Consider the following 56,429-nt stretch of genomic DNA (forward strand, 5'->3'; position numbering starts at 1 on the left):
GCTCAGTAGTTTTGGATGCAGTTCCCAGGTTGAGCCCGGGGATTTCACATCCAACTTGCTGAACCACCTACGCGCGCTTTACGCCCAGTAATTCCGATTAACGCTTGCACCCTTCGTATTACCGCGGCTGCTGGCACGAAGTTAGCCGGTGCTTATTCTGTTGGTAACGTCAAAACAGCAAGGTATTAACTTACTGCCCTTCCTCCCAACTTAAAGTGCTTTACAATCCGAAGACCTTCTTCACACACGCGGCATGGCTGGATCAGGCTTTCGCCCATTGTCCAATATTCCCCACTGCTGCCTCCCGTAGGAGTCTGGACCGTGTCTCAGTTCCAGTGTGACTGATCATCCTCTCAGACCAGTTACGGATCGTCGCCTTGGTAGGCCTTTACCCCACCAACTAGCTAATCCGACCTAGGCTCATCTGATAGCGTGAGGTCCGAAGATCCCCCACTTTCTCCCTCAGGACGTATGCGGTATTAGCGCCCGTTTCCGGACGTTATCCCCCACTACCAGGCAGATTCCTAGGCATTACTCACCCGTCCGCCGCTGAATCCAGGAGCAAGCTCCCTTCATCCGCTCGACTTGCATGTGTTAGGCCTGCCGCCAGCGTTCAATCTGAGCCATGATCAAACTCTTCAGTTCAATACTGCTTGGGTTTTGAGAAAACCCTAAACTTGGCTCAGCAATCGCATTCTCTTAAAAAGAGATAAAACTCTCGAATTCACGAGTGTTACTTGCGTTGCTGATAATCTTGCGATCACCAGTCTTACATCACAAGCACCCACACGAATTGCTTGATTCGACTTGTTAAAGAGCAGTTGGTCAAGGCTTTCGTCTCAACCGAGGCCGCGCATTCTACAGCAACCTCTCGTTCCGTCAAGCGTTATTTTCGAAAATTTTCTTTTCTACTCAACCGCTTGCGCCGACCTTCAAACTATCTTCCGATCAGCGGGAGGCGCATTCTACAGCGTTCAAATTCGCTGTCAAGCACCTCGATGAAGCTTCATTTCGAACCCCTTTCGGGACCGAACCGCTGCGGCGAACAACCTGCCGGAGCGCTTCACCACCCCTGGGAGAGAATCCATAAATCCTTGATTTTCAAGCATTTACTCTTCGTCATCGCCGGGAGTGGTGCGCATTATAGGGAGATAGAAACTGGCGTCAACGATTATTTCAAAAATAATTCAAATAACCGCCGGAAGCGCTTTCAGCCCACCGAAACCGCCTCGCCAGCCGGCTTTTTCTGCGCCAGCAGGTAGAGCCCGACGAGGAAGCCGACCAGGCACAGAGTGACCACGTAGTAAGCCGGCCCCATCGGGCTCTGCTTGAGCAGCAGGGCCACCGCCATCGGCGTCAGCCCACCGAAGATGGCGTAGGCCAGGTTGTAGGAAAAGGACAGGCCGGAGAAACGCACAACCGGTGGGAACGCATTGACCATCACGTAGGGAACGGCGCCGACGATGCCGACGAAGAAGCCGGTCAGTGCATATAAAGGAAAGAGCCAGTCCGGGTGGGCCTTGAGGTTGCCGTAGAAGCTCCAGGACACCAGCGCCAGCAGCACGCTACCGGCAACGAAAGTCAGCCCTGCGCCGTAACGATCCGCCATGCGCCCGGCGACGATGCAGCCAAGGGTCAGGCAGACGATCGCCAGGCTGTTGGCCTTGAGCGCCGTGGCGGCATCGAAGCCGTATACGCTCTGCAGCACGGTAGGGGTCATCAGGATGACCACCACGATCGCGGCCGACAGCACCCAGGTCAGCAGCATCGACACCAGGACGGCGCCACGATGATCGCGGACCACCGCTTTCAACGGCACTTCCTCTGCCAGCGCCTTGCGCTGCTGCAGCTCGGCGAATACCGGCGTCTCGTGCAGCCAGCGGCGCAGGTAGACCGAGAACAGGCCGAACACCCCGCCGAGCAGGAAGGGAATCCGCCAGGCGTAGTCCTGCACCTCTGTCGCGCTATAGAAGCTATTGATCGCAGTAGCCACCAGCGAGCCCAGCAGGATGCCCGCCGTCAGGCCGGAAGTCAGCGTCCCGCAGGCATAACCGACATGCCGTGCCGGTACATGCTCGGCGACGAAGACCCAAGCCCCCGGCACCTCCCCGCCAATCGCGGCGCCCTGGATCACCCTCAGCAGGAGCAGCGCCAGGGGCGCCCAGATGCCGATCTGCGCGTAGGTCGGAAGCAGGCCCATGATCAGGGTCGGCACCGCCATCATGAAGATGCTCAGGGTGAACATGCGCTTGCGCCCGAGCAGGTCGCCGAAGTGGGCCATGATCACGCCGCCCAGCGGCCGCGCCAGGTAGCCGGCGGCGAACAGGCCGAAGGTTTGCAGCTGACGCAGCCATTCCGGCATGTCCGCCGGGAAGAACAGCTTGCCGACCACGGTGGCGAAGAACACGAAGATGATGAAGTCGTAGAACTCCAGCGCTCCACCCAGGGCGGAGAGGGACAGGGTCTTGTAGTCGCTGCGGGTCAATGGACGCTGGGCCGGCGCCTCGGGAGCATTCGCGGATGGCATGTCGGGATTGTTCTCTTTATTCGTTCAGCAAGCATGAGCGGGGTTCGACCGGCAGGCGTGTCGACCTGCGACCCGGGGACGCAGGAGCGAAACCATAGCAAATCGACGAATGTCCACACAGTCGGTCGAAGAGAGAACCGGGCGGTCGTCGGCTGCCCTACTCCTCTATATAATGCCCGGGCGCCTCTGAAAGCTGTCCCAAGACCTTGCACCGGCAGGCGTTTTGGGAGAGTTTTCCCCTAAACCGCGCTTGAACAAGAAATCCGGGGGGCACGAGGCCCTTACCTATGATCGAGCTTGAACAAGAAGACCCCATTCCCCAGGGAGACCTGGCCTTGCAGATTACCGCGCTGCCGCGCGAAACCAACGGTTTCGGCGATATCTACGGCGGTTGGCTGGTATCCCAGATGGACCTGGCGGGAACCGCCATGGCCAGCAAGATCGCCGGCGGCCGTATCGCCACCGTCGCCATCGACCGCATGGCCTTCATGGTGCCGGTCGCGGTAGGTGCCCAGCTTTCCTTCTATACCCAGACCCTGGAAGTCGGCCGCAGCTCGATCCGCATGCTGGTCGAGGTGTGGAGCGACGACCCGCTGTCCAGCGAATGGCGCAAAGTCACCGAGGCGGTGTTCGTGTTCGTCGCCATCGATGGCAGCGGGCGCACCCGCCCGGTCCCGCCACGCCGGGGCTAGACGCAGGAACGCCGGCTATCGCCGGCGTTCTTGTTTGCGCGTTCCTCAGGCCCGCACGGGGTTGCCGCGTACCGGCGCATCCCCGGCCACGTAGTACTTCGCCGTGCTGCGCGGCAGCGGCTGGCGACCGCGGATCCTGTCGGCGATCTTCTCGGCCATCATGATGGTGGTGGCATTGAGGTTGCCGGTGATGATCAGCGGCATGATCGACGCATCCACCACTCGCAGTCCTTCCATGCCATGGACCCGTCCCTGGCCATCGACCACCGCCATGTCGTCGCTGCCCATCTTGCACGAGCAGGATGGGTGGAAAGCGGTCTCAGCATGGTTGCGGATGAACTCGTCGAGTTCGGCGTCCGACTGCACGCTCACCCCAGGGCTCAACTCGCGGCCCCGATAGGGGTCCAGCGCCGGCTGGTTCATGATCTCGCGGGTCAGCCGGATGCCGTCGCGGAACTCCTGCCAGTCCTGCTCGTGGGACATGTAGTTGAACAGGATGCTCGGATGCTGGCGCGGGTCCCTGGACTTCAGGTGGATGCGCCCGCGGCTCGGCGAGCGCATCGAGCCCATGTGCGCCTGGAAGCCGTGCTCCTGCACGCCCTTGCTGCCGTTGTAGTTGATCGCCACCGGGAGGAAATGGAACTGGATGTTCGGCCATTCGAACGCTTCGCGGGTTCGGATGAAGCCGCCAGCCTCGAACTGGTTGCTGGCGCCGAGGCCCTTGCCGAGGAACAGCCACTGGGCACCGATGGCAGGCTGGTTCCACCATTTGGTCGCCGGGTAGATCGACACCGGCTGCTTGCAGGCGTACTGCAGGTAGAGTTCCAGGTGATCCTGCAGGTTGGCGCCGACGCCCGGCAGGTCATGCACCACCGGGATGTCCAGGTCGCGCAGCAGGGCCGCCGGGCCGACGCCGGAGCGTTGCAGCAATTGCGGCGAGGCGATCGCGCCGCTACACACCAATACTTCGCGGCGGGCGTGGGCGGTGACCGGGTTGTCGCCGTTGCCCACCAGGTAGGAGACGCCGATGGCGCGCTTGCCGCTGAACAGGATGCGGTCGCTCAGGGCGTGGGTGACGATGGTCAGGTTGGGCCGGCCGCGGGCCTGGTCCAAGTAGCCGCGCCCGGTGGCGGCGCGACGGCCCTCCGGGGTGACGGTCCGGTCCATGGGGCCGAAACCTTCCTGCTGGTAGCCGTTGAGGTCATCGGTTCGCGGGTAGCCGGCCTGCACGCCGGCCTCGACCATCGCATGGAACAGTGGGTTGTTGCCGGCCTTCGGCGTGGTCACGCTGACCGGGCCGTCGCCGCCATGGTAGTCGTTGGGACCGATGTCCCGGGTTTCCGCCTTGCGGAAGTACGGCAGGCAGTCGAGGTAGCTCCAGTCCTCGAGGCCCGGCTCCTTGGCCCAGCCGTCGAAGTCCAGGGCGTTGCCGCGGATGTAGCACATGCCGTTGATCAGCGAGGAGCCGCCCAGGCCCTTGCCGCGACCGCACTCCATGCGGCGGTTGTTCATGTAGGGCTCGGGGTCGGTCTCGTAGGCCCAGTTGTAGCGCCGCCCCTGCAGCGGGAAGGCAAGGGCCGCCGGCATCTGGGTGCGGAAGTCGAAGCGGTAGTCGGGACCGCCGGCTTCGAGCAGCAGGACGCTGACGTCGGCATCTTCGGTGAGGCGGGTAGCGAGTACGTTACCGGCAGAGCCGGCTCCGATGATGATGTAGTCGAATTCCTGGGACATGCAGGCCTTCCTCTTTTCTCGGCATGACACCGGCCGCGACGCTGGCGCGCCGGTGTCTGGAAGTTCGGAATGGCCGGTGTCAGGGAGCGTTGCCTGGGACCGGCCTGGTTAGGGGTTCGAGCGCTGCGTCGAGGCTCAGAACACCGAGGCGTAGTCGCCCAGCTCCACTTGCACGGACTTGATGCGAGTGTAATGAGCCAGGGTGGTGAGACCGTTCTCGCGACCGACACCGGATTGCTTGTAACCGCCGACCGGCATTTCCGCCGGCGACTCGCCCCAGGTATTGATCCAGCAGATGCCGGCTTCCAGGCGATGGATGGCGCGGTGGGCGCGGGCCAGGTCCTGGGTCACGACGCCGGCGGCGAGGCCGTACTCGGTATCGTTGGCGCGGCGGATCGCCTCGTCTTCGTCGTCATAGACCAGGATGCTCATCACCGGGCCGAAGATTTCCTCGCGGACGATGGTCATGTCGTCGCGGCAATCGGTGAACACGGTCGGCGCGACGTAGGCGCCTTTGCCGAACGCTCCATCGGTCACACGCTCGCCGCCGCACAGCAGGCGAGCCTTCTGCGCCTTGCCGGACTCGATGTAGCCGAGCACGCTTTCCATGTGCGGGAAGCTGACCAGCGGGCCGAAGTTGGTGTTCTCGTCCTGCGGGTCGCCGAGACGGATGCGCTGCACGCGCTCCAGTACCTTGGCTTCGAAGCGAGCCTGCTGGGAACGGTGGATGAACACCCGGGTGCCGTTGGTGCAGACCTGGCCGGAGCTGAAGAAGTTGGCCATGACGGCGATGTCGGCGGCGCGGTCGAGGTCTGCGTCGGGGAAGATGATCAGCGGGGACTTGCCGCCCAGCTCCATGGTCACTTCCTTCAGCGACGAGCTGGAAGCGCTGGCCATGACTTTCTTGCCGGTGGAGGTGCCACCGGTGAAGGAGATCTTCTCGATCAGCGGGTGCTCGGTCAGCCACTGGCCGACTTCGCGTCCGCTGCCGGTGAGCACGTTGAACACGCCGTCCGGCACGCCGGCCTCGGTGTAGATCTCGGCCAGCTTGAGGGCCGTCAGCGGGGTGACTTCGCTGGGCTTGAAGATCATCGCGTTGCCGGCAGCGAGGGCCGGGGCGGATTTCCACAGGGCGATCTGCACCGGGTAGTTCCAGGCGCCAATGCCGGCGACCACGCCCAGCGGCTCGCGGCGGGTGTAGACGAAACTGGTTTCGCGCAGGGGAATCTGCTCGCCTTCGATGGCCGGGACCAGGCCGGCGTAGTACTCGAGCACGTCGGCGCCGGTGACGATGTCCACCGAGCGGGTTTCCGCCAGCGGCTTGCCGGTATCCAGGGTTTCCAGGGCGGCCAGTTCGTCGTTGCGCTCGCGGAGGATGTCGACGGCGCGACGGAGAATGCGCGAGCGCTGCATGGCGGTCATCGCCGCCCACACCTTCTGCCCCTCGACGGCGCTCTGCACGGCCCGCTCGACGTCTTCCCTGGAAGCCCGCTGGACCTTGGCGAGCACTTCGCCGTTGGCCGGGTTGATGGTCTCGAAGGTGGCGCCACTGCTGGCCTCCACGTAGCGACCGCCAATGTAGAGCTTCTGTTCTTCGAATCGGGCCATGTTGCAGTCCTCTCTTATCGGTATCGCAGGCGCAAGGCGGCGCCGCGGGGGTTTTCGTCCCTACCCCGACTGTTTTGCCAACTGCTGGTCGAGGTAGTCGTAAGCGATGTTCAGGGCCTCGTCGGTATCGAAGGCGTCGCCGGTCAGCGCGCCACGCAACCACAGGCCGTCGATCAGGGCCGCCAGGCCGCGTGCCGCGGCGCGGGCGTCGTCCGCCGAGAGCTGGCGGCGGAACTGGTAGCACAGGTTCGAATACAGGCGATGGTCGTTGACCCGCTGCAATCGACGCAGTGCCGGCTGGTGCATGCTGGTCGCCCAGAACGCCAGCCAGGTCTTCATCGCCGGACCATTGACCTGGCTGTCGTCGAAGTTGCCTTCGACGATGGCTCGCAGGTGCGCCCTCGGACTGTCGTCGTAGAGCGCCGCGCGGCGTTCGCGTACGGCCTTGCTCAAGGCGCTGAGCAGGTGCCGCATGGTCGCTTCCAGCAAGCCGTTCTTGTCCTGGAAGTAGTGGCTGATGATGCCGTTGGAAACACCCGCCAGGCGGGCTATCAGGGCGATGCTGGCGTCTCCCATGCCGACCTGATCAACCGCCTCCAGGGTGGCGTGAATCAGTTGCGAGCGGCGGATGGGCTGCATACCGACCTTGGGCATTGCTATCTCCTCTCGTCGATGGGTGCGTGCGGGCACCGACCGACGTCATTGGTGGCCAGTCTATTTTGTTTTTATTGAACGTTCAATCAACTAAGAATAAGCTCGGCGTCCATGAGCGGCTCCCAGCCTGCGTGCAACCTGGCCCGCGCCGTTCATCACCTCGTCGCCGAAGTCCGCCAAGGATCGCAGAATCCGGGCTTCAAGTGGGGTGGCAATGCTGTGTCTGTAGTCCGCGGCCATAAGCCGCCATGCTTTCACTGCCATGGGGTCATCCTCCAATGAGTACTGCTTCGCCAATAAAAACAAACGAGCAGGTACGTCTGAATCCGATCGTGTTCTTCGGCTCGACCGCACTGATCCTGGTTCTGACCGCCGCCCTCATCCTCTATCCCGACAGCGCCGGAGCCTTGCTCGGCCGCATCCAGGAGTGGCTGTCGCACAGCTTCGGCTGGTACTACATGCTGGCCATCGGCGCCTACCTGTTCTTCGTCGCCTGGGTGGCCTTCTCGCGCTTCGGCACCCTCAAGCTCGGCGAGGAGCATGAAAAGCCGGACTTCAGCTACGGCGCCTGGGCCGGCATGCTGTTCTCCTCCGGGATCGGCATCTCGCTGCTCTACTTCGCCGCATCCGAGCCGATCGACCACCTCTACCATCCACCCGAAGGCGTTCCCGGCAGCCCTCAGGCGGCGCGCCAGGCGCTGCAACTGACCTTCCTCCACTGGGGCCTGCACGGTTGGGCGATCTATGCCCTGGTCGGCCTCGCCGTCGGTTATTTCGCCTACCGCCATCGCCAGCCGCTGGCGTTGCGCTCGGCGCTCTATCCGATCCTCGGCGAGCGCTGGGTGAAAGGCGCCGCGGGCCACGCGGTGGATTGCTTCGGCATCTTCGTCACCCTTCTCGGGCTGGTGACCAACCTGGGCATCGGCGCCTTGCAGGTGTCGTCCGGTCTCGAGTACCTGACCGGCATGCCGCACAGCAAAGGCACCCTGCTGGCGGTGATCCTGGCGATGAGCCTGGTCGCCACCCTGGCGGCGGTCTCCGGTGTCGAGAAAGGCATCCGCCGGCTGTCCAACCTGAATATCGTGCTGTTCAGCTCGCTGCTGCTGTTCGTGCTGGTCTGCGGTTCGACCCTGGAACTGCTCAACGGCTTCGTACAGAACCTCGGCGACTATCTCGACGGCCTGGTGCTGAAGACCTTCGACCTCTACGTCTACACCGGTGCCGGCGCCGGCAAGAGCGAGGAATGGCTGGGCCTGTGGACCCTGTTCTACTGGGCCTGGTGGATTTCCTGGGCGCCCTTCGTCGGTATGTTCATCGCCCGCATCTCCCGCGGTCGCAGCGTGCGCGAACTGGTCTGCGGGGTGCTGCTGATCCCGCTGGGCTTCACCCTGGCCTGGCTGTCGGTATTCGGCAACAGCGCCCTGGACCTGGTGATGAACCACGGCGCGACCGACCTGGGCAAGGCCGCGCTGGAACAGCCGTCGATGTCGATCTACCTGCTGCTGGAACACTATCCGCTGTCGAAGATCGTCATCGGCCTGTCGATCTTCGTCGGCTTCGTGCTGTTCCTCACCCCGGCGGATTCCGGCTCGGTGATGCTGGCCAATCTCTCGCGCAGCGGCGGCGAGCTGGACGAGGACGCGCCGAACTGGCTGCGTATCCTCTGGTCGGCCGTCGTCACGCTAGTCACCATCGGCCTGCTGTTCGCCGGCAACTTCACGGCGATGCAAACCGTCGTGGTGCTCGCCGGGCTGCCGTTCTCGGCGGTGCTGATCCTGTTCATGTTCGGCCTGCACAAGGCCATGCGCGCCGACTACGAGGCCCAGGTCGGCGACCGCCGCACCTACCAGCCGGTGCCGGCGCCAACCCAGCCCCAGACCTGAACCCGGCGCCGCTAGGGCGCCCTCGCCAATCAGGTGCGTACTTGGCCCGGCGTTTCGCCGGGCCTTTCTTTTCTGCCACCCGGCGCCCGGCGCATGCCGCAGGAACCGACGCGCAGGAGTGTGGGACAGGAAGAGCAGGCGGAAAAAGCGCGGAGGGTAAACGCGAATGCCCGGCAGCGCCGGGCATTCGCAGCGGCCCCGAGCGGGCCGAGGGGGATCAGCCGAGGTTCTTGCCCAGCAACGCGTGATACAGCTCGCTGTCGCCGAGCACCCCGACCACCCTGTCCTGCTCCTGAAGGACCAGCTTGTGGCCGGTCTGGTAGCGAATCTGCAGGGCATCGCGCATACGGATGCTGACATCCACCAGGGTCGGTTCGCGGCGCAGCTTCTCCACCGGGTCGCCCTGGCGCCAGCGTTGCAGGTCGATGACGTTGCTGCCCTGGCGCGCGCCCTTGAGCACGTCTCCTTCGCTGAGACCGATCCAGCAGTCGCGGCCCTGGTCGAAGCAGATCTCGTCGTTCTGCCGGATGCACTGGTCGAGGCCACGCATCAGGCTCTGGCCGCACAGCACGTTGAGCGGGTTGGTATGGGCGACGAAGGTACGCACGTAGTCGTCCGCCGGGCTCAGCACGATCTCTTCCGGCTTGCCGTGCTGGATGATCCGGCCGTCCTTCATGATCGCGATGCGGGTGCCGATCTTCAGCGCCTCGTCGAGGTCGTGGCTGACGAACACGATGGTCTTGTGCAGTTGCCGTTGCAGCACCAGCAGTTCGTCCTGCAATTGCTGGCGGATCAGCGGGTCGAGGGCGGAGAACGGTTCGTCCATCAGCAGGATGTCGCCATCCATCGCCAGCGCGCGAGCCAAGCCGACGCGCTGCTGCATGCCGCCGGAGAGCGAGTCGGGACGCTTGTCGCGCCACTGCGAGAGACCGACCAGCTCGAGCTTCTCGTCGATCAGCTTCTTCCGCTCGGCGGCCGGACGGCCCTGCATCTCCAGGCCGAAGCCGACGTTCTCGGCCACCGTCAGCCAGGGCATCAGGGCGAACTTCTGGAACACCATGGCGATGCGCTTGGTGCGCATGGCCTTGAGAGTCGCCGGCGAGCAGTTGGCGATGTCCACCTGCGAACCTTCGTGCTCGATCAGCAGCTTGCCGCGGCTGACCTTGTTCAGGCCGTTGATGCAGCGCAGCAGGCTCGACTTGCCGGAGCCGGAAAGTCCCATCAGCACGCAGATCTCGCCGCGGTTGACGTCCAGGCAGGCGTCCTCGACGCCGAGCACCTGGCCGGTGCGCTTGAGGATCTCGGCGCGGCCGAGGCCCTGGTCGAGGAGCTTCAGGGCTTCCTTGGTGTGGGTGCCGAAGATGACGTCCACATGGTCGAATCGGATCGCGGTCATGGCTTATTTCCCCTTCACGGCGCGCTGCTTGCACACCCGGTCGAGCAGGATGGCGAGCAGGACGATGGCCAGGCCGGCTTCGAAGCCGAGGGAGATGTCGGCGGTGTTCAGCGCGTTCACCACCGGCTTGCCGAGGCCATCGGCGCCGACCAGCGCGGCGATCACCACCATCGACAGGGAGAGCATGATGCATTGGGTGATGCCGGCGGCGATGCTCGGCATCGCGTGCGGCAGCTCGATGCGCGTCAGCAGTTGCCAGCGCGAGCAGCCGAAGGCCTTGCCGGCGTCGAGCAGCTCCGCCGGAACGTCCTGGATACCCAGGCAGGTCAGGCGGATCGGCGCGGCGACGGCGAAGATCACCGTGGAGATCAGGCCCGGCACCACGCCGAGGCCGAACAGGGTCAGGGTCGGGATCAGGTAGACGAAGGTCGGCACCGTCTGCATCAGGTCCAGCAGCGGCCGCAGCGCGGTGTAGAACCACGGCTTGTGCGCGGCGACGATGCCCAGCGGCACGCCCACGGCGATGCACACCAGGGTGGCGAATATCACCTGGGCGAGGGTTTCCATGGTCTCCTGCCAGTAGCCCAGGTTGAGGATCAGCAGCAACGAGGCCAGGGCGAACACGGTCAGCCCCCAGCTGCGCTGGATGAAATGCACCAGCCCTACCAGCAAGGCGATCAGCACCAGCGGGTTGAACCAGAGCAAGCCGTTGGTGACGCCATGGATGAGGAACTCCAGGGTGTCGGAGATCTTGTCGAAGAACGATGCGCCATGCAGGGTCAGCCAGTCGACGAAACCGGCGATCTGCTCTCCCAGCGGGAGCTTGTGATCAGTCAGGAACATAATCAGGGTCCATCAAGAGCGGGAAATGAACGACCGGTCGCCTACTTGGCGAACGCCAGCTTGGCCGCGGCTGCGGCAGGCTGCCCGTCGCGCGTGGTGACACCGGCCAGCCAGGCATCCAGCTGTTCCGGGTGATCCTTCAACCAGGCCTTAGCGGCTTCCTCGGGTTTCTTGTTTTCGTTGAGTACCGCGTCCATCAGCTTGTTCTCCATCTCGAGGGTGAAGCTGAGGTTCTTCAGCAGTTGGCCGACGTTGGCGCACTCCTGGGCGTAGCCCTTGCGCACGTTGGTGTAGATGGTCGCGCCGCCATAGTTGGGGCCGAAGAAGTCGTCGCCGCCTTCCAGGTACTTCATCTGGAAGCGGGTATTCATGGGGTGCGGCTCCCAGCCGAGGAACACCACCCACTGGTTGCGCCGGATGGCCCGCTGCACCTGCGAGAGCATGCCCGCCTCGCTGGATTCCACCAACTTGAACTTGCCCAGTTCGAAGGCGTTCTTGTCGATCATGCTCTGGGCGACGCGGTTGCCGTCGTTGCCCGGCTCGATGCCGTAGATCTTGTTGCCCAGCTTGTCGGAGAACTTCGCGATATCGGCGAAGCTGCGCAGGCCGCCGTCGTAGACGTACTGGGGAACCGCCAGGGTGTACTTGGCGCCCTCCAGGTTGGCGCGCAGCGTCTCGACCGTGCCTTTCTCGGCGTACTGCTTGATGTCGTTGGTCATGGTGGGCATCCAGTTGCCCAGGAATACGTCGAGGTCGTTGTTGGCCAGGGAGCGGTAGGTCACCGGCACCGAGAGCAGATTGACCTTGGTCTTGTAGCCGAGGGACTCGAGGACCTGGCGGGTGACCGCGGTGGTCACTGTGATGTCGGTCCAGCCGACGTCGGCGAAACGCACCGACGCACAGGATTCGGGCTCCGCGGCCTGGGCTGCCAGCGGTGCGCACAGAGACACGGCCAGCAGCCAAGACTTGCAACCTTTCATAGCGAACTCCTCTGCAGGGTAAGGCGCCGGCGCTACCCCGAAGGGCGCGGCGGTCTGTCTGTATCGGGCCGACCGGTAGCGGCCCTCAGCGGGCAATTCGTGAACGATCATGAAACAGGACGCATCCGTCGCCTACAGGGTGGGTCGCAACCAGTGCAGGCGGGGTCGCATTCAGTACCCGCTGTGTCGCATTCAATCATAGTGGTCTTTGCCGGCGACCAGCGGATGCCGTTTTCGGAGCGGCGCGAGCCCGTTCTCATTCCGACGCCGTGCAGGTGCAGACGCCCCCCGGCCGCAGAGGTTCCCCGATCCGGGCGCGGACGCGGCGCTTTTGGACATGGCCGGGTCGGTGGCGGATGCGGCCCGCCCCGGGGAAAGCCCGATGATGCGCAGGAATCGCGGGCGGAGGAGCCGCCACCCCCACTACGCAGGCACGGATGCCGCGGCAATCCCGGAGGCCGGCATGGCTATCAGTGTGTTCGACCTTTTCAAGATCGGTATCGGCCCGTCCAGTTCGCATACCGTCGGCCCCATGCGCGCCGCCGCGCTGTTCACCGCTGCCCTGCGCCAACGCCAGGCGCTGTCGGCGGTGCGGCGTCTCGAAGTGCGCCTGTACGGCTCGCTGTCCGCCACCGGCGTCGGCCACGGCACCGATCGCGCGGTGATCATGGGCCTGATGGGCGAATGGCCGGATCGTATCGACCCGACCCAGATCGCCCCGCGCATGGCCGCGCTGCTCGATAGCGGCCTGCTGCAACTGGACGGCCGCGTGGCGGTACCGTTCGACTGGGTGCGCGACATGCGCCTGCTCGACGAGAACCTTCCCTACCACCCCAACGCCATGACCCTGGTCGCCTACGGCGAGCAAGGCGAACTGCACCAGGAGACCTACTACTCGGTGGGCGGCGGCTTCGTGGTCGATGCGGCACAGGCCGCCTCGGGGCAGCTCGACCAGGACCACACGGTGCTGCCCTACGACTTCTCCAGCGCCGAGGAACTGTTGCTGCTGTGCAAGCGCCACAACCTGCGGGTATCCGAGCTGATGCTGGCCAACGAACGCATCTGGCGCAGCGAGACCGACATCCGCGAAGGCCTGCGGCGCATCTGGCAGGCGATGCGCGATTGCGTCGACAACGGGTTGCGCAACGAAGGCATCCTTCCCGGCGGGCTCAACGTGCAACGCCGCGCCGCGCGCCTGCACCGCAACCTGCAGGAGATCGGCAAGCCCAACGTGATCGGCTCGACCCTCAGCGCCATGGAATGGGTCAACCTGTTCGCCCTGGCGGTGAACGAGGAGAACGCCGCCGGCGGGCGCATGGTCACCGCGCCCACCAACGGCGCGGCGGGGATCATCCCGGCGGTGCTGCACTACTATATGAAGTTCAATCCCGACGCCCAGGACCGCGACGTCGTCGACTACCTGCTGGCCGCCGCCGCGGTGGGCATCCTGTGCAAGAAGAACGCCTCGATCTCCGGCGCCGAGGTCGGCTGCCAGGGCGAGGTCGGCTCGGCCTGCGCGATGGCCGCCGCCGGACTGGCGGAAGTCCTCGGCGCCACCCCGGCGCAGGTCGAGAACGCCGCCGAGATCGGCCTGGAGCACAACCTCGGGCTGACCTGCGACCCGGTCGGCGGGCTGGTCCAGGTGCCCTGTATCGAGCGCAACGCGATCGCCGCGGTGAAGGCCATCAACGCGGCGCAAATGGCCTTGCGCGGCGACGGCCAGCATTTCATCTCGCTGGACAAGGTGATCCGCACCATGCGCGACACCGGCGCCGACATGCACGACAAGTACAAGGAAACCTCGCGCGGGGGCCTGGCGGTGAACGCCATCGAGTGCTGAACCGGAATTGCTCACGAAACGATCGAGACGCCACTTTTTGGCGCATATGACGCGTGACCGGGCGGTCGCCATCCGTCACACTGCGGGGTAACGGCTCGCCGCCCGTCGTTACCTTTGTCGCCACGGCCGCTGCCCCGCCTTCTCGCCGGGGGCCGCCCTGGTGCTACCGAAATGCCCAGGCGCGCGGCGCGCCGCCAGCCGTCGCCCATGCTGTCGTTGTGCCAGGCCCGAGTGGAAATGCCGGGCTAAAGCCTTCCGGCTTTTTTGATTGAACGCCCAATCAATATAGGCATGGCATTTGCCTTGCTCTGGTTACAAGCAACGCCGACGGCGTGGCCCAAGCAGCCACCCGGAAATTCCAACAATCATAAAAAAAGCCTCGTGAGAGGCCTGCTTGCTCAGCGTGAGGAGATACACCCATGACCACGTACGCGCCCGGAGTTCCGCCACAGAACCGAAATCCGCAGTCCATCGGCTTCCTGCTGCTGGATAACTTCACCCTGATCTCCCTGGCCTCGGCGGTGGAACCGTTGCGCATGGCCAACCAGCTCTCGGGACGCGAACTCTACCGCTGGCATACGCTGAGCCTGGACGGCCGCCAGGTCTGGGCCAGCGACGGCCTGCAGATCACCCCCGACGCCGGTACCGACAACGCCCCGGCGGTGGATTGCGTGATCGTCTGCGGCGGCGTCGGCATCCAGCGCAGCGTCACCCGCGAGCACGTCACGTTCCTCCAGGCCCAGGCCCGCCAGGGTCGGCGCCTCGGCGCGGTGTGCACCGGCAGTTGGGCGCTGGCCCGCGCCGGCCTGCTCGACGGCTACGATTGCAGCGTGCACTGGGAATGCCTGGCGGCGATGCAGGAAGCCTTCCCCCGGGTGGCCATGAGCACCCGCCTGTTCTCCATCGACCGCAACCGCTTCACCTCTTCCGGCGGCACCGCGCCGATGGACATGATGCTGCACCTGATCGGCCGCGAGCATGGCCGCGAGCTGTCGGCGGCGATCTCCGAGATGTTCATCTACGAGCGCATCCGCAACGAGCAGGACCACCAGCGCGTGCCGCTCAAGCACATGCTCGGCACCAACCAGCCGAAGTTGCAGGAGATCGTCGCGCTGATGGAGGCCAACCTGGAGGAACCGATCGACCTCGACGAACTGGCGGTCTACGTCAACGTCTCGCGTCGCCAGCTCGAGCGGCTGTTCCAGAAGTACCTGCACTGCTCGCCGTCGCGCTACTACCTGAAGCTGCGCCTGATCCGCGCCCGCCAGTTGCTCAAGCAGACGTCCATGTCGATCATCGAGGTGGCCTCGGTCTGCGGCTTCGTCTCCACCCCGCACTTCTCCAAGTGCTACCGCGAGTACTTCGGCATCCCGCCGCGCGACGAGCGCCAGGGCCAGCCGCTGGGCCAGCCGGTGGTGCTGATGCCGATCCCGCAGGACCTGGCGTTGATGCCCAACTCCTCGGCGCTGTCGGCCCTGAGCCAGGCGCAGGGCGAGTCGACCTTCGCCAGCGTGCGGATCTGACGGCGCGTCCCTGCCCGCCCCGTCCACGGGAGCGGGCAGGGCCTTGTCAGCCCCGCGGCACCAGCGCCGGCAGCAGTTGCCGGGAAATCGCCTCGCGCACCGCCGGGAGCAGCGTGGCGTGCCCGCCGAGCATGTCCTCCACCAGCCGCCGCAGCGCCTGGGCGCGCTCCGGGCTGAGGCCGCGCACGGCGTATTCGCAGGCCTGCTCCGGAGTCGAGTCCGGCGGCACGCTGAAGCCCAGCGCCTGCAGGCGTTCGCGGAAATCGTCCTGGTCGATCAGATCGGCGTGCATCATCGCGGCAGCTCCTTCGATGGGGATTGCCATCGATTCTGCTGAGCCCACGTCGCTCCCGGCAAGGGGGCTGTCCCGCCTGGACATGGGCAGGTCGTTTTCGGCTAATTCGACCGCCAGCGACACCGCCACAATCGCCTCCAGCGGCTTGCGGAATGCAGCGGACGGCTTCCGGAAAACGCCAGACTCACACTGAGGGCCGTTCCTGGCTCCTTTTTCATCCCCCTCCGCGCGTCGGGCGCGGCAGGGGGATCTTTTTGCCGGGAGCCGGCTAACCGGCGTCAAGTCCCGCCCGACAGTGTTCCCAGAAGCGCTCGAAGCCCGGCGAGAGGAACTTGTCGCGCTGGCGCAGCATGTAGAAACGCCGGCGCAACGGCGGCAGGCTGCTGCGCAGCTCGACCAGCGCGCCGGAGGCCAACTGTTCCTCGACCACCCAGCGCGACAGGCAACTGATGCCCAGCCCGGCGGCGACGCTGTGCTTGATCGCCTCGGAGCTGCCCAGGTCCAGGCTGTCTTCCAGGTAATGCAGGTGGCCCAGCAGGGCGTGACTGACCTCCTCGCGCGTGCCCGAGCCGGGCTCGCGCAGCAGCCAGCGCGCACGGCGCAGGGCCTCGCGGGAGACCTGGGTGCGCAAGGCCAGCGGGTGGCCGGGCGCCGCCACCACGATCAGGCTGTCCTCGAGCCAGGGCTCCACCCGCAGGCCCGGCTCGTGGCAGGGGCCTTCGATGAGGCCGATGTCCGCCGCGAAGGTCACCACGTCCTGCACCGCCGAACCGGTGTTGCCGATGCTGGCGTTGACCCTCACCCCCGGCTGCTCCCGCTCGAAGGAGGCCAGCAGGCGTGGCAGCACGTAGTTGCCGATGGTGCTGCTGGCCGCCACCGTCAGGCTCGCCTGGGGCGCGGCGGAAACCGCGAACTGCTGCTCCAGTTGCGCCACCCCGTCGAGCAGGCGCAATGCCTGGGGCAGGAAGCGGCGGCCGACCTCGTTCAGTTGCAGGCGCTTGCCGACCCGGTCGAACAGGCGCGTGGAAAGCTGCGACTCCAGCTCGTTGAGCGCGGCGCTGGTGGCCGACTGCGACAGCGAGATGGATTCCGCCGCCGCCGTGGTACTGCCGCAGCGAGCCACCGCACAGAAGATCTGGAGCTGACGGAAACTGAGGGCCATGGACTCACCTACCTGTTTTTCAGGTATTTAATACAGAAACTATTCGTTTCACAAATTCATGCCCGCTACCTAACCTGCGTCCCGTGACCTCACCTGAGGAGCGAAGGATGCACACCCTCCCCGTCAAGACCGGTACCAGACCCCTGGCCCAGGTCCAGAAACTCATCCCCGGCCTGCTGCTCAGCGCCGCCCTGGCCGGCGCGGCGATCCTCCTGGGTCGTTCGCAATGGTTGCAGCACAACGGCATCAGCGCGCTGACCCTGGCCATCGTGCTCGGCATCGTCGTCGGCAACACCCTGTACCCTCGGATCGCCGCCGGCAGCGCCGCCGGCGTCGGCTTCTCCAAGCAGATCCTGCTGCGCGCCGGGATCATCCTCTACGGCCTGCGCCTGACCTTCCAGGACATCGCCGGGGTCGGATTGCACGGCGTGCTGCTGGACGCCCTGATGCTCGCCAGCACCTTCGGCCTGGCGTGCCTGCTCGGCACCCGGCTGTTCGGCCTGGACCGCACCACCACCCTGCTGATCGGCGCCGGCAGTTCGATCTGCGGCGCCGCCGCGGTGATGGCCACCGAGCCGGTGGTGCGCGGCCGTGCCGAACAGGTCGCGGTGGCGGTCTCCACCGTGGTGGTGTTCGGCACCCTGGGCATCTTCCTCTATCCGGCGCTGTTCCAGCTCGACCAGGACTGGGGGCTGCTGCCGCGCGACCCTGGCACCTGGGGCGTGTACATCGGTGCCACGGTGCACGAGGTGGCCCAGGTGGTCGCCGCGGGTCGCTCGATCGGCATCGAGGCAGCGGATACCGCGGTGATCGCCAAGATGGTCCGGGTAATGATGTTGGCGCCCTTCCTGATCCTGCTCTCGGCCTGGCTGGCACGCGACAAGGCGCACCGCCGGCAGCACAGCGGCGCGACCAAGATCACCATTCCCTGGTTCGCCGTCGGCTTCGTACTGGTCGCCGGACTCAACTCGCTGGTCAGCCTGCCGCCGGCGCTGGTCAGCCACGTCAACGACCTCGACACCTTCCTCCTGGCCATGGCGATGGCCGGCCTCGGCCTCGGCACGCACCTCTCGGCGATCCGCCGCGCCGGCCTCAAGCCGCTGCTGCTGGCCGCCCTGCTATTCGCCTGGCTGGTGCTCGGCGGTGGATTCCTCACCCGCCTGGCGCTCGCCTGAGTCCTCCGCCAGGAAGCCCTGCACGGCCCGCCGCAAGGCTTCGTGCAGGGCTTCCACCTCGTCGATGCCGTGGCCACGCAGGCAGCCATGGACCAGCCCGTTTCCCGGATAGAACCCTGCCTCGCCACCCGCCGCGCGTAGCTCTGCGCCATAGCGCTCACCGTCGTCGCGCAGCGGATCGAATTCGGCGACCGCCACGAAGGCCGGCGGCAGGCCAGTGAAATCAGCGGCCTCCAGGGGCAGCGCCAGCGGCTGTCGGTGCAGCGCCGCCAGTGGCAGGTAGGCGTCCAGGCACGCCTGCACATCGCCGAGGCCGAGCAACGGCGCGTCGACGCAGTCGATCCGCGAGGGCGATGGCGCGGCGGACAGCAAGGGATAGAGCAATATCTGCGCGGCCGGCGACGGCGCGCCGCCATCGCGCAGGGCCAGGCACAGCGCCGCCGCCAGGTTGCCGCCGGCGCTGTCGCCGGCCACCAGCAGGCGTCGCCCATCCAGCGCTTCGTCCAGCTCGCCCAGGCTCAGCGCCTGCCAGGCACGCAGGCAATCCTGCAATGCCGCCGGGAACGGATGCTCCGGCGCCAGTCGGTAATCCACCGCCAGCACCAGCAGGCCCAGGCGCGCCGCCAGGTCGGCGCAGATGAAATCGTGTGAGTCGAGGCCGCCGAGCATCCAGCCGCCACCGTGCAGGTAGAGCAGCGCCGGCCAGCCACCGGGCGGTGCCGGGCGGTCGGGGCGATAGCGGCGCACGCGCACCGGCGGCGCGGCCGGCAAGCAGGAGTCGAGCACCCGCAAACCGGCCGGGCGCGGCGGCGCGAACGCCTGGCACATCCGCGCGTAGGCCGCACGTTGCGCATCCAGGCGCGGACTGTCGCTGGCGAACGCCCGGCTGTGCTCGACGAAGCGCCACATCGCCGGAGACAGCGGATACTTCGCAGCCATCGCGCTCAGCGCACCGGCGGCAGGCCGATCACCCGACCGACACCTTCCGGCACGGGGAGCGCGCGATGTGCCTCGGCGAGCGCCTCGACCCGCGCCAGCACCTCGCCTTCGAACGGTACCGAGCGCGGGCCGTCGAGGCTGACGTGGAGCAGCATCTGCTCGCTCAGCGCCAGCGCCTGCCCGCTGCCAGGCAGGTACAGGGCATGGTGGATATGCAGGCGCTTGCGATCGTGACCGAGCAGTTGCGTACGCACCTCGACCCTGGCGCCCTCCTTCACCTCATGGAGGAAGTTCAGGTGGCATTCCAGGGTGAACAGCGAGTGTCCGCTGGCGTCGCGGTTCTGGCTGTCCAGGCCGATATGCGCCATCAGCGCATCGGTGGCGTAGCTGAACACCAGCAGGTAGAACGCATCGCGCAAGTGGCCGTTGTAGTCCACCCACTCGGGCAGGACCGGCGTCTCGTAGGTCGTCAGGACTTGGCTCATGGCAGGCTCCGTGGTTGCGCTACGTCCGGCGGGGCGGAAGGCGCGTCATGTCACTCGGCGAAGGCGAAGCCGTGCCGGGCCTTGGTTTCCCTGATCGCCCCGAGCACCGCCAGCAGGCAGTCGTCGCGGTAGCGCTCGAGCTCGGCGATGCTGCGCGCGCCCTGCTGCTCGGCGGTGCCCTCCACCACCCGGTCGATCAGGGCTTCGGTGAGTTCCGGCGCCGGCAGGTAGGTCCAGGGCAATTGCAGCGCCGGGCCGAACTGCGCCATGAAGTGGCGCATGCCGGCGTTGCCACCGGCCAGGGTGTAGGTCAGGAAGGTGCCCATGAACGACCAGCGCAGGCCGGCGCCGAAGCGGATCGCATCGTCGATCTCGCCGGTCGTGGCCACGCCGTCGTTGACCAGGTGCAGCGCCTCGCGCCAGAGCGCCTCGAGCAAGCGGTCGGCGATGAAGCCGGGCACTTCCTTGCGTACGTGCAGCGGACGCATGCCCAGCGATTCGTAGACCCGCATCGCCGCCCGCACGGCCTCGGCAGCGGTGCGTTCGCCGCCGACCACCTCCACCAGCGGCAGCAGGTAGACCGGGTTGAACGGGTGGCCGACCAGGCAGCGCTCGGGGTGGCTCGCCTCGGCGTAGAACTCGCTGGGCAGCAGGCCCGAGGTGGAGGAACCGATCAGCACGTCGGGCCGCGCCGCGGCGCTGATCCTGGCGTGCAGGTCGAGCTTCAGGTCGAGCCGCTCGGGGGCGCTCTCCTGGATGAAATCGGCGTCGCCCACGCATTCCTCGATGCTCGCGACGAAGCGCAGACGCTCCTGCGCCGCGCCGGGCGCCAGGCCCTGTTTCCGCAAGGCCGGCCAGGCATTGGCGACGCGCGCGCGCAACGCCGCTTCGGCGCCCGGCGCCGGATCCCAGGCGACGACGTCGAGGCCGTGGGCCAGGGCGCGGGCGATCCAGCCGCTGCCGATGACGCCGCTACCGAGGGCGGCGAAGGTCTTGATCTCGGTGACGAAGGACATGGACATCTCCAGAAGGTTGTTCCCGCCCCCGACGGGGCGGGGAGGAAGAAATCAGCGCGGCTTCAGGTTCATCCTGCGGCGCCCTTCCGCCGGGCTCAGGGCGCGCCCGCCGAGGCGCTCGATGATCTCGATGGCGCGCTCCACCAGGCTGCCGTTGCTCGCCGGCACGCCCTTGTCCAGCCAGATGTTGTCCTCCAGGCCGACCCGCACGTTGCCGCCCAGCAACATGGCCTGGGCGACCATCGGCATCTGCGTGCGGCCGATGCCGAAGCCGGCCCAGGTCGCCCCCGGCGGCAGGTTGTCGGCCATCGCCTTCATGGTCGTGGTATCGGCCGGCGCGCCCCAGGGAATGCCCAGGCAGATCTGGAACAGCGGATCCTCCAGCAGCCCTTCCTTGAGCATCTGCTTGGCGAACCAGAGGTGGCCGGTATCGAAGATTTCCAGCTCGGCCTTGACCCCCAGCTCGGTGATGCGCCGGGCGCCGGCGCGCAGCTGCGCAGGGGTGGAGACGTAGATGTAGTCGCCGTCGCCGAAATTGAGGGTGCCGCAGTCCAGGGTGCAGATTTCCGGCAGCAGCTCCTCGACATGCCTGAGCCGCTCCAGCGGGCCGACCAGGTCGGTGCCAGCACCGAACTCCAGAGGCTGCTCGCCCTTGCCGATCTCCAGGTCGCCGCCCATGCCGGCGGTGAGGTTGATGATCACGTCGGTGTCGCTTTCGCGGATACGCTCGACCACTTCGCGGTACAGCGCCACGTCGCGACTGGGCTTGCCGGTGGCGGGGTCGCGGACGTGGCAGTGGGCGACGGTGGCGCCGGCCCTGGCCGCCTCGATGGCGGCCTCGGCAATCTGTTTCGGGGTGACCGGGATCGCCGGATGCCGGCCGACGGTATCGCCGGCGCCGGTCACCGCGCAGGTGACGATGACTTCATGGTTCACGGTGGTAGCTTCCTGTATTCGGGGTGTACAAAGCCCCGCCCGGCCGCGCCGGGCGGAACGGATAGGTGCGGGTTACTTCAGCGAGGCCTGGAGCGCGGCCAGGCCGTCCTTGCCGTCGAAGGTGCTCACGCCATCCAGCCAGGCCTTCAGCGGCTCGGGGTTGGCCTTCAGCCACTGGCGCGCGGCGTCGAGGGGCTGGGTGCGATCGAGGATCGGCGCCATCACCTGGCTGACCTGGGCGCTGCTGAAACGCAGGTTGTGCAGCAGCCGGGCGACGTTGCCGCACTGCGCCTGGTAGCCGGCGGCTGTCATGGTGGAGACGGTGGCCGCGCCCTCGTCGGGACCGAACACATCCTCGCTGCCGGTGAGGTAGGTCATGTCGATCTGCAGGTTCATCGGATGCGGCTTCCAGCCGAAGAACACCACCCACTGCTTGCGCTTGATCGCCCGCTTCACCGCCGTGAGCATCCCGGCCTCGCTGGACTCCACCAGCTGGAAGCCCTTCAGGCCGAAACGGTTGTCGTCGATCATCTTCCGGGTGATGCGGTTCGAGCCGCTGCCCGGCTCGATGGCGTAGATGCGGCCGCCAAGCTTGTCCTTGAAGCGGGCGATGTCGGCGAAGGTCTTCAGCCCGCCCTCGGCGACGTAGCTCGGCACCGCATAGGTGGACTGCGCGTCGGCCAGGGTCGGCGGCTCGATCACTTCGATCCGGCCTTTGTCCAGGTAAGGCCTGGCGACCGGCTGCATGGTCGGTTGCCAGTAGCCGAGGAACAGGTCCAGCTGCTTGTCGGCCAGGCCGGCCAGGACGATCTGTTGCGAGGCGCTGGTCTGCTTCACCTGGTAGCCCAGGCCGTCGAGCAAGGCCTCGGCCACGGCGCTGCTGGCGACCACGTCGGTCCAGTTCACCGTGCCCAGGCGCACCGTGCGGCACTGCTCGGGTTCGGCGGCCAGGGCGGCGCCACTGGCCAGGATCAGCAGGGCGCAGCCCAGCTGGCGAATCGTCGTCTTCATCGGTCTCCCCTCGTGCGGCTATTGATTGTTTTTCTGCGAGGTGGGCGCCGGCCCCTTGCGAGACCGACCCTGGCGACCAAGGTACGCAGCCGGGACGGCGGCGAAGCGCACTGCGGCGACCAGCTCTTGCACTGCAGCGACCTGGCCATTGCCAAGCGCGGCGGGCCTGCGCTACACACAGGCTGCGCAACCTCAACCCCGGAGCGCCCCATGTCCCAGGACTTCTGGTTTCTCCTGCTGCCCGGCTTCTCGGTAATGGGCTTCGTTTCCGCCGTGGAGCCACTGCGAGTGGCCAACCGCTTCCACGCCGACCTCTACCGCTGGCACGTGCTCAGCGCCGACGGCGGTCCGGTGCTGGCCAGCAATGGCATGTCGGTGAACAGCGACGGCGCGCTGGAGCCGTTGAAGAAAGGCGACCTGCTGTTCGTGGTGGCCGGTTTCGAGCCGCTGCGGGCGGTCACCCCGGCACTGGTGCAGTGGCTGCGCAAGCTCGATCGCAACGGCGTGACCCTCGGTGGCATCGATACCGGCAGCGTGGTGCTGGCCGAGGCCGGTCTGCTCGACGGGCGCCGCGCGACCCTGCACTGGGAAGCCATCGACGCCTTCCAGGAGTCCTACCCGCAACTGAGCGTGACCCAGGAGCTGTTCGAGATCGACGGTCCGCGCATCACCTCGGCCGGCGGCACCGCCTCCATCGACCTGATGCTCGACCTGATCGCCCAGGCCCACGGTCCGCAACTGGCGGTGCAGGTTTCCGAGCAGTTCGTGCTCGGCCGCATCCGCCCGCGCCAGGACCACCAGCGCCTGCAGGTGGCGACCCGCTATGGCGTGAGCAACCGCAAGCTGGTGCAGGTGATCGGCGAGATGGAGCGGCATACCGAGCCGCCACTGACCACCCTGGAGCTGGCCGAGCGCATCCAGGTCACCCGCCGCCAGCTGGAACGGCTGTTCCGCGTGCACCTGGACGACACGCCCTCGAACTTCTACCTCGGCCTGCGCCTGGACAAGGCCCGCCAGTTGCTGCGCCAGACCGACCTCAGCGTGCTACAGGTGAGCCTGGCCTGCGGCTTCGAGTCGCCGTCGTACTTCTCCCGCAGCTACCGCGCGCGCTTCGCCGCCAGTCCCAGTCAGGATCGCGCGGTGCTGCCGCTCAAGGCTCCCGCAGCCACGCCGCCAGGCGCGCCAGCAGGGCATCGCACGCCTCGAGCTGAGCGAGGCTGACGAACTCGTCCGGCTTGTGGCCCTGGTCCATGCTGCCGGGACCGCAGATCACCGCCGGGATACCGGCCTGGTGGAACAGCCCGCCCTCGGTGCCGAAGGCCACGGTGGAGAAATCCGTCGAACCGCTGAGCAGGCCGATCAGCTCCGCCGCCTGGCTGTCGTCTGCGGTGAGCAGGCCGGGATAGGCCGATAGCGGCGTGAAGCGGATATCGGTACTTCGCTCCACCGCGCGCATCCGCGGCAGCAGTTCGCTTTCGGCATAGTCGCGGAGTTCCTCGGCGACCTGCCGCGGGTCGTCCGCCGGCAGCGCGCGGACCTCGAAGTCGAAGCGGCACTCGGCGGGCACGATGTTCAGCGCCCGGCCGCCCTGGATCAGTCCGGTCTGCACCGTCGAGTAGGGCGGGTCGAAACGCCGGTCGTGGCGCTCCGGCGCCGCCAGGCGCGCGCCGATCTCGCCGAGGCGACCGATCAGCCGCGCGGCGTATTCGATGGCATTCACCCCCTGCGGCGCGTAGGCCGAATGGCAGGCCGCGCCGTGCACCTCGCAGCGCATGGCCAGCTTGCCCTTGTGGCCGAGCACCGGCTTCAGCTCGGTGGGCTCGCCGATGATGCACAGCAACGGCTTGTGCGGACGCCGCTCCAGCGCCGCGAGCAGCGAACGGACGCCCAGGCAGCCGACTTCCTCGTCGTAGGAGAACGCCAGGTGCACCGGCAGGCGCAACGGCGCGGCGAGGAACGCCGGGACGGCCGCCAGCACGCAGGCCAGGTAGCCCTTCATGTCCGCCGTGCCACGCCCGTAGAGGCGGCCATCGCGCTCGCTGAGCCGGAACGGCGGCACGCTCCAGGCCTGGCCGTCCGCCGGCACCACGTCGGTATGCCCGGAAAGGCAGACGCCGCCACGGTCGCTGGGGCCGATGGTGGCATAGAGATTGGCCTTGCGGCCGTCGGCGTCGAAGAACAGTTCGCTGTCGACGCCGAAACCCGCCAGGTAGTCGCGGACGTAGTCGATCAGCGCCAGGTTGGACTCGCGGCTGACGGTGTCGAAGGCCACCAGGTCGGCGAGGATGTCGCGGCTGCCGGGCATGTCGGGCTCCAGGGCGCAGGTCTCGCGCTGCGCCGTCGAGGAAGGGAACGACCCGCTCACTCGTCGCCGGGCACGCCGTAGCTCGGCGCACGGGTCGGGTCGAGGGCGCGGGTCACATAGTCCTGCATCTGCGGCTTGTAGGCGAGCCACAGTCGCTCGAGCTGGCCGATGGGGTCGTGCTCGGCCCAGTCGACGCGCAGGTCGACCACCGGCCAGAGCAGGTCGCCGACCACCGACAGCGCCGCCGAATGCACCGGCCCGGCTTCGCCACCAGCGGCCAGCGCGGCACGCATCGCCGCCAGCAGGCGCTCGGCGAGCAGGCCTTCGGCGTTCTCGAAGGCATCCACCATCGCCTCGATCACTTCCGGCGCGGCCAGCAGGTTGCCGGCCGCCACGCATTGTTCGCCGGCCCGCGCATGGTGGACGCCGAGCGCCTCGCGGCCGGTGAACAACGCGGTGCGGCCGTGCTGGTCGATCACCGTGACCTGGCGATACTGGCCATAGCCGTTGCTGCTCAGCGCCTGGTCCAGCGCTTCGCCAGGGGCCAGGCCCTGGTCGAGGCGGTCGAGAATCTGCGGGCCGAGCGCCGGCAGGGTGATGTTCTGCGTAGCCACCGCGCCGGTGCCGGCGCGCAGCCAGGGACAACGGGCGCCGACGGCGATGCTCGACGAGCTGATGGCGATGCCCAGCTGGCCGGTTTCGGCGCAGCGGCCGACGATGGAAAAGGTCATGGCGCGCGCCTCCTCATTGCTGCCAGTCGTCGGGAATCACCGCGATCACGTCGATCTCCATCAGCCACTGCGGCTGGCCGAGGGCCGAGACCACCAGTCCGGTGGAGATCGGGAACACCCCTTTGAGCCACTTGCCGACTTCGCGATAGACCGGCTCGCGGTAGCGCGGATCGATCAGGTAGGTGGTGGTCTTGACGATGTGCGAGAGGTCGCTGCCGGCTTCCTCAAGCAGTTGCTTGACGTTCTTCATCGCCTGCTCGGCCTGGGCGCGCGGGTCGCCGAGGCCGACCAGGTTGCCGTCGAAGTCGGTGCCGACCTGGCCGCGCACGTACACCGTGTTGCCGGCGCGCACGGCCTGGCAGAGATCGTTGTCCAGGGACTGGTTGGGGTAGGTGTCCTTGGTGTTGAACATGCGAATGCGGGTATGGGTAGGCATCAGCTGACTTCCTGGAGGCTGGTTTGCGGAGCTTGCGAGGCGCGGTCCTGTTCCTGGCGCTGGGCGGCGTCGCGGTATGCGAGGTACTTGCGCTGGATGGCGATGTGGTCGGCGACATGGCGCGCGTCGTGCCAGACGCCCCAGATGAACGAGGAGCCGCGCCGCGACAGCCAGGGCAGGCCGATGAAATACACGCCGGGTTCGCTGGACACGCCACGCTGGTGGCGCGGCTTGCCGTCGCGGTCGAAGGCATCGACCTGCAGCCAGCCGAAGTCGACGGCATAGCCGGTGGCCCAGATGATGCTGCCCACCCCGGCCTCGGCCAGGTCCAGTTCGAGGATCGGATCGGTCACGCACTGCGGGTCCGGCAGCCGGCGGCGCGCCTCGGGCTCTTCCGGCAGGTCAAGGCCGTTGCGGGCGATATAGGCGTCGGCGGCGTCGAGCAACGCCAGGTAGTTCTCGTCGCCGCGCGCCAGGTTCTCCGCCAGGTCCGGCCGGAAGGTCGCGACGCCGTCGACGAAGGATTCGGTCAGTCCGACCAGGGTCACGCCCTGATGCGCCAGGGCGCGGAAGTCCACGGTATGTCCGCCGCGGGCACCGCTCACGGCGATGGTCACATGCTCGCGCCCGGGCTTGGCGACTTCCGCATCCCATTCGCCGAGCACGCCCAGCCACCAGCAGAAGTCGCGGTTGCGGTAGGAACGCGGCGGACGGTCATGAGCGCCCACCGAGAGGTAGACCTGGCGCCCGGCACGTTGCAGCTCGTCGGCGATCTGTACCCCCGACGAACCGGCGCCGACCACCAGTACCGCACCTTCGGGCAGCTGCTGCGGGTTGTAGTAGTGGGCCGAGTGGATCTGCCGGATACGCTCGTCGCGCGGCGCGATCGGCGGGATCACCGGACGCTGGAACGGGCCAGTGGCGGCGACCACGCGGTTGGCCTCGATGGTCCCTGCGGAGGTGTCCACGGTGAAGCCGGGGCGGCCGACATTGCGCACCACCTTCCTCACCTCGACGCCGGTACGGATCGGCGCGTCGAATTTCTTCGCGTAGGCCTCGAAATAGGCCGCCACCTGGTCCTTGCCGGGGAAACCGTCGGGATCGATGTCGAATTCCATTCCCGGGAAGCGGTCGTGCCAGGCCGGGCCGTTGGCCACCAGCGAATCCCAGCGTCCGCTGCGCCAGGCCTCGGCGATGCGGTTGCGCTCCAGGACCAGGTGCGGCACGCCGAGCCGGCTCAGGTGCTCGCTCATCGCCACGCCGGCCTGGCCGGCGCCGACGACGAGGGTGTCGGTCTTTTCCACGGTCCCGTCCGTGCGCGAGGGCAAGGCGGTGCGATTCAGGTCGGTCATGGCTCGGTTCCTCGGACTCTGGTCGTTCTTGTTCTGCGGTTGCGTGATGGCCGCATTCTGTTCAGAGCCGGGGAATAGCGAAATTATGATTTTTGTAGTCGCTGGCTAGGGAAAAGCTGCACGCCCGCGCGGTCGGCGGGCGGCAGAGGCGTCGCTCAGGACCTGCCGACGATCTGGCGAGCTGGAGAAACCGGGCGAAAACAGCCGGGGAAGCGGAGTCTCCGAACGGCAACCGAGTTTTCCGAAGCCGTTTCCAACGCGGTTTTGCCGACGTACAGAGTCCGCGAAGGTTTTCAGAGGATCGGCGAGACCAGCCGCGCCACGCGCATCCCCAGTTGCTGCAGGCGGCGCACGCTGCGGCGGTCTTCCGGAGTGAATTCGAGCGACTCGGCGAAGTCCGCCTCGAGCATCGCCTCCACCTCGCCGGCGAAGCCCTCGTCGACGGTCACCACCATCACCTCGAAATTCAGCCGGAACGAACGGTTGTCCAGGTTGGCGCTGCCGACGGCGGCGGTGTCGCGGTCCACCAGCACCACCTTCTGGTGGAGGAAGCCGGGCTGGTAGCGGAACACCTTGACCCCGGCACGGATCGCCTCCAGCGCGTAGAGGCTGGACGCGGCATACACCGTGCGGTGGTCCGGGCGCGAGGGTATCAGCAGGCGCACGTCGACGCCGCGCAGCACCGCCAGGCGCAGGGCGGCCATCACCGCTTCGTCGGGAACGAAATACGGCGAGGTGATCCAGACCCGCTCGTGGGCGGCGTTGATCATCTCGACGAAGAACAGCGAGCAGGTTTCCTGGGCATCCGCCGGACCGCTGGCGACTACCTGGCAGAGCGCGCCCTCGCTGTCGTACTGCGGCGGCAGGATCAGCGGCGGCAGGCTGTGGGTCGCCCAGTACCAGTCCTCGGCGAAGCTTTCCTGCAGGCACGCCACCGCCGGCCCGCGCAGTTCCATGTGGGTGTCGCGCCAGGGCGCCAGCGGCGGCTTCTCGCCGAGGTACTCGACGCCGACGTTGTGCCCGCCGACGAAACCGCACTCGCCATCCACCACCACGACCTTGCGGTGGTTGCGGAAATTCACCTGGAAGCGGTTGAGCATGCCGCTGCCGGTGCTGAAGCCATGCATCTGCACGCCGCCCTGGCGCAGCCGCTCGACATAGCGGTGCGGCAGCGCGTGGCTGCCGATGGCGTCATAGAGGAAGAACACCTCGACGCCGTTGGCCGCACGTTCCAGCAGCAGTTGCTGGAGGCGCTGGCCGAGGGCGTCGTCGCGGACGATGAAGAACTGCACCAGGATCACCTGGCGGGCGGCGGAAATCGCCTTGAACATCGCCTCGAAGCTGGCCTCGCCGTTGACCAGCAGGCGCACCCGGTTGTTCGCCAGGGTCGGCGTGCGGGTCATCCGCACCAGCGCCTTGAGCCCCTTGTAGCCGCTGACCTGGCGGGCCGCCAGGGCCTCCTCGACCCAGGGACGCCAGTCCAGCTCGGCGGCCGCCAGGTGCATCTCGCGGTTGGCCTGGCGCCGCGCCTCGATGTAGGCGTCGAAACGGCTGCGACCGAACACCAGGTACGGCAGCAGGGTCAGGTACGGCATGAATACCAACGAGGTGGCCCAGGCGATCGCGCCCTGGGCGGTGCGCACGGTGAGCACGGCATGGATGGCGGCGACGAAGCCGAGTACCTGGATACCGACCAGCAGCAGGCCGAGGTAGGTGGTGGAGGTCATTGCGCGAGGTCGATCCTTGTCCACTCCGGTGGCGGCCATCATAGCCCTCTCCGGGGTAGGTCTGGCCAGCCTGGCAAACAGCCAGGGGGGCGAGGCGGGATTGGCAGGATCCGTGGGATCGACGTCATTCGGCCGCGCTCGCCCTGCCCTACGCTGTTCCCATCGAAAACCACCGCAGACCGAGGAGCCCGCCATGAACGACGTCCGTCCCCCGCTTCCCCCCTTCACCGCCGAAACCGCCGCGCAGAAGGTCCGCGCCGCCGAGGACGGCTGGAACAGCCGTGACCCGCAGCGCGTCTCGCTGGCCTACAGCCCCGACAGCGTCTGGCGCAATCGCTCGACCTTCGTCCGCGGCCGCGAGCGGATCGTCGAATTCCTCAGCGGCAAGTGGCAGCGCGAGCAGGAGTACCGGCTGATCAAGGAACTCTGGGCGTTTACCGGCAACCGCATCGCCGTGCGCTTCGCCTATGAATGGCACGACGACTCGGGCAACTGGTTCCGCTCCTACGGCAACGAGAACTGGGCGTTCGACGAGCAGGGATTGATGTACGAACGTCACGCCAGCATCAACGACCTGCCGATCCGCGAGGACCAGCGGCTGTTCCGCTGGCCGCTGGGGCGCCGGCCGGACGACCATCCGTCGCTCGGCGAACTCGGCCTCTGAACCCGCGCCGGCAGGGGCGCGCGCACTCCCCGTTGCCGGCCCCGGGCGGCCAGCGCCTGTTCCATCCGCGACATTGCCCTCCGTCGTTGCGGTCGCACGCTTGACGCTTTCGGCACGACCCTGGTCGTTTTCGGGCCGGGTCGCGCCGGGCCCCGACGATATGCTGCCCCCAAAGCGTCGGCACAAGTCCCGGCGCGCCCAGCCTGAAAGGGGTATGCCAGATGAGCCCAGCCGAATTGCACGCCGACAGCATCGTCATCGACGGTCTGATCATCGCCAAGTGGAACCGCGAACTGTTCGAGGACATGCGCAAGGGCGGCCTGACCGCCGCCAATTGCACCGTATCGGTATGGGAAGGCTTCCAGGCGACGGTGAACAATATCGTCGCCAGCAACAAGCTGATCCGCGACAACAGCGACCTGGTGATCCCGGTGCGCAGCACCGCGGACATCCGCAAGGCCAAGGAGCAGGGCAAGACCGGCATCCTCTACGGCTTCCAGAATGCCCACGCATTCGAGGACCAGATCGGCTACGTCGAGGTGTTCAAGCAGCTCGGCGTGGGCATCGTGCAGATGTGCTACAACACCCAGAACCTGGTCGGCACCGGCTGCTACGAGCGTGACGGCGGGCTCTCCGGCTTCGGTCGGGAGATCGTCGCGGAGATGAACCGGGTCGGCATCATGTGCGACCTCTCCCACGTCGGCAGCAAGACCTCCGAAGAGGTCATCCTCGAATCGAAGAAGCCGGTCTGCTACTCCCACTGCCTGCCGTCCGGCCTCAAGGAACACCCGCGCAACAAGTCCGACGAGGAGCTGAAGTTCATCGCCGATCATGGCGGCTTCGTCGGTGTGACCATGTTCGCGCCGTTCCTCAAGAAAGGCATCGACTCGACCATCGACGACTACGCCGAGGCCATCGAGTACGTGATGAACATCGTCGGCGAGGACGCCATCGGCATCGGCACCGATTTCACCCAGGGCCACGGCCACGACTTCTTCGAGTGGCTGACCCACGACAAGGGCTACGCCCGGCGCCTGACCAACTTCGGCAAGATCGTCAACCCGCTGGGCATCCGCACCGTCGGCGAATTCCCCAACCTCACCGAGACCCTGCTCGAGCGCGGCATGCCCGAGCGCGTGGTGCGCAAGGTGATGGGCGAGAACTGGGTAAGGGTCCTGCGCGACGTCTGGGGCGAGTAACTCCCGGCCCACTCCCGACTCGTCGCCTCTTCCTCAAGGGAGCGGCATTGCATCGCACCCATCTTCCCTCTCCCCGCCTCTCTCCCTGAAGGGAGAGAGGGAGTCAAAAGAATCGGAGCTTACACCATGGCCAAACATGCCCCCCAACTGCCCATCGAGGTCGACAGCGAGACCGGCGTCTGGACCACCGACGCCCTGCCGATGCTCTACGTACCGCGACATTTCTTCGTCAACAACCACATGGGCATCGAGGAAGTGCTGGGCGCCGACGCCTACGCCGAGATCCTCTACAAGGCCGGCTACAAGTCCGCCTGGCACTGGTGCGAGAAGGAAGCCGAATGTCACGGCCTGGAGGGCGTGGCGGTGTTCGAGCACTACATGAAGCGCCTGTCCCAGCGCGGCTGGGGCCTGTTCGAGATCGAGCGGATCAACCTCGAGGAAGGCACCGCCGAGGTCCGCCTGCGGCACTCCGCCTTCGTCTACGTCTACGGCAAGGTCAATCGCAAGGTCGATTACATGTTCACCGGCTGGTTCGCCGGCGCCATGGACCAGATCCTCGCCGCCCGTGGCAGCAGCCTGCGCACCGTGGCCGAACAGGTCTACAGCGGCGCCGAGGACGGTCACGAAGACGGCCTGTTCGTCGTCAAACCCCTGTAAGCCGAGGAAAGGGTCATGGCCTTCGAAGCAATGTTCCAGCCGATCCAGATCGGCAAGCTGACCATCCGCAACCGCGTGCTCTCCACCGCCCACGCCGAGGTCTACGCCACCGACGGCGGGATGACCACCGAGCGCTACGTGAAGTACTACGAGGAAAAGGCCAAGGGCGGCATCGGCCTGGCCATCTGTGGCGGCTCCTCGGTGGTCGCCATCGACAGCCCGCAGCAGTGGTGGAGTTCGGTGAACCTGTCCACCGACCGGATCATCCCGCACTTCCAGAACCTGGCGGACGCCATGCACAAGCACGGCGCCAAGATCATGATCCAGATTACCCACATGGGGCGCCGTTCGCGCTGGGACGGCTACCACTGGCCGACCCTGATGTCGCCGTCGGGTATCCGCGAGCCGGTGCACCGCGCCACCTGCAAGACCATCGAGGTGGAGGAGATCTGGCGGGTCATCGGCAACTACGCGCAGGCCGCCCGCCGCGCCAAGGAAGGCGGCCTGGACGGCGTCGAGCTGTCCGCCGTGCACCAGCACATGATCGACCAGTTCTGGAGCCCACGGGTCAACAAGCGCACCGACGAATGGGGCGGTAGCTTCGAGGGGCGCATGAAGTTCGGCCTCGAGGTGCTCAAGGCGGTGCGCGCCGAGGTCGGCGAGGACTTCTGCGTCGGCATGCGCATCTGCGGCGACGAGTTCCACCCGGACGGCCTGTCCCACGAGGACATGAAGCAGATCGCCAAGTACTACAGCGATACCGGCATGCTCGACTTCATCGGCGTGGTCGGCTCCGGCTGCGACACCCACAACACCCTGGCCAACGTCATCCCCAACATGACCTTCCCGCCGGAGCCGTTCCTGCACCTGGCGGCCGGCATCAAGGAAGTGGTCGACGTGCCGGTGCTGCACGCGCAGAACATCAAGGACCCGAACCAGGCTACGCGCATCCTCGAAGGCGGCTACGTGGACATGGTCGGCATGACTCGCGCGCACATCGCCGACCCGCACCTGATCGCCAAGATCAAGATGGGCCAGGTCGACCAGATCAAGCAGTGCGTCGGCGCCAACTACTGCATCGACCGCCAGTACCAGGGCCTGGACGTGCTGTGCATCCAGAACGCCGCGACCTCCCGCGAATACATGGGCGTGCCGCACATCATCGAGAAGTCCGCCGGACCGAAGCGCAAGGTGGTGGTGGTCGGCGGCGGGCCGGCCGGGATGGAAGCGGCCCGCGTGGCGGCCGAGCGCGGCCACGACGTGACCCTGTTCGAGAAGAAGGAGCAGCTCGGCGGCCAGATCACCACCGCCGCCAAGGCGCCGCAACGCGACCAGATCGCCGGCATCACCCGTTGGTACCAGCTGGAGCTGGCGCGCCTGGGCATCGACCTGCGCCTGGGCACCGCGGCCGACCCCGAGACCATCCTCGACCTGCGCCCGGACGTGGTGGTGCTGGCCAACGGCGGACATCCGTTCCTCGAGCAGAACGAACACTGGGGCGCCGCCGAAGGCCTGGTGGTGAGCAGCTGGGACGTGCTCGACGGCACGGTCGAGCCAGGCAAGAACGTGCTGGTCTACGACACCATCTGCGAGTTCAGCGGCATGTCGGTGGCGGACTTCCTCGCCGACAAGGGCGCCCAGGTGGAGATCGTCACCGACGACATCAAGCCGGGCGTGGCCATCGGCGGCACCACCTTCCCCACCTACTACCGCAGCATGTATCCCAAGGAAGTGATCATGACCGGCGACCTCATGCTGGAGAAGGTCTACCGCGAGGGCGACAAGCTGGTGGCGGTGCTGGAGAACGAATACACCGGCGCGCGGGAAGAGCGGGTGGTCGACCAGGTGGTGGTGGAAAACGGCGTGCGCCCCGACGAGAGCCTCTACTACGCGCTCAAGCAGGGCTCGCGGAACAAGGGCCAGATCGACGTCGAGGCGCTGTTCGCGATCCAGCCGCAGCCCTGCCTCAGCCAGTCCGGAGAAGGCTACCTGCTGTTCCGCATCGGCGACTGCGTGGCCCAGCGCAACACCCATGCGGCGATCTATGACGCGCTGCGCTTGTGCAAGGATTTCTAAGACACGCCTCGTGGCATCCGACCGGCACGGCCGGCCCCCCTCTCCCGCAAGCGGGAGAGGAGGCCGATCCAGCGCCGCCTGACGTCCCGCAGGGAGACCAGAAATGCTCGACACCCTCCTCCCCGTCCTGCTCTTCGCCGCCCTGGCACTTGCCGTGCTCGGCGCCGCGAAGCGCTTCCTCATGTGGCGCCGCGGCCGACCCGCCAAGGTCGACTGGATCGGCGGCCTCTTGCAGATGCCGCGTCGCTACCTGGTGGACCTGCACCATGTGGTAGAGCGCGACAGGTACATGTCCAGGACCCACGTCGCCACCGCCGGCGGCTTCGTCCTGGCGGCGCTGCTGGCGATCCTGGTGCACGGTTTCGGGCTGCACGGCCGGATCCTCGGCTTCGCCCTGCTGGCGGCCACGGCGCTGATGTTCGTCGGCGCGCTGTTCGTCGCCCGCCGCCGCCTCGACCCACCGTCGCGGCTGTCGAAGGGCCCCTGGATGCGCCTGCCGAAGAGCCTGCTGGCGTTCGCCGCGAGCTTCTTCCTCGCCACCCTGCCGGTGGCCGGGATCCTGCCGGAAGGCTTCGGCGGCTGGTTCCTCGCCGGCCTCCTCGCCATTGGCGTGGCCTGGGGCGTGTCCGAGCTGTTCCTCGGCATGACCTGGGGCGGGCCGATGAAGCACGCCTTCGCCGGTGCCCTGCACCTGGCCTGGCACCGCCGCGCCGAACGCTTCGGCGGCGGCCGCTCCACCGGCCTCAAGGCGCTCGACCTGGCCGATCCGCAGGCGCCGCTGGGCGTGGAAAAGCCCAGCGACTTCACCTGGAACCAGTTGCTCGGGTTCGACGCCTGCGTGCAGTGCGGCAAGTGCGAGGCGATGTGCCCGGCGTTCGCCGCCGGCCAGCCGCTGAACCCGAAGAAGCTGATCCAGGACATGGTCATCGGCCTGGCCGGAGGCAACGACGCGAAGTTCGCCGGCAGCCCCTATCCAGGCAAACCGCTGGGCGAGCACGGCGGCGGCCCGCACCAGCCGATCGTCGCGCTGGATGGCAAGGCCCTGGTCGACGCCGACACCCTGTGGTCCTGCACCACCTGCCGGGCCTGCGTCGAGGAGTGCCCGATGATGATCGAGCACGTCGACGCCATCGTCGACATGCGCCGCCACCTGACCCTGGAGAAAGGCGCCACACCGAACAAGGGCGCCGAGGTGCTGGACAACCTGATCGCCACCGACAACCCCGGCGGCTTCGCCCCCGGCGGCCGGTTGAACTGGGCGGCCGACCTGAACCTGCCGCTGATGAGCGAGAAGAAGAGCGCCGACGTGCTGTTCTGGGTCGGCGATGGCGCCTTCGACATGCGCAACCAGCGCACCCTGCGCGCCTTCGTGAAGATCCTCAAGGCGGCCGCGGTGGACTTCGCCGTGCTCGGCCTGGAGGAGCGCGACAGCGGCGACGTGGCGCGCCGGCTGGGCGACGAGGCGACCTTTCAGAACCTGGCCAGGCGCAATATCGCGACCCTGGCGAAATACCGCTTCACCCGCATCGTCAGCTGCGACCCGCACAGCTTCCATGTGCTGAAGAACGAATACGGCGCCCTCGGCGGCGACTACCAGGTACTGCACCACAGCACCTTCATCGACGAACTGCTGCGCGCCGGCACGCTGCAACCGGGCCGCAGCAAGGCCGGCAGCGTCACCTACCACGACCCCTGCTACCTGGGCCGCTACAACGGCGAGTACGAGGCGCCGCGCAACGTGCTGCGCGCACTCGGCATCGAGGTCAAGGAAATGCAACGCTCCGGCTTCCGCTCGCGCTGTTGCGGCGGCGGTGGCGGCGCGCCGATCACCGACATCCCCGGCAAGCAACGGATTCCCGACATGCGCATGGCCGACATCCGCGAGACCGGCGCCGAGCTGGTGGCCGTCGGCTGCCCGCAGTGCACCGCGATGCTCGAAGGCGTAGTGGCGCCGCGGCCGGAGATCAAGGACATCGCCGAGCTGGTAGCGGAAGCGCTGATAGAACAGGCGGAAGCGCCGGCAAAAAAGCCGTTGCGGCGTGAAGCCGTGGCGGAGGTGCATTGATGAGAGTGTCGAGCTTCACATCGAACCCGCTGCTGACCGGGGCAGCACGGATAGCGGCCTCTCCCTCCAGGGAGGGGGCCGCAGGATCGGGTAGCCGCAGCCACAGGAAGCATTCCGCATGAACGATATCGTCCGTCGCGATCCACGCGCCGAATGGATCGCCCGCAACCGCCTGCATCCGCTGCATGCGGCCATGCAGTCCGCCCAAGGCGGCGAGGTGCGCTGGATGGGCCCCCACGGCGTGATCCGCAAGAACCCGCACGCCGTCGGCTTCCTCGGCCCCAACGGCATCCGCCGCATCGATCGCTCCGGCGGCCAGCAGGGCAGCGGCGCGCGCCGCGCCAGCGTAGCGCAGGAAGCGCAGTTGCCGCTGCATGTGGTCGAGCAACCGGCATTCCTCGTCGCGGTGGTCCCGGACATGGTCGGCGGCCGTCTCTCCAGCCACGACAAGGACCTCCTCGGACTGGCCCGCAAGCTCGCCGGCAACGACGGCGCGGTGCTCGCCGTGGTGTTCGGCGAACACAAGGAAAGCGCCTTCGACAGCGCCGGCGTCGACCGCCTGCTGCACCTCTCCGGCGGCGAGTACGACGGCTACGCGCCCGAGCAGCGAATACTCGCCCTGCGCAACCTGGAGAACCAGCTCGCCCCGCGCCACTGGCTGTTCCCGGACAGTCGCAACGGCGGCGGCGAACTGGGCCGGCGCCTAGCCGCCGCGCTCGGCGAGCGGCCGGCCGGTCGCGTCTGGCAGGTCGAGGACGGCCGCTGCATCGGCCGCGCCGGCGCCGGCCGCGAGGACATCCAGCGCGCCCTGCCGCGCCTGCTGCTGGCCGCGGCGGAATGCGCCGAGCCGGTCAGCGAGACCCGCCATGAGGTTCGCGAACTGCACATGGCCGAGCAGGTGGCGCGCAACCTGCCACGCATCGAGGACCTCGGCCCGGTGGCCGTGGACCCGGCGCGGATTCCCATGGCCGAGGCCGAATTCATTCTCTCCGGCGGCAACGGCGTGCAGGACTGGACGCTGTTCCACCAGGCCGCCGCCGTCCTCGGCGCCACCGAGGGCGCCTCGCGGGTGGCGGTGGACGACGGGCACATGCCGCGCAACCGCCAGGTCGGCGCCACCGGTACCTGGGTCACCGCGCGGGTCTACCTGGCGGTGGGCATCTCCGGGGCGATCCAGCACCTGCAGGGCATAGGCGCCTGCGACAAGGTGGTGGCGGTGAACCGCGACGCCGGCTGCGACATGATCAAGCGCGCCGATCTCTCGGTGATCGGCGACTCGACGGAAATCCTCCGCGCGCTGATCCGCCTGGCCGAGGCACACCGCAACGGCGCCGCCCGCGATGCGGCCTGAACCCGCTTCCACGTACCTTTCATCGGTATCGAACCATGACTGAGCTGAACATCGTCGCGCTGGTCTCCATCGGCGCCCATCCCGCCTCCGGACGCCCGCGCCGTGCCGAACAGGACGCCCGCGCGGTGGAACTCGGCCTGCGCCTGAGCGGCCCACGCCTACAGGTGCTGCACGCCGGCGACCCGCACGCCGAGGCGCTGCGCGGCTATCTCGGCATGGGCCTGGAACGCTTGTCCGTGCTGGAACAGCCGGCCGGCGCCGACGCCCTGCCCGCACTGGCCGAGCACCTGCGCGACTCCCGCGCGCAACTGGTGCTCACCGGCAGCCAGGCGGAAACCGGGGAAGGCTCCGGGATGCTGCCCTTCCTCCTCGCCGAGCGCCTGGGCTGGCCACTGGTGGTCGGCCTGGCCGAGGTCGAGAAGGTCGAAGACGGCAGCGCTCAAGTCCTCCAGGCTCTGCCTCGCGGCCAGCGACGCCGACTGCGGGTACGCCTGCCGTTCGTCGCCAGCGTCGACAATGCCGCGCCGGTGGCCCGGCAGAGCGCCTTCGGCCCGGCTAGGCGTGGCGAGATCGAGGCCCATGAGGTGGAGGTGGTCGACGACCCGCTGCTCGCCGAAGACAGCCTGCAACCGGCCCGGCCGCGACCGAAGCGGCTCAAGGTAATCAAGGCGAAGACCGGCGCCGAGCGAATGAAAGCCGCCACCGCCAAGGCCTCCGGCGGTACCGGGCAGGTACTCAAGGATCTTTCGGCGGAAGCCGGCGCCGAAGCCATCTTCAAGCTCCTGCGCGAGGAAGGCGTGATCCGCTGAAGCGGGTCAGAACGCACTGTGCGCCAGATCACAAGTTATGACGTGGTGACGATAAATTATTGTATTACGATAATTTATTCCCTAGTTTCGCCATCCAGACGCGAAACACACAGGGGAACCCGGCATGGCGCTGTCCACGCATCTCAGCAACCACAAGCTCTATCTGCTCGGCATGCTCTGCGCCATCCTGGCCTGGGGCATGGCCTGCATCGAACTCGGAGCGAACACCCACCTCTGGTTCTCCGGCCTCAGCGAGCAGGGCTACCTGCAGGCCTGGAGCGATGAAATGCCGCGCCTGGCCAGCGACGGCTTCGTCCTGTCCTGGAGCAGCCGGGCGCTGCTGATGCTGCTGGACTACCTGCCGACCCTGCTTTCCGCGTTCGGCCTGGCGCTCACCGGCCTGTTCTTCCGCCGCCTGGCCAAGGGCGAACGCTGGTCGCAGCGCAACGCCAGGACCCTGGTGCACATCGGCCTGCTGTCCTTCCTGGCACTCTTGCTCCAGCCATTTATCAATACGCTGCAAGGTCTTGTACTATCTCTCGACCTGCCCGACGGCGAGCGTGTCCTGAGCGTTTCGATAGGACTCACTTCCGAAGCGGCCTACGAGTTTCTCAAGGCGATCTTTCTCTGCTCGTTCGGCCTGATGATGAGCGAAGCCAGGAAACTGGACGAAGAAGTAAGAGCCTTCATATGACGACCTCATGATCATCATCCGACTAGACGTCATCCTGGCGAAGAACAAGGTCCGCTCCAAGGAGCTGGCGGAAGCCATCGGTATCACCGAACAGAACCTGTCCCTGCTGAAGAACGGCAAGGTCAAGGGCATCCGCCTCGACACCCTGGAGAAGATCTGCGCCTTCCTGGACTGCCAGCCGGGCGACATCCTGGAATACGTCGCGGACGACTGATCCCCGCTCCACCCTTTCCCAACCAGAAACCATGAACAGACACCTGAACCTCTCGGGCGTTGCGCTCGTGCTCGCCCTGATCTCGGGCTGCGGCCCCTCCGTCCGCTACCAGTACGTGATGCCGCCGAGCGAAGCGGGACGCACCTGCGTCGCCCAGTGCCGCACGCAACAGAGCCAGTGCGAAAGCCTCGCGCGCCTGGAATGGCAGAACGAAAACCGCCTGCGCGAAGCGGAACGGCGCAGCTACCACTATTGCAGCCAGGGCAAGAGCAAGAAGCAGGCGCGCAAGGAATGCCTGGCGCCAGGCTATTCCTCCTCGTTCGGCTACAACGGCTTCGGCGGCTCCGGCAACTTCAACTGCAGTTCCGACTACGACCGCTGCTTCACCGACATCTGCGGCGGCACCATCCGCCGCATCGTCGAGCAACCTCAATGATCGGAGTATCCCCATGAGCCGACGCCTCTTCCCTCTCCTGCCGTTCCTGTTCCTGGTCGGCTGCGCCCAGGGCTATCCCTCCTTCTCCGGCATCCTTCCGGACGTCCGCGTCAGCGGCGACGAACGCAGCTACGCCGAGCGCGCCGAAGACTGCCTGAAACGGCGCAACTGCCCGCCGGCCACCGATCGCGATCCCTTCGTCGCCGACCCCGGGCACTACTCGCTGGGCGGCAGCTTTCACTGGTGAAGCCGGGTGCCGAAGCCTGGCAACCGACCACGGACCTGGCTTCGGCAGGCGCTTTTCTTTATCCTGCGCGCCCTTTGAACGACTGGGACGAGATCATGCTGGAGAACACCCTGGAACGCCTGGAAACCCTGGTAGCCGAGCTGCTGCAACAGAACCAGGCCCTGCGCGACAGCCACGACCAGCTTCAGCAGCAGCTGCGCCAGGCCACCGAGGAAAACGAAACCCTGCAACTCTCCATGCTCGAGCAGGAAGAAAAGCAGAGCGGCACCCAGGCCCGCCTGGAAGCCCTGGTCGAGCGCCTCAGCGCGCAGCAACCGGTTAGCGCATGAGCCGCGACGGCGTCCAGGTCCTGTCGATCCTCGGTCGGGACTATTCGATCCGCGTGCCGGCCGGCGAGGAGAGTGCCCTAGCGGACGCCGCCGCGTTGCTGCAAGCGGAAGTGGACGCCAACAAGCGCAAGTTTCCCTACGTCACCAGCAACGAGCTGGTGGTGCTCTCCGCGCTCAATCTCTGCGCCCGCCAGCTCGGCGCGAACGACGGCGAGTCGCCGCGCCTGCGGGCGGTGGAGCAGCGCCTGGAGGCGCTGGTCGAGCGGATCGCCGGGGCATCCGGCTAGTCGCGCGCCTGCGGACTCGCCCAATACAGCTGCCGATGCCCGCGCGCCTGGTAGTCCTTGACCAGCGCGCAGGCCTCGTCGCGCGTCAGGTCGCGGCGCATGACGAAGGCATTGCCGTTGTCGTCCTGGCGCCACAGGCACCAGCGCGTTTCCTCCGCCGGCTTCGCCGCCACCGCGTCAGGCCTTCAGGGTCGAAGTCTTGCGCAAGCGCAGCGCGAGCATGACCAGCAACACGCCGAAGAACACCGCGTAGGCGCCGATCACCCAGACCACCGCCAGCGCCCCGGCGCCGGGGTTGGCGATCATCAGCACGCCGAACAGCACCGAGATGGCACCAGAGAGGATCATCCACCATTCGTTCTGGATCGACTTGCGCAGGCGGATCGCCGCGACGATCTGGAAGATGCCCATCGCCAGCGCCCAGCCGGCGATGATCAGGAGTAGGCCGATGGCGGTCAGTTGCGGCCAGAAGAACGCAACCAGGCCGGCCGCCACGCCGATCACCCCGACCAGCGCCAGCGGCCAGTTGAACTGCCCATCGCTGCGCATGTTGAACGCGGCGATCAGGGCGAACGCTCCGTCCACCAGCGCGTAGGCGCCCCAGAACAGCACCAGCACGGTCAGCGCCAGGGCCGGCGAGAGCAGGGTCAGGACGCCGAACACCAGCGCCGCCACGCCGCGCAGGGCCACCAGTTTCCAGTGCTTGCCCAGTTCGGCCCACAGGGGATTGTTTTCCACGCTTGCCTCCAGAGGCCGCCCTTGAGCGGCCCGTTCAGGTTGAGTCCTCCCACCTTAGTCCTTTTGCCGGGAGGCTGTCAGGAGGCGGAGGCGGGAGGCAAGGCGTGCGCGCGGGCTCAGGGCCGGGACTTCTCCGGCGGCCGCTGGCGGCGCCAGCAGGCGAACAGGTTCCAGGCCAGCAGCAGGCTGACGAAAGCGGAACTGACGTAGAACAGCAGGTTGTCCATGACCTTTCCTCCGCAGCGGCGCCCCGCCAGGGGGCGCCTCGTCCGGCTCAGCTGCCGGCCACCTTGCGCACGTGGGCGGACTCCTCGCCAAGGTTGTTCAGCATGCGCTCGCTGTACCAGTCGAGGAAATTGATCACACCGAACTCGTAGGTCTTCGAGTATGGACCAGGCTGGTAGGCGTCGGAGTTGATCCCGCGCTGGTTCTCCTCGGCCAGCCGACGATCCTGGTCGTTGGTCGCGTCCCATACCTCGCGCAGGCGCGCCACGTCGTAGTCGACGCCTTCCACCGCGTCCTTGTGCACCAGCCATTTGGTGGTGACCAGGGTTTCCTGGGCGCTGATCGGCCACACGGTGAAGACGATCAGGTGGTCGCCCATGCAGTGGTTCCAGGAGTGCGGCAGGTGCAGGATGCGCATCGAGCCGAGGTCGGGGTTCTTGATCCGGCCCATGAGCTTCTTGCTGCCCTGCTTGCCGTCCATGGTCATCGACACCGTGCCGTCCAGCAGCGGCATGCGCACGATGCGATTGCGCAGGCCGAAGCTGGCATGGGCGTACGGGATCTTCTCGGCGTCCCAGGCGCTGGTGCAGGCCGCCACCTGGTCCTTGAACGCCTGGCTGGCGCGCGGGTCGGTGACGTCGTCCCACTCCAGCAGGGTCTTCAGCAGTTCCGGGTGGGAGCCGTTGCAGTGGTAGCACTCGCGGTTGTTCTCGATCACCAGCTTCCAGTTGGCGGCTTCGCGGATGGTGGTCTGCACCGCCACCTTGGCGTTCTCCATGTCGTACGGCTCCATGTAGTGCTCGAGCGTCGCCAGGAAGTCGTCGATGGCCGGCGGGTTCTCCGCCAGGCTGATGAAGATGTAGCCGCCGGCGGTCTTCACCTGGATCGGCTTCAGGCCGTACTCCTTCATGTCGAAGTCGGCGCCCATCTCGGTGCCGGCGAACAGCAGGCGGCCATCCAGCTCGTAGGTCCACTGGTGGTAGGGGCAGACCAGCTTGGCCACCTTGCCTTTCTCGCTCACGCACAGGCGCGAGCCGCGGTGCCGGCAGACATTGTGGAAGGCATGCACCTGGCCTTCGGCGCCACGGATCACCAGGACCGGGTTCTTACCGATCTGCAGGGTGAGGAAATTGCCCTTGGCGGGAATCTCGCAGGTCATGCCGGCGATCAGCCATTCCTTGTGGAAGATCTCCTGCATGTCGATCTCGAACAGGCGCTGGTCGCAGTAGAAGGGCTGCGGCAGCGAGAAGCTGTGGTCGCGGCTGCGCAGCATGTCGGCGGTGGCCTTGCGGGCCGGTTCCAGGGGATCGCCGAGACTCAGGGTGGAAGTGACGTCCATCGGTAACTCCTCATGCCGCCCCCGCGCGGGTGGCGGCGGAAAAAGTGGCTGATACGGTTGCTACGCAAGGTGGCGTTCACAGCCTTCCTCATCCCGGCGCGGCGTCCGGAATCCCGCCCTGCCGATGGACGGGCCCCGCCGTGGCGGGAATGAAGGTCAGTCGCTCTACACGTCCGGGCTCTACCCTCCCGGGGTTCATGCAAACCCTCGTCTCGGCTGGTCTGGAGTGTGGGCCCGCGCCCGCCGCCGACCTTATCCATGGGCGACATGACCGCATCCGTTTCCGACGCTCCGGGCCGCGTCCCAGCAGGCAGGTCGCGATAAGCATGTAAATGTCGCTGGCAGGTAAATGAGCGGCCACGGCGATGCGCACAATCCGCCCCATCAGGCCATCGTTCGGCCCCGTGCGCACGGAGAGATCATCATGTCGAGCAACTTCCTCAATCCGGTCACCACCCAGACCTGGGCCAACGGCCGGCACCTCGTGCGCTGCGTCAAGGTCATCCAGGAAACCTGGGACGTGCGCACCTTCTGCTTCATGGCCGACCAGCCGATCCTGTTCTTCTTCAAGCCGGGCCAGTTCGTCACCCTGGAGCTGGAGATCGACGGCGAGCCGGTGATGCGCTCCTACACCATCTCCAGCTCGCCCTCGGTGCCCTACAGCTTCTCCATCACCATCAAGCGGGTGCCGGGCGGGCGGGTTTCCAACTGGCTGCACGACAACCTCAAGGAAGGCCAGGAGCTACCGGTGCACGGTCCGGTCGGCCTGTTCAACGCCATCGACTTCCCGGCCGACAAGGTGCTGTTCCTCTCCGGCGGGGTCGGCATCACTCCGGTAATGTCCATGGCGCGCTGGTTCTTCGACACCAACGCCAACGTCGACATGGTCTTCGTCCACAGCGCCCGTTCGCCGAAGGACATCATCTACCACCGCGAGCTGGAGCACATGGCCTCGCGGATCGACAACTTCAGCCTGCACATCATCTGCGAGCGCCACGGCCTCGGCGAAGCCTGGGCCGGCTACCGTGGCTACCTGAACCTGCGCATGCTGGAACTGATCGCCCCGGACTTCCTCGAGCGGGAAATCTTCTGCTGCGGCCCGACGCCCTATATGAGCGCGGTGAAGCACCTGCTGCAGGGCCACGGCTACGACATGAGCCGCTACCACGAGGAAGCCTTCGGGCCGACTCCGCCGGAGGTCCGCGCCGACGTCAGGGAACTGGCCGCGGAAGCCGCCGAGGCGCCGGAGGTACCGGTCGCCGACCAGCACCAGGTGGAATTCACCGCCACCGGCAAGAGCATCCGCGTCAGCCCCGGGGAAACCGTGCACGCCGCCGCCGCCAAGCTCGGCCTGCACATTCCGAAGGCCTGCGGGATGGGCATATGCGGCACCTGCAAGGTAATGAAGACCGCCGGCGAGGTGGAGATGGAGCACAACGGCGGGATCACCGACGAGGATGTCGCCGAAGGCTACATCCTCTCCTGCTGCAGCGTGCCCAAGGGCGACGTGGTCATCGACTACTGAGGGCGCGAGGGAAACGCCAGGCGCTCCCAGTAGCGCCGCCGCGGCAGTTCCTCGGCCGGCAGCCAGCGTCCGGCGCAGGCCTGCAGCGGCTCGGCGGGAGCCTTCAGCAGCGAGTCCAGGGCCAGCACGTAGCGCCCCGTCCCCGCGCAGCGGAAGCACAGGTCGTCGTCGAAGCTGTCGAAGCACGGGTACTCGCCGAGGTCGTCGCGGTAGCGACGCAACGTCCGCTCTTGCACGTCGAGCAGCAGCAGGCGCCACTGGTCCCGTTCCAGGTCGCTTTCCTCGTAGCGCTGGACGTGCCGGGTCAGCGCCAGGTAGCGACCGTCCGCCGACCAGATCATTGGCGCCGCCAGGTTGCCCAAGCCGATGCCCGACGCGGTCAGCAGGTAGCCGTCGCGGCTGAACCCGGCGCGCACGTCCTCGTCGCGGTGCATGCCCTCGTAGTGGAAACCGAAGCCCCAGGCGGCGTCTTCCGCGCCCACCGACGGCAAGACGAAGTCGCCGTCGCTCCAGGGCCGCGGCGCTGCGTCCAGCCAGCGCGACGTGGGGCACAGCCGCCAGGCCGTGCCATCGAACGCCACCCGCGCCTGCTCGTAGTAATGCCGCCAGTCGTCGTGGAAGCGGCCGAATGCGTGCCAGGCGCCGGGCTCGGGCAAGCCTTCGTCGAAGCGGCGCAACAGGCCGGGGTCGCCTTCGCCCGGCCCGCCCGGCGGCTGGTAGGCGTTGCGGCCGAGCAGGTGGAGCAAATGCACCTGGCCATCGATGAAACCTTGCAGGTGTAGATCGGCCAGCGGCTCGGCGAGCCACTCCAGGCGCCGCTCCCGGCTATCGAGTATGGCCAGGCGCTGCGGCAGGGTCGGCGCCTCGGCGAAGGCCACCACGGCCAGGTAGCGACCGCAATCGGACACGCGGTGGTCGAGCGTCCACTCGCCATCCAGGCGCCAGTCGCCCAGGCGCAAGGCATAGGCGCCGCGCTCCGCCTCCTGATCGTCGCGCAACCACTCCCAGACGGCCCGGCTGCCATCGGCCAGCGGTGCGCTCTGCAACAGGCATCCCGGCCTGCCGGCCGCGCCATCCAGCGGCAGCAACAGGTCCAGGCGCGGCATGTCGGCCTCGCGCCAGCGCGGCCGGTCGTCCGCATCGCGAGCGTGCAGAAGGTAGAGGCTGGAATGGCTGTACGAACCCAGCGTGCCGTAGCGTTCGTAGGTCAGGCAGGGTTGCGCCAGGTCCAGGCCGAAACGCAGCCAGCCATCCTCCAGCCCGAGCAGTTCGGGCCCGCCGGCATGGGGCTCGGCGGGCAACGCCGACCACGGCGCGCCCAGCGCACGCAGGCCGCCGTCCTCTCGCCAAAGCCAGTAGGTATCCTGCCCCAGCGGCTCGCCTGCTGCCTGCAGCGCCAGCGCCCGGCCGTCATCGTTCCAAGCCAATGGCGGCGCTTCACGGGACAGGTAGAAGCCGCTGGCCTCGCCGTTTATCCACAGCTCGCCGCGGTTGGCGCGCAGCGGCGCGAAAGGATCGTCCAGGGCCAGCAGGCTGTCCGGCAGCCAGGGGCGGATTTCCAGCGCGGGCCCGCCAAGCGGGGACGGTAGCGGTTGCGCGCGCAGATCCCCGCTCCAGCGCTGCCATTCGCTTTCGGGCAGCCAGAGGTCGCCGATGGCAACGAAGGCCTCGGCCTCGCTGCCGGCCTTGAGCGCCTGCAGCTCGAGGCGCTGCGGTGCGTTGGACGTCAGCGGACTGTGCCGCCCGATCACCTCGCGCTCGGTGACGCTGTCCAGCTCCCAGAAGTTGTCCACGGCACAGCGGTAGAGCAACCGCTCCTGCCGGTCGAAGATCGCCAGGCCCCACGCGCCTCGGCTCGGTATCGGCGAAACGAAGTGGCGGCCATCGCTGGAAAAGCGTGCCGAAGGATTGCAGTCGGGGATGAAACAGCCGTCGGGCATCAGGTAGTGGCATACCAGCGGGCCGCCCATGGCGATCTCGCCGCCGTCGAACAGGCGGATCGCCTCGCCCTCGGGGGTCCGCTCGGGCGCTTCGCCGCCCCATGCGCTACCTCCGGCCGGCAGGGGTACGTCCAGCGCTTGCGGAGCCTGGCGCTCCAGGCGCAGGCCGCGCTCGAAGCGGATCTGCAACAGCACGCCGCCGATCACCGCCAGCAAGCCACCGCCCAGTCCCAGCCAGAAGCCCGGCAGTGCCTGGCCCAGGGCGATGCCGCCACCCAGAACCCAGAAGAACAGCGCCTGTTGCAGGCGATACGGCACCTTGCCGCGCCAACGATCCGTGGCCCACTCGGCGCCCAGCAGCAGCACCCAACCCAGCGCTACCAGCGGCAACGGAAGGAGGACGCCAAGGGCCACCAGCACGGCGATCCAGGCGATCTCGCCGAGGCCTTCGAGCAACAAGCGGCCGAGCGGCTTGTCTGACATCCGATCATCCATGATCCATCCCACTTTCCTGGCAAAAGCCAAGGGTAATCAAGGCTCCGGCCAACCACCAGAGCCACGGCGAAGCTGACCTTCTCATACTGGAAAACACCAGGGCGCCAAGGTTGTCCACATTCGGACTGGAATTCCATACAGGTGTTCCTTCGCCGCCTGGATGTCCGCCATGTGTTCACTCAAGCATTTGAAATAAAAGATAAATTCTACAAATTCAAGTGCATTTCAGGGCCGGCTACTCAGCCCGTCCCTGCCTCCGGGAAGCCCTTTCCAGGCTAGGTTGATCACAGACTTATCCACAAGTTGTGCAATCCATCGCCTCCTCTATGTCCTGCGGGTCCAGAAACAACATACCGACAATACCTCCTCCGTGGCGCGAGGGCTCCGCAAGCCCATCCGGCTTTCCTTCCGGGTAAATCGCACTTCGCCGCACGCTCGGCCTGGCCGCACTCTCCTGCTCATTTAACGATCAATACGCCAGAGACCCCGCCGTACGGCCCCCCCAAGCGTGAGCGAACAACTTTTCCACAGGGCTTTACACTTCCCGTGGGGAAAAACAAAAAAATATTCACAGCATGAAGAAAAATCTCTGCTTTCTCAGGCAGTCCGGCTCTTCCCATGCGCACCGATCGTTTATTGATCAATCCACCGCAGGCTTAGCCCTATGCGGCTTCTGGCGCTATCCATACAGGTTGTCCACAAGACTTTCCAGGCCTTTTGTGGGCAACCCTGCATTTATACACAAGCTCCCTAAAGCAAGCCCGCCACCTGTTGACAGAACATCCGGTCAATTCTTGAGCAATTCCCTGAAAGGCTCGCCCCACCGGGCTCTCCGCACTCTATAAACAGGCTCTTCACATCGACCTCAACAGGAATTGGGGGAAATTCCCCTCGGCGATTGCTTCCATTGTTCCAGCGACTTCGGAACGGAAGAATTTTGTCTTTTTCCTCAAGCCGTTACGTCCGCGCAGGGTGTTTTCGACTTTTGCGCCCACTTCGCTCCCCGTCTTTTCTATCCACAGGCTTGCATGGGCCCGGAGGGGACAATACCCGTCACCGTTTCGTCAGCGCGTTTCACCCGAACCGTCATCCTCTGTTCACAAACGGCTGTTTTCGCTCAAAAACCGACCAGCCTCCGGAGAGCCCGGCGGGGCGCTGCCCGGAAGCGACTGCGAACACGTTATTCACATTCGGTTCCACAGTGTTTGTGGATTGGACAGGTTATCCCGCCACTGGAGTGGAGCCGCGTGGATAAAGGCTTTCGGCGTCTCGGGCGGAGACAGGAAGGACGTTCCAGGGAGCACTTTTGCATAGCTCCCGAACAGTTAGCCCACAGAGTTATCCACAGGATTTGGGGAAAGAGCGGCCGCCCCGCGCCATGGGGGCGACCGAGAGCGGACTCAGGCGCCCATCACCAGGCGGATGTCCCGCGCCAGTTCGCGGACCCGCTCGATATCGGTATCCCAGGAACACATGAAACGCGCGCCACCTTCACCGATGAAGGTGTAGAAGCGCCAGCCGCGCGCGCGCAAGGCTTCGATCGCCGGCTCGGAAAGCTGTAGGAACACGCCGTTGGCTTCTACCGGGAACATCAGGCTGACGCCGGGAACGTCGGCCACCAGCTCGGCCAGCAGGCGCGCGCAGCGGTTGGCGTGATCGGCGTAGCGCAGCCAGGCATCGTCCTGCAGTACGCCGACCCAGGGCGCGGCGAGGAAGCGCATCTTCGAGGCCAGTTGGCCGGCCTGCTTGCAGCGGTAGTCGAAGTCCTCGGCCAGGTCGCGGTTGAAGAACAGGATCGCCTCGCCCACCGCCATGCCGTTCTTGGTGCCGCCGAAGCAGAGCACATCGACCCCGGCCTTCCAGCTCAGCTCCGCCGGCGAGCAGCCGAGGAAGGCGCAGGCGTTGGAGAAGCGCGCGCCGTCCATGTGCAGGTGCAGGCCGAGCTCCTTGCAGGTGGCGCTGATCGCCTTCAGCTCGTCCGGGCGGTACACCGTGCCGACCTCGGTGGCCTGGGTGAGAGTCACCACGCGCGGCTTCGGATAGTGGATATCCTGGCGCTTGAGAGCGATGTCGCGGATCGACGCCGGGGTCAGCTTGCCGACCTCGGTCTGCGCCAGCAGCAGCTTGGAGCCATTGGAGAAGAACTCCGGCGCGCCGCACTCGTCGGTCTCGACGTGGGCGGTCTCCGAGCAGATCACGCTGTGGTAGCTCTGGCACAGCGCAGCCAGGGCCAGGGAGTTGGCGGCGGTGCCGTTGAAGGCGAAGAACACTTCGCAATCGGTCTCGAACAACTGGCGGAAGTAGTCCGAAGCACGCGCGGTCCACTGGTCGTCGCCATAGGCGCGTTCGTGGCCGCGGTTGGCTTCGGCCATCGCCGCCCAGGCTTCGGGGCAGATGCCGGAATAGTTGTCGCTGGCGAACTGTTGGGTGTGATCGGTCATTGTGGGCCTCTGGAACGGTTGCCGAGCCCTTGTGGGGCTCCATGCGGTCGTGCCGGCACGGGTACGTGCCGGCACAGTCTGTCAGGGTAGCTTGGTCAGCTTCATCTGCTCGACGAACGGCACCAGCACCTGGCGCATCGCCGTGGCGCTGCCGCCATTGGGCGTGTCGCGGGTGCTGAGGGTCAGTACGTAGCGGTTCTTGATCACTCCGCTGAGGGTCGAGACGCCCTCCTCGCCCTTGGCCGGGACCATCACTCCCAGCGGGTCGCCCATCCGCGTGGTATCGATCAGCGGCAGGTAGTCCTCGCCGCCGAAGCGCTCGGCGGTGCCGTTCTTAAGGGCTGTCTCGCGGGTCTTGTGGAGCAGGGTCAGGTTGGTCTGGGTCATCTCGCGCAGCTTGTCCTGCGCCGCCCGATAGGCCACCGCGTCGCCCTCGGTCGGCGGCGCCGGCAGGCCGGTGTCGGTGAGGACGATCTCCAGGCGCTTGCTGCCGTCGGCAGCGCCGAAGACCACGGTGGCGTCGTTGTAGCCGCACTGGCGGGAGAGGAAGTCGTAGCCGAACAGTGGCTTGCCGGCCGGCGGCAAGGCCACTTCGAGTTCATGGCCGGTGCAGGAATCAGCCGGCAGCGCAGGCGCGGCGGCCTGCTTTTCATCGCCGCCCCCGCACCCTTGCAGGGATGCGCCGAGCAGCACGGCGGAAAGGAAGATCAGCGGGCGTTTCATGGTGTTCTCGCAGGACGAAGAGCACGCAGTTTAGCGCCAGCCCGGGGCGTTCCGCATCGGTTGCCGATTCCCACCGCCATGTCGCAAACGCACCTCCCCGTGGCGTGCATAGGCATCTGGGCCGGCAGGGCCGGTCATACCATCGCTGGCAAAGGGACCGCGTGTCCCGTTGCAGCCATTCCGGCGCGGTTCCGGCGCCGCAGGGAGACCCAGCGATGTTCAGCAAGCATGACCAGATCCGCGGCTACGACGACGAACTGCTCGCCGCGATGGACGCCGAAGAGGCCCGCCAGGAAGACCATCTCGAACTGATCGCCTCGGAGAACTACACCAGCAAGCGGGTCATGCAGGCGCAGGGCAGCGGCCTGACCAACAAGTATGCCGAGGGCTATCCGGGCAAGCGCTACTACGGCGGCTGCGAACACGTCGACAAGGTCGAGCAGTTGGCCATCGACCGCGCCAGGCAACTGTTCGGCGCCGACTACGCCAACGTCCAGCCGCATTCCGGTTCCTCGGCCAACGCCGCGGTGTACCTGGCGCTGCTCAACGCCGGCGACACCATCCTCGGCATGAGCCTGGCCCACGGCGGCCATCTCACCCACGGCGCCAAGGTGTCCTCCTCCGGCAAGCTGTACAACGCCGTGCAGTACGGCCTGGACACCGCTACCGGGCTGATCGACTACGACGAAGTCGAGCGCCTGGCCGTGGAGCATAAGCCGAAGATGATCGTCGCCGGCTTCTCCGCCTACTCCAAGACCCTCGACTTCCCGCGCTTCCGCGCCATCGCCGACAAGGTCGGCGCGCTGCTGTTCGTCGACATGGCCCACGTCGCCGGGCTGGTCGCCGCCGGCCTCTACCCGAACCCGATCCCCTTCGCCGACGTGGTCACCACCACCACCCACAAGACCCTGCGCGGCCCGCGCGGCGGCCTGATCCTGGCGCGCGCCAACGAGGAGATCGAGAAGAAGCTCAACTCCGCGGTATTCCCCGGCGCCCAGGGCGGCCCGCTGATGCACGTGATCGCGGCCAAGGCGGTGTGCTTCAAGGAAGCGCTGGAGCCGGGCTTCAAGGACTACCAGGCGCAGGTGATCCGCAACGCCAAGGCGATGGCCGAGGTGTTCATCGGGCGCGGCTACGACGTGGTTTCCGGCGGCACCGACAACCACCTGATGCTGATCAGCCTGGTGCGCCAGGGCCTGACCGGCAAGGAAGCCGACGCCGCCCTCGGCCGGGTCGGCATCACGGTGAACAAGAACGCCGTGCCGAACGATCCGCAGAGCCCGTTCGTCACCTCCGGCATCCGCATCGGCACCCCGGCCATCACCACCCGCGGGCTGCAGGAAGCGCAGAGCCGCGAACTGGCCGGCTGGATCTGCGACATCCTCGACCACCTCGGCGATGCCGACGTGGAGGCCAAGGTCGCCACCCAGGTCGCCGGTCTCTGCGCGGACTTCCCGGTCTATCGCTGAGCCCCCCGAAGACGGTCGGGGAGCCCGACGCGCCCCGGCCCAACCCTCTCCGCGGGAGAGGGAGCAACAGTTCAGGAGCATCCACATGCAACGCTACTCCGGCTTCGGCCTGTTAAAGCATTCACTGAGCCATCACGAGAACTGGCAACGCATGTGGCGCACGCCCACGCCGAAGCCGGTCTACGACGTGGTCATCGTCGGCGGCGGCGGGCACGGCCTGGCCACCGCCTACTACCTGGCCAAGGAACACGGCATCAGCAACGTGGCGGTAGTCGAGAAAGGTTGGCTGGGCGGCGGCAACACCGCGCGCAACACCACCATCGTGCGCTCCAACTACCTGTGGGACGAGTCCGCGCTGCTCTACGAACACGCGATGAAGCTGTGGGAGGGCCTGTCCCAGGACCTCAACTACAACGTGATGTTCTCCCAGCGCGGGGTCTACAACCTCTGCCACACCCTCCAGGACATGCGCGACGGCGAGCGCCGGGTCAGCGCCAACCGCCTCAACGGCGTCGACGGCGAATTGTTGAACGCGCAGCAGGTGGCGGAGGAGATTCCCTACCTGGACTGCAGCAAGAACACCCGCTACCCGATCATGGGCGCGACCATCCAGCGTCGCGGCGGCGTCGCCCGCCATGACGCGGTGGCCTGGGGCTTCGCCCGCGCCGCCGATGCCCTCGGCGTGGACCTGATCCAGCAGACCGAAGTCACCGGCTTCCGCAAGCAGGACGGCGCGGTGATCGGCGTCGAGACCAACCGCGGCTTCATCGGCGCGCGCCGTGTCGGAGTGGTCACCGCCGGCAACTCCGGGCACATGGCCAGGCTCGCCGGCTTCCGCCTGCCGCTGGAGTCGCACCCGTTGCAGGCGCTGGTCTCCGAGCCGCTGAAGCCGATCATCGACAGCGTGATCATGTCCAACGCCGTGCATGGCTACATCAGCCAGTCGGACAAGGGCGACCTGGTCATCGGCGCCGGCATCGACGGCTACAACGGCTACGGCCAGCGCGGCTCTTACCCGGTGATCGAGCACACCCTGCAAGCCATCGTCGAGATGTTCCCGGTGCTCTCGCGGGTACGCATGAACCGCCAGTGGGGCGGCATCGTCGACACCACCCCGGACGCCTGCCCGATCATCGGCAAGACTCCGGTGCAGAACCTGTTCTTCAACTGCGGCTGGGGCACCGGCGGCTTCAAGGCCACTCCCGGCTCCGGAAACGTCTTCGCCGCCACCCTGGCCAAGGGCGAACCGCATCCGCTGGCCGCGCCCTTCTCCATCGAACGCTTCCACAGCGGTGCGCTGATCGACGAGCACGGCGCGGCGGCAGTGGCGCACTGACAAAAGCCGCCCGAAGGGCGAAATCCGCTGCCCCTCGCCCTTCAGGGAGAGGGTGCCGGTCAACCGGCAAGAACAGTTTCCGGAGGCTACAAAATGCTGAATATCTTCTGCCCCCACTGCGGCGAACTGCGTTCCGAAGAGGAATTCCACGCCAAGGGTCAGGCCCACATCCCGCGCCCGCTCGACCCGAACGCCTGCAGCGACGAGGAATGGGGCGACTACATGTTCTTCCGCGACAACCCGCGCGGCCTCCATCACGAGCTGTGGGTGCACGCCGCCGGCTGCCGCAAGTACTTCAACGTCACCCGCCATACGGTGACCTACGAGATCCTCGAGACCTACCTGATCGGCGAGCAGCCCAGCGTCGTCGCCGACGGTGAGAAGAAACCCGCCGTACAAGGGGAACCGGCATGAGCCAGATCAATCGCCTGTCCAGCGGCGGCCGCATCGACCGCAACCGCCCGCTGACCTTCAGCTTCAACGGCCAGCACTACCAGGGCTATGCCGGCGACACCCTGGCCGCCGCGCTGCTGGCCAACGGCGTCGACATCGTCGGCCGCAGCTTCAAGTACTCGCGGGCGCGCGGCATCGTCGCCGCCGGCGCCGAGGAGCCCAACGCGATCCTGCAGATCGGCTCCCGCGAAGCCACCCAGATCCCCAACGTACGCGCCACCCAGCAGGCTCTCTACGGCGGCCTGGTGGCCACCAGTACCAACGGCTGGCCGAACGTGCAGAACGACCTGATGGGAATCTTCGGCAAGGTCGGCGGCAAGCTGATGCCGCCCGGTTTCTACTACAAGACCTTCATGTACCCGCAGTCGATGTGGATGACCTACGAGAAGTACATCCGCAAGGCCGCCGGCCTGGGCCGCGCGCCGACCGAGGTCGATCCGGACAGCTACGACTGGATGAACCACCACTGCGACGTGCTGGTGGTCGGCGGCGGCCCGGCCGGCCTGGCCGCCGCCCTCGCCGCCGCTCGCAGCGGCGCGCGGGTGATTCTCGCCGACGAGCAGGAAGAGTTCGGCGGCAGCCTGCTGGACACCCGCGAGACCCTCGACGGCAAGCCCGCCGCCGAGTGGGTCGCGGACGCCGTGGCCGAGCTGCAAGGCCTGCCGGAAGTCATCCTGCTACCGCGCTCCACGGTCAACGGCTACCACGACCACAACTTCCTCACCATCCACGAGCGGCGCACCGACCACCTCGGCGAGGTCGCCCCGCTCGGCCAGGTCCGCCAGCGCGTGCACCGCGTACGCGCCAAGCGCGTGGTACTGGCCGCCGGCGCCCATGAGCGGCCGCTGGTCTACGGCAACAACGACCTGCCCGGCAACATGCTCGCCGGCGCGGTTTCCACCTATGTACGGCGCTACGGCGTGGCACCGGGCAAGAAACTGGTGCTGGCCACCAACAACGACTACGCCTACCGCGTCGCCCTCGACTGGCAGGAAGCCGGCCTGCAAGTGGTGGCCATCGCCGACGCCCGGGCCAATCCGCGCGGCGAGTGGGTCGAGGAAGCACGCCAACGCGGTATGCGGGTGATCACCGGCAGTTCGGTGATCGAGGCTCGCGGCGGCAAGCGGGTCAGCGGCGCCAAGGTCGCCCGGATCGACCTGCAGGCCATGCGCGCCAGCGGCGGCGAATGGCTGGACTGCGACCTGATCGCCAGCTCCGGCGGCTACAGCCCGGTCGTGCACCTGGCCTCGCACCTGGGCGGCAAGCCGGAATGGCGCGAGGAAATCCTCGCTTTCGTCCCCGGCGAAGGCCTGCAGAAACGCATCTGCGCCGGCGCCGTGAACGGCGTGTTCGGGCTCGCCGAGGTGCTCGCCGACGGCTACCAGGCCGGGAGCCGCGCCGCCCTCGACGCCGGCTACAAGACCGCCGCCGGCAGCCTGCCGAAGGTCCAGCCGCGCCGCGAGGAAGCGTCCGTCGCGCTGTTCCAGGTGCCCCACGAGAAGCCCACGGCACGCGCACCAAAGCAGTTCGTCGATCCGCAGAACGACGTCACCGCCGCCGCCATCGAACTGGCCTGCCGCGAGGGCTTCGAGTCCATCGAGCACGTCAAGCGCTACACCGCGCTGGGCTTCGGCACCGACCAGGGCAAGCTGGGCAACATCAACGGCCTGGCGATCGCCGCGCGGGCCCAGGGCAAGAGCATCGCCGACACCGGCACCACCATGTTCCGTCCGAACTACACCCCGGTGACCTTCGGCGCCGTCGCCGGCCGCCACTGCGGGCACCTGTTCGAACCGGTGCGCTTCACCGCCCTGCACGCCTGGCACGTGAAGAACGGCGCCGAGTTCGAAGACGTCGGCCAGTGGAAGCGGCCGTGGTACTTCCCGCGCCGCGGCGAGGACATGCACGCCGCCGTGGCCCGCGAATGCCGCGCGGTGCGCGAGGCGGTCGGCCTGCTCGACGCCTCGACCCTGGGCAAGATCGACATCCAGGGCCCGGACGCGCGGGAGTTCCTCAACCGGGTCTACACCAACGCCTGGACCAAGCTCGACGTCGGCAAGGCGCGCTACGGCCTGATGTGCAAGGAAGACGGGATGGTCTTCGACGACGGCGTGACCGCCTGCCTGGCCGACAACCACTTCGTCATGACCACCACCACCGGCGGCGCCGCCCGCGTACTGGAGTGGCTGGAGCTGTACCACCAGACCGAATGGCCGGAGCTGAAGGTGTACTTCACCTCGGTCACCGACCACTACGCGACCCTCACCCTGTCCGGCCCGAACAGCCGCAAGCTGCTCGCCGAAGTCACCGACATCGACCTGGACAAGGATGCCTTCCCCTTCATGACCTGGAAGGAAGGCAAGGTCGCCGGGGTGCCGGCGCGGGTGTTCCGCATCTCCTTCACCGGCGAGCTGAGCTACGAGGTGAACGTCCAGGCCGACTACGCCATGGGCGTGCTCGAAGCGCTCGCCGAGCACGGCGCGAAGTACGGCCTGACGCCCTACGGCACCGAGACCATGCACGTCCTGCGCGCCGAGAAGGGCTTCATCATCGTCGGCCAGGACACCGATGCCTCGGTCACCCCGGACGATCTCAACATGGGCTGGGCGGTGGGCCGCAGCAAGCCGTTCTCCTGGATCGGCTGGCGCGGCATGAACCGCGCCGACTGCCTGCGCGAGGATCGCAAGCAACTGGTCGGACTCAGGCCGAGCAACCCGCAGGAGGTACTGCCCGAAGGCGCGCAACTGGTGTTCGACACCCAGCAGGCGATCCCGATGAAGATGGTCGGCCACGTCACCTCCAGCTACATGAGCGCCAGCCTCGGCCACGGCTTCGCCCTGGCGGTGGTGAAAGGCGGCCTCAAGCGCATGGGCCAGAAGGTCTACGCGCCGCTGGCGGACGGCCGCTTCATCGAGGCGGAGATCTGCTCCTCGGTGTTCTACGACCCCAAAGGGGAGCGGCAGAACGTGGATTGACCGGAGAGGGATGCGCTCCTCTCCCCGGCCCTCTTCCCGAAGGGAGAAGGCAGACAGGCTACCAGGGCGCGCGGCGCCCCAAGGTGAAAACGAATGAGCAAGGCAAACGTCTACCAGCAACGCCCCGAACCCGGCGTCCACGCCGAATCGCCGCTGCACCATGCCGAGCTGCACAAGCTCGCCGGCAAGACCGCCGCGAAGGCCGGTATCGTCCTGCGCGAGAAGAAGCTGCTCGGCCACCTGGTGCTGCGCGGCGATGCCGCCGACCCGGCCTTCGCCGCCGCCGTGCACCAAGCCCTCGGCCTGGAACTGCCGGTGGCCCTGACCCTGGTCGCCAGCGGCGAGACCTCGCTGCAATGGCTGGCCCCGGACGAATGGTTGCTGATCGTCCCCGGCGGCGAGGAATACGCCGTCGAACAGCGCCTGCGCCAGGCCCTGGGCGAGGAGCTGCACTACGCGGTGGTCAACGTCAGCGGCGGGCAGACGCTGCTCGAA

General features: G+C 66.9%; 50 protein-coding genes and 1 rRNA gene (2 of these 51 only partly in view). 25 read left to right on the forward strand and 26 right to left on the reverse strand.

Features of this window, described 5'->3' with window-relative positions:
* Both ACYAF3_RS10255 and ACYAF3_RS10260 read right to left on the reverse strand, forming a co-directional pair.
* Nucleotides 1-645, reverse strand: a 16S ribosomal RNA gene (locus ACYAF3_RS10255) (it extends 891 nt beyond the left edge of the window).
* Between the two features lie 565 nt (nt 646-1,210).
* The gene (locus ACYAF3_RS10260; protein WP_003104851.1) at nt 1,211-2,527 is read right to left on the reverse strand and encodes an MFS transporter; all 1,317 of its coding nucleotides are present in this window, start codon (nt 2,525-2,527) and stop codon (nt 1,211-1,213) included.
* Nucleotides 2,528-2,814: 287 nt separating this feature from the next.
* Between ACYAF3_RS10260 and ACYAF3_RS10265 the strand changes: the two genes are divergently transcribed.
* Nucleotides 2,815-3,219: an acyl-CoA thioesterase gene (locus ACYAF3_RS10265; RefSeq protein WP_003096677.1), complete on the forward strand. Its 405-nt coding sequence runs from the start codon at nt 2,815-2,817 to the stop codon at nt 3,217-3,219.
* Between the two features lie 45 nt (nt 3,220-3,264).
* Here the strand turns inward: ACYAF3_RS10265 and betA are convergent, their stop codons facing one another.
* The 3 genes from betA to betI all read right to left on the reverse strand — a co-directional run bounded on the left by betA (nt 3,265) and on the right by betI (nt 7,212).
* Complete coding sequence (gene betA, locus ACYAF3_RS10270; RefSeq protein WP_003104848.1) at nt 3,265-4,950, reverse strand: choline dehydrogenase; 1,686 nt, start codon at nt 4,948-4,950, stop codon at nt 3,265-3,267.
* A 135-nt stretch (nt 4,951-5,085) separates the two neighbouring features.
* Nucleotides 5,086-6,558 (reverse strand): betaine-aldehyde dehydrogenase, encoded by a 1,473-nt coding sequence (gene betB, locus ACYAF3_RS10275; protein ID WP_003114436.1) that lies wholly within the window; start codon nt 6,556-6,558, stop codon nt 5,086-5,088.
* 60 nt (nt 6,559-6,618) lie between these two features.
* Entirely contained in the window at nt 6,619-7,212 is a 594-nt protein-coding gene (gene betI, locus ACYAF3_RS10280; RefSeq protein WP_003096684.1) for a transcriptional regulator BetI, read from the reverse strand.
* Between the two features lie 332 nt (nt 7,213-7,544).
* Here betI and ACYAF3_RS10285 point away from each other — a divergent pair, with 332 nt between their 5' ends.
* The gene (locus tag ACYAF3_RS10285) at nt 7,545-9,095 is read left to right on the forward strand and encodes a BCCT family transporter (protein WP_003114437.1); all 1,551 of its coding nucleotides are present in this window, start codon (nt 7,545-7,547) and stop codon (nt 9,093-9,095) included.
* Between the two features lie 217 nt (nt 9,096-9,312).
* Here the strand turns inward: ACYAF3_RS10285 and choV are convergent, their stop codons facing one another.
* Genes choV through ACYAF3_RS10300 form a run of 3 tightly spaced genes read right to left on the reverse strand, consistent with a single transcriptional unit; the run spans nt 9,313 to nt 12,314 of the window.
* Nucleotides 9,313-10,491, reverse strand: a complete 1,179-nt coding sequence (gene choV, locus ACYAF3_RS10290) for a choline ABC transporter ATP-binding protein (protein WP_003096690.1) — start codon at nt 10,489-10,491, stop codon at nt 9,313-9,315.
* Nucleotides 10,492-10,494: 3 nt separating this feature from the next.
* Nucleotides 10,495-11,334 carry a choline ABC transporter permease subunit gene (gene choW / locus ACYAF3_RS10295; RefSeq protein WP_003096692.1) on the reverse strand — a complete coding sequence of 280 codons (840 nt, stop codon included), beginning with the start codon at nt 11,332-11,334 and terminating at the stop codon, nt 10,495-10,497.
* A gap of 41 nt (nt 11,335-11,375) precedes the next feature.
* On the reverse strand, nt 11,376-12,314 hold the full coding sequence (locus ACYAF3_RS10300; protein WP_003104841.1) for a choline ABC transporter substrate-binding protein: 939 nt from the start codon (nt 12,312-12,314) through the stop codon (nt 11,376-11,378).
* Between the two features lie 463 nt (nt 12,315-12,777).
* Here ACYAF3_RS10300 and ACYAF3_RS10305 point away from each other — a divergent pair, with 463 nt between their 5' ends.
* Nucleotides 12,778-14,154, forward strand: coding sequence for an L-serine ammonia-lyase (locus ACYAF3_RS10305; RefSeq protein ID WP_003111339.1), 1,377 nt, complete (start codon nt 12,778-12,780; stop codon nt 14,152-14,154).
* Nucleotides 14,155-14,573: 419 nt separating this feature from the next.
* Nucleotides 14,574-15,677: a choline metabolism transcriptional regulator GbdR gene (gene gbdR / locus ACYAF3_RS10310; protein ID WP_003096699.1), complete on the forward strand. Its 1,104-nt coding sequence runs from the start codon at nt 14,574-14,576 to the stop codon at nt 15,675-15,677.
* 46 nt (nt 15,678-15,723) lie between these two features.
* Here the strand turns inward: gbdR and ACYAF3_RS10315 are convergent, their stop codons facing one another.
* Complete coding sequence (locus ACYAF3_RS10315) at nt 15,724-15,972, reverse strand: hypothetical protein (RefSeq protein ID WP_003096701.1); 249 nt, start codon at nt 15,970-15,972, stop codon at nt 15,724-15,726.
* Nucleotides 15,973-16,240: 268 nt separating this feature from the next.
* The gene (locus ACYAF3_RS10320) at nt 16,241-17,134 is read right to left on the reverse strand and encodes a LysR family transcriptional regulator (RefSeq protein ID WP_003096704.1); all 894 of its coding nucleotides are present in this window, start codon (nt 17,132-17,134) and stop codon (nt 16,241-16,243) included.
* Between the two features lie 107 nt (nt 17,135-17,241).
* Here ACYAF3_RS10320 and ACYAF3_RS10325 point away from each other — a divergent pair, with 107 nt between their 5' ends.
* Nucleotides 17,242-18,309, forward strand: a complete 1,068-nt coding sequence (locus tag ACYAF3_RS10325) for a YeiH family protein (RefSeq protein ID WP_015649845.1) — start codon at nt 17,242-17,244, stop codon at nt 18,307-18,309.
* Here the strand turns inward: ACYAF3_RS10325 and ACYAF3_RS10330 are convergent.
* The 5 genes from ACYAF3_RS10330 to ACYAF3_RS10350 all read right to left on the reverse strand — a co-directional run bounded on the left by ACYAF3_RS10330 (nt 18,253) and on the right by ACYAF3_RS10350 (nt 22,696).
* On the reverse strand, nt 18,253-19,248 hold the full coding sequence (locus ACYAF3_RS10330) for an acylcarnitine hydrolase (RefSeq protein WP_023115667.1): 996 nt from the start codon (nt 19,246-19,248) through the stop codon (nt 18,253-18,255). The genes ACYAF3_RS10325 and ACYAF3_RS10330 overlap by 57 nt on opposite strands.
* 5 nt (nt 19,249-19,253) lie before the next feature.
* Nucleotides 19,254-19,733 carry a thioesterase family protein gene (locus ACYAF3_RS10335; RefSeq protein WP_003117175.1) on the reverse strand — a complete coding sequence of 160 codons (480 nt, stop codon included), beginning with the start codon at nt 19,731-19,733 and terminating at the stop codon, nt 19,254-19,256.
* Nucleotides 19,734-19,783: 50 nt separating this feature from the next.
* Nucleotides 19,784-20,749: an L-carnitine dehydrogenase gene (locus ACYAF3_RS10340; protein ID WP_003096713.1), complete on the reverse strand. Its 966-nt coding sequence runs from the start codon at nt 20,747-20,749 to the stop codon at nt 19,784-19,786.
* A gap of 51 nt (nt 20,750-20,800) precedes the next feature.
* Nucleotides 20,801-21,685, reverse strand: coding sequence for a 3-dehydrocarnitine:acetyl-CoA trimethylamine transferase CdhC (gene cdhC / locus ACYAF3_RS10345; RefSeq protein WP_003096716.1), 885 nt, complete (start codon nt 21,683-21,685; stop codon nt 20,801-20,803).
* 72 nt (nt 21,686-21,757) lie between these two features.
* Nucleotides 21,758-22,696: a choline ABC transporter substrate-binding protein gene (locus ACYAF3_RS10350; protein WP_003096718.1), complete on the reverse strand. Its 939-nt coding sequence runs from the start codon at nt 22,694-22,696 to the stop codon at nt 21,758-21,760.
* 210 nt (nt 22,697-22,906) lie between these two features.
* On the opposite strand from ACYAF3_RS10350, the gene cdhR reads away from it, so the two are divergent.
* Nucleotides 22,907-23,917, forward strand: a complete 1,011-nt coding sequence (cdhR, locus tag ACYAF3_RS10355) for an HTH-type transcriptional regulator CdhR (RefSeq protein ID WP_003114442.1) — start codon at nt 22,907-22,909, stop codon at nt 23,915-23,917.
* Here cdhR and argE read toward each other — a convergent pair.
* The 5 genes from argE to cls all read right to left on the reverse strand — a co-directional run bounded on the left by argE (nt 23,847) and on the right by cls (nt 29,286).
* Nucleotides 23,847-25,001 (reverse strand): acetylornithine deacetylase, encoded by a 1,155-nt coding sequence (gene argE / locus ACYAF3_RS10360; protein WP_003121330.1) that lies wholly within the window; start codon nt 24,999-25,001, stop codon nt 23,847-23,849. The genes cdhR and argE overlap by 71 nt on opposite strands.
* A gap of 56 nt (nt 25,002-25,057) precedes the next feature.
* Entirely contained in the window at nt 25,058-25,732 is a 675-nt protein-coding gene (locus ACYAF3_RS10365) for a DUF1028 domain-containing protein (protein WP_003106037.1), read from the reverse strand.
* A 13-nt stretch (nt 25,733-25,745) separates the two neighbouring features.
* Complete coding sequence (locus ACYAF3_RS10370) at nt 25,746-26,168, reverse strand: RidA family protein (protein WP_003096732.1); 423 nt, start codon at nt 26,166-26,168, stop codon at nt 25,746-25,748.
* Entirely contained in the window at nt 26,168-27,520 is a 1,353-nt protein-coding gene (locus ACYAF3_RS10375) for a flavin-containing monooxygenase (protein ID WP_003122387.1), read from the reverse strand. The genes ACYAF3_RS10370 and ACYAF3_RS10375 overlap by 1 nt, the downstream gene beginning before the upstream one ends.
* Nucleotides 27,521-27,813: 293 nt before the next feature.
* A complete protein-coding gene (gene cls, locus ACYAF3_RS10380; protein ID WP_003121332.1) occupies nt 27,814-29,286 on the reverse strand; it encodes a cardiolipin synthase in 1,473 nt (490 codons plus the stop codon).
* Nucleotides 29,287-29,440: 154 nt separating this feature from the next.
* On the opposite strand from cls, the gene ACYAF3_RS10385 reads away from it, so the two are divergent.
* The 13 genes from ACYAF3_RS10385 to ACYAF3_RS10445 all read left to right on the forward strand — a co-directional run bounded on the left by ACYAF3_RS10385 (nt 29,441) and on the right by ACYAF3_RS10445 (nt 40,275).
* A complete protein-coding gene (locus ACYAF3_RS10385; protein ID WP_031756092.1) occupies nt 29,441-29,911 on the forward strand; it encodes a nuclear transport factor 2 family protein in 471 nt (156 codons plus the stop codon).
* 221 nt (nt 29,912-30,132) lie between these two features.
* Nucleotides 30,133-31,110, forward strand: coding sequence for a dipeptidase (locus ACYAF3_RS10390; RefSeq protein ID WP_003106042.1), 978 nt, complete (start codon nt 30,133-30,135; stop codon nt 31,108-31,110).
* A gap of 126 nt (nt 31,111-31,236) precedes the next feature.
* A complete protein-coding gene (locus ACYAF3_RS10395) occupies nt 31,237-31,767 on the forward strand; it encodes a DUF5943 domain-containing protein (RefSeq protein ID WP_003107282.1) in 531 nt (176 codons plus the stop codon).
* Between the two features lie 15 nt (nt 31,768-31,782).
* On the forward strand, nt 31,783-33,843 hold the full coding sequence (dgcA, locus tag ACYAF3_RS10400; RefSeq protein ID WP_003107280.1) for a dimethylglycine demethylation protein DgcA: 2,061 nt from the start codon (nt 31,783-31,785) through the stop codon (nt 33,841-33,843).
* 103 nt (nt 33,844-33,946) lie between these two features.
* Nucleotides 33,947-35,908 (forward strand): dimethylglycine demethylation protein DgcB, encoded by a 1,962-nt coding sequence (dgcB, locus tag ACYAF3_RS10405; RefSeq protein ID WP_003114447.1) that lies wholly within the window; start codon nt 33,947-33,949, stop codon nt 35,906-35,908.
* Between the two features lie 118 nt (nt 35,909-36,026).
* The gene (gene etfA / locus ACYAF3_RS10410; protein WP_003114448.1) at nt 36,027-37,259 is read left to right on the forward strand and encodes an electron transfer flavoprotein subunit alpha; all 1,233 of its coding nucleotides are present in this window, start codon (nt 36,027-36,029) and stop codon (nt 37,257-37,259) included.
* A 35-nt stretch (nt 37,260-37,294) separates the two neighbouring features.
* Nucleotides 37,295-38,068 carry an electron transfer flavoprotein subunit beta gene (etfB, locus tag ACYAF3_RS10415; protein ID WP_003105716.1) on the forward strand — a complete coding sequence of 258 codons (774 nt, stop codon included), beginning with the start codon at nt 37,295-37,297 and terminating at the stop codon, nt 38,066-38,068.
* A gap of 124 nt (nt 38,069-38,192) precedes the next feature.
* The gene (locus ACYAF3_RS10420; RefSeq protein WP_003096751.1) at nt 38,193-38,762 is read left to right on the forward strand and encodes a hypothetical protein; all 570 of its coding nucleotides are present in this window, start codon (nt 38,193-38,195) and stop codon (nt 38,760-38,762) included.
* 7 nt (nt 38,763-38,769) lie between these two features.
* The gene (locus ACYAF3_RS10425) at nt 38,770-38,976 is read left to right on the forward strand and encodes a helix-turn-helix domain-containing protein (protein ID WP_003096753.1); all 207 of its coding nucleotides are present in this window, start codon (nt 38,770-38,772) and stop codon (nt 38,974-38,976) included.
* Between the two features lie 31 nt (nt 38,977-39,007).
* A complete protein-coding gene (locus ACYAF3_RS10430) occupies nt 39,008-39,412 on the forward strand; it encodes a hypothetical protein (RefSeq protein WP_023130564.1) in 405 nt (134 codons plus the stop codon).
* Between the two features lie 13 nt (nt 39,413-39,425).
* A complete protein-coding gene (locus tag ACYAF3_RS10435; protein WP_003105712.1) occupies nt 39,426-39,659 on the forward strand; it encodes a hypothetical protein in 234 nt (77 codons plus the stop codon).
* Between the two features lie 95 nt (nt 39,660-39,754).
* Nucleotides 39,755-39,988 (forward strand): hypothetical protein, encoded by a 234-nt coding sequence (locus tag ACYAF3_RS10440; RefSeq protein ID WP_003105710.1) that lies wholly within the window; start codon nt 39,755-39,757, stop codon nt 39,986-39,988.
* A complete protein-coding gene (locus ACYAF3_RS10445) occupies nt 39,985-40,275 on the forward strand; it encodes a cell division protein ZapA (RefSeq protein ID WP_003119390.1) in 291 nt (96 codons plus the stop codon). Before ACYAF3_RS10440 ends, ACYAF3_RS10445 begins: the two co-directional genes overlap by 4 nt.
* Here the strand turns inward: ACYAF3_RS10445 and ACYAF3_RS10450 are convergent.
* From ACYAF3_RS10450 to gbcA, 3 genes are all read right to left on the reverse strand, one after another.
* A complete protein-coding gene (locus tag ACYAF3_RS10450; protein ID WP_003096763.1) occupies nt 40,272-40,448 on the reverse strand; it encodes a hypothetical protein in 177 nt (58 codons plus the stop codon). The genes ACYAF3_RS10445 and ACYAF3_RS10450 overlap by 4 nt on opposite strands.
* A gap of 4 nt (nt 40,449-40,452) precedes the next feature.
* Nucleotides 40,453-41,013, reverse strand: a complete 561-nt coding sequence (locus ACYAF3_RS10455; RefSeq protein WP_003096765.1) for an HdeD family acid-resistance protein — start codon at nt 41,011-41,013, stop codon at nt 40,453-40,455.
* 274 nt (nt 41,014-41,287) lie between these two features.
* The gene (gene gbcA, locus ACYAF3_RS10460) at nt 41,288-42,577 is read right to left on the reverse strand and encodes a glycine-betaine demethylase subunit GbcA (protein WP_003096766.1); all 1,290 of its coding nucleotides are present in this window, start codon (nt 42,575-42,577) and stop codon (nt 41,288-41,290) included.
* 424 nt (nt 42,578-43,001) lie between these two features.
* Between gbcA and gbcB the strand changes: the two genes are divergently transcribed.
* The gene (gbcB, locus tag ACYAF3_RS10465) at nt 43,002-44,102 is read left to right on the forward strand and encodes a glycine-betaine demethylase subunit GbcB (RefSeq protein WP_003096769.1); all 1,101 of its coding nucleotides are present in this window, start codon (nt 43,002-43,004) and stop codon (nt 44,100-44,102) included.
* Here gbcB and ACYAF3_RS10470 read toward each other — a convergent pair.
* The 3 genes from ACYAF3_RS10470 to ACYAF3_RS10480 all read right to left on the reverse strand — a co-directional run bounded on the left by ACYAF3_RS10470 (nt 44,096) and on the right by ACYAF3_RS10480 (nt 49,701).
* On the reverse strand, nt 44,096-46,525 hold the full coding sequence (locus tag ACYAF3_RS10470) for a hypothetical protein (protein WP_061363354.1): 2,430 nt from the start codon (nt 46,523-46,525) through the stop codon (nt 44,096-44,098). The genes gbcB and ACYAF3_RS10470 overlap by 7 nt on opposite strands.
* Before the next feature lie 1,412 nt (nt 46,526-47,937).
* Complete coding sequence (locus ACYAF3_RS10475; RefSeq protein WP_003105702.1) at nt 47,938-48,978, reverse strand: threonine aldolase family protein; 1,041 nt, start codon at nt 48,976-48,978, stop codon at nt 47,938-47,940.
* 81 nt (nt 48,979-49,059) lie between these two features.
* A complete protein-coding gene (locus tag ACYAF3_RS10480; RefSeq protein WP_003114452.1) occupies nt 49,060-49,701 on the reverse strand; it encodes a hypothetical protein in 642 nt (213 codons plus the stop codon).
* Nucleotides 49,702-49,916: 215 nt separating this feature from the next.
* Here ACYAF3_RS10480 and glyA point away from each other — a divergent pair, with 215 nt between their 5' ends.
* The 5 genes from glyA to soxG all read left to right on the forward strand — a co-directional run.
* Entirely contained in the window at nt 49,917-51,170 is a 1,254-nt protein-coding gene (glyA, locus tag ACYAF3_RS10485; RefSeq protein ID WP_003117183.1) for a serine hydroxymethyltransferase, read from the forward strand.
* An 85-nt stretch (nt 51,171-51,255) separates the two neighbouring features.
* Nucleotides 51,256-52,506, forward strand: a complete 1,251-nt coding sequence (locus tag ACYAF3_RS10490; RefSeq protein ID WP_003096779.1) for a sarcosine oxidase subunit beta — start codon at nt 51,256-51,258, stop codon at nt 52,504-52,506.
* A gap of 93 nt (nt 52,507-52,599) precedes the next feature.
* A complete protein-coding gene (locus ACYAF3_RS10495; protein ID WP_003096781.1) occupies nt 52,600-52,920 on the forward strand; it encodes a sarcosine oxidase subunit delta in 321 nt (106 codons plus the stop codon).
* Nucleotides 52,917-55,934, forward strand: a complete 3,018-nt coding sequence (locus ACYAF3_RS10500; protein ID WP_003162069.1) for a sarcosine oxidase subunit alpha — start codon at nt 52,917-52,919, stop codon at nt 55,932-55,934. Before ACYAF3_RS10495 ends, ACYAF3_RS10500 begins: the two co-directional genes overlap by 4 nt.
* 93 nt (nt 55,935-56,027) lie before the next feature.
* On the forward strand, nt 56,028-56,429 hold the 5' portion of the coding sequence (gene soxG, locus ACYAF3_RS10505) for a sarcosine oxidase subunit gamma (protein WP_003096784.1). The gene runs 234 nt beyond the window's last position; the window shows 402 of its 636 coding nt (coding positions 1-402); the start codon lies at nt 56,028-56,030; its stop codon lies off the right edge, out of view.

The sequence above is a fragment of the Pseudomonas sp. TZ252 genome (genome assembly GCF_056110345.1).

Coding starts and splice junctions, on each gene's coding strand:
- ACYAF3_RS10260 (WP_003104851.1), bottom strand. CDS start 2,527: ATGCCATCCGCGAATGCTCCCGAGGCGCCGGCCCAGCGTCCATTGACC.
- ACYAF3_RS10265 (WP_003096677.1), top strand. CDS start 2,815: ATGATCGAGCTTGAACAAGAAGACCCCATTCCCCAGGGAGACCTGGCC.
- betA (WP_003104848.1), bottom strand. CDS start 4,950: ATGTCCCAGGAATTCGACTACATCATCATCGGAGCCGGCTCTGCCGGT.
- betB (WP_003114436.1), bottom strand. CDS start 6,558: ATGGCCCGATTCGAAGAACAGAAGCTCTACATTGGCGGTCGCTACGTG.
- betI (WP_003096684.1), bottom strand. CDS start 7,212: ATGCCCAAGGTCGGTATGCAGCCCATCCGCCGCTCGCAACTGATTCAC.
- choV (WP_003096690.1), bottom strand. CDS start 10,491: ATGACCGCGATCCGATTCGACCATGTGGACGTCATCTTCGGCACCCAC.
- choW (WP_003096692.1), bottom strand. CDS start 11,334: ATGTTCCTGACTGATCACAAGCTCCCGCTGGGAGAGCAGATCGCCGGT.
- ACYAF3_RS10300 (WP_003104841.1), bottom strand. CDS start 12,314: ATGAAAGGTTGCAAGTCTTGGCTGCTGGCCGTGTCTCTGTGCGCACCG.
- ACYAF3_RS10305 (WP_003111339.1), top strand. CDS start 12,778: ATGGCTATCAGTGTGTTCGACCTTTTCAAGATCGGTATCGGCCCGTCC.
- gbdR (WP_003096699.1), top strand. CDS start 14,574: ATGACCACGTACGCGCCCGGAGTTCCGCCACAGAACCGAAATCCGCAG.
- ACYAF3_RS10315 (WP_003096701.1), bottom strand. CDS start 15,972: ATGATGCACGCCGATCTGATCGACCAGGACGATTTCCGCGAACGCCTG.
- ACYAF3_RS10320 (WP_003096704.1), bottom strand. CDS start 17,134: ATGGCCCTCAGTTTCCGTCAGCTCCAGATCTTCTGTGCGGTGGCTCGC.
- ACYAF3_RS10325 (WP_015649845.1), top strand. CDS start 17,242: ATGCACACCCTCCCCGTCAAGACCGGTACCAGACCCCTGGCCCAGGTC.
- ACYAF3_RS10330 (WP_023115667.1), bottom strand. CDS start 19,248: ATGGCTGCGAAGTATCCGCTGTCTCCGGCGATGTGGCGCTTCGTCGAG.
- ACYAF3_RS10335 (WP_003117175.1), bottom strand. CDS start 19,733: ATGAGCCAAGTCCTGACGACCTACGAGACGCCGGTCCTGCCCGAGTGG.
- ACYAF3_RS10340 (WP_003096713.1), bottom strand. CDS start 20,749: ATGTCCTTCGTCACCGAGATCAAGACCTTCGCCGCCCTCGGTAGCGGC.
- ACYAF3_RS10350 (WP_003096718.1), bottom strand. CDS start 22,696: ATGAAGACGACGATTCGCCAGCTGGGCTGCGCCCTGCTGATCCTGGCC.
- cdhR (WP_003114442.1), top strand. CDS start 22,907: ATGTCCCAGGACTTCTGGTTTCTCCTGCTGCCCGGCTTCTCGGTAATG.
- argE (WP_003121330.1), bottom strand. CDS start 25,001: ATGCCCGGCAGCCGCGACATCCTCGCCGACCTGGTGGCCTTCGACACC.
- ACYAF3_RS10365 (WP_003106037.1), bottom strand. CDS start 25,732: ATGACCTTTTCCATCGTCGGCCGCTGCGCCGAAACCGGCCAGCTGGGC.
- ACYAF3_RS10370 (WP_003096732.1), bottom strand. CDS start 26,168: ATGCCTACCCATACCCGCATTCGCATGTTCAACACCAAGGACACCTAC.
- ACYAF3_RS10375 (WP_003122387.1), bottom strand. CDS start 27,520: ATGACCGACCTGAATCGCACCGCCTTGCCCTCGCGCACGGACGGGACC.
- cls (WP_003121332.1), bottom strand. CDS start 29,286: ATGGCCGCCACCGGAGTGGACAAGGATCGACCTCGCGCAATGACCTCC.
- ACYAF3_RS10385 (WP_031756092.1), top strand. CDS start 29,441: ATGAACGACGTCCGTCCCCCGCTTCCCCCCTTCACCGCCGAAACCGCC.
- ACYAF3_RS10390 (WP_003106042.1), top strand. CDS start 30,133: ATGAGCCCAGCCGAATTGCACGCCGACAGCATCGTCATCGACGGTCTG.
- ACYAF3_RS10395 (WP_003107282.1), top strand. CDS start 31,237: ATGGCCAAACATGCCCCCCAACTGCCCATCGAGGTCGACAGCGAGACC.
- dgcA (WP_003107280.1), top strand. CDS start 31,783: ATGGCCTTCGAAGCAATGTTCCAGCCGATCCAGATCGGCAAGCTGACC.
- dgcB (WP_003114447.1), top strand. CDS start 33,947: ATGCTCGACACCCTCCTCCCCGTCCTGCTCTTCGCCGCCCTGGCACTT.
- etfA (WP_003114448.1), top strand. CDS start 36,027: ATGAACGATATCGTCCGTCGCGATCCACGCGCCGAATGGATCGCCCGC.
- etfB (WP_003105716.1), top strand. CDS start 37,295: ATGACTGAGCTGAACATCGTCGCGCTGGTCTCCATCGGCGCCCATCCC.
- ACYAF3_RS10420 (WP_003096751.1), top strand. CDS start 38,193: ATGGCGCTGTCCACGCATCTCAGCAACCACAAGCTCTATCTGCTCGGC.
- ACYAF3_RS10425 (WP_003096753.1), top strand. CDS start 38,770: ATGATCATCATCCGACTAGACGTCATCCTGGCGAAGAACAAGGTCCGC.
- ACYAF3_RS10430 (WP_023130564.1), top strand. CDS start 39,008: ATGAACAGACACCTGAACCTCTCGGGCGTTGCGCTCGTGCTCGCCCTG.
- ACYAF3_RS10435 (WP_003105712.1), top strand. CDS start 39,426: ATGAGCCGACGCCTCTTCCCTCTCCTGCCGTTCCTGTTCCTGGTCGGC.
- ACYAF3_RS10440 (WP_003105710.1), top strand. CDS start 39,755: ATGCTGGAGAACACCCTGGAACGCCTGGAAACCCTGGTAGCCGAGCTG.
- ACYAF3_RS10445 (WP_003119390.1), top strand. CDS start 39,985: ATGAGCCGCGACGGCGTCCAGGTCCTGTCGATCCTCGGTCGGGACTAT.
- gbcA (WP_003096766.1), bottom strand. CDS start 42,577: ATGGACGTCACTTCCACCCTGAGTCTCGGCGATCCCCTGGAACCGGCC.
- gbcB (WP_003096769.1), top strand. CDS start 43,002: ATGTCGAGCAACTTCCTCAATCCGGTCACCACCCAGACCTGGGCCAAC.
- ACYAF3_RS10470 (WP_061363354.1), bottom strand. CDS start 46,525: ATGTCAGACAAGCCGCTCGGCCGCTTGTTGCTCGAAGGCCTCGGCGAG.
- ACYAF3_RS10475 (WP_003105702.1), bottom strand. CDS start 48,978: ATGACCGATCACACCCAACAGTTCGCCAGCGACAACTATTCCGGCATC.
- ACYAF3_RS10480 (WP_003114452.1), bottom strand. CDS start 49,701: ATGAAACGCCCGCTGATCTTCCTTTCCGCCGTGCTGCTCGGCGCATCC.
- glyA (WP_003117183.1), top strand. CDS start 49,917: ATGTTCAGCAAGCATGACCAGATCCGCGGCTACGACGACGAACTGCTC.
- ACYAF3_RS10490 (WP_003096779.1), top strand. CDS start 51,256: ATGCAACGCTACTCCGGCTTCGGCCTGTTAAAGCATTCACTGAGCCAT.
- ACYAF3_RS10495 (WP_003096781.1), top strand. CDS start 52,600: ATGCTGAATATCTTCTGCCCCCACTGCGGCGAACTGCGTTCCGAAGAG.
- ACYAF3_RS10500 (WP_003162069.1), top strand. CDS start 52,917: ATGAGCCAGATCAATCGCCTGTCCAGCGGCGGCCGCATCGACCGCAAC.